Here is a 57,292-nt window from a genome sequence, read left to right as displayed (position 1 = left end):
GATCGATGAAGCCTTCACCAGGCACGCCGACCGCAATGCCTACGTCTGCATGGGCAAGTACCTGCGTTACAGCGAACTGGATACCATGTCGCGGGCGCTGGGCGGCTGGCTGCAGGGACTGGGGCTGCAGAAGGGCGCCCGGGTGGCGATCATGATGCCCAATGTGCTGCAGTATCCGATCGCCATCGCGGCGATCCTGCGGGCCGGTTATACCGTGGTCAATGTCAATCCGCTCTATACAGCGCGCGAGCTGGAACATCAGTTGAAGGATTCGGGCGCCGAAGCCATCTTCGTGCTGGAAAACTTTGCCTGCACGCTGCAGAAGGTGGTCGCCAATACCAGCATCAAGCATATCGTGGTGGCCAGCATGGGCGAGCTGCTGGGCACGCTCAAGGGTGCCATCGTCAACCTGGTGGTGCGCCACGTGAAGAAGCTGGTGCCGGCCTGGTCGCTGCCCAACGCCATCAGCTTCAGCCGTGCCTTGTCGCAAGCGCAGGGCAAGCAGTTGCGGCCGGTCAGCCTGACGCCTGACGACGTCGCCTTCCTGCAATACACCGGTGGCACCACCGGCGTGGCCAAGGGCGCCGTACTGACCCACCGCAATCTGGTGGCCAATGTGCTGCAGGCCGAGGAATGGCTGACCCCGGCGCTCAAGGCCGGCAAGCCCATCGACCAGCTGGTGTTCGTCTGTGCCTTGCCGCTGTATCACATCTTTGCGCTGACTGTCTGCAACATGCTTGGCACACGCGAAGGCGCGCTCAACCTGCTGATTCCCAACCCGCGTGATATCCCCGGCTTCGTCAAGGAGCTGGCCAAGTACAAGGTCAATACCTTCCCGGCCGTCAATACGCTCTACAACGCACTGCTCAACAATGCCGATTTCGCCAAGCTGGACTTTTCCGGTTACCGCTGCTGCGTGGGTGGTGGCATGGCCGTGCAGCAAAGCGTGGCCGACAAGTGGAAGAAGCTGACCGGCTGCCCCATCATCGAAGGCTACGGCCTGTCGGAGACCTCGCCGATCGCCAGCGCCAATCCCTGCACCATCGAAGAATACACCGGCACCATCGGTCTGCCGTTGCCCTCGACCGAGATCGCCATCCTCGACGACGATGGGAATCCGGTGCCGCTCGGCCAGCCGGGCGAGATCGCCATCCGCGGTCCGCAGGTGATGCCGGGTTACTGGCAGCGCCCCGATGAGACGGCCAAGGTCATGACGCCGGACGGTTTCTTCAAGACCGGCGATATCGGCATCATGGATGCCCTGGGTTACACCCGTATCGTCGACCGCAAGAAGGACATGATTCTGGTCTCCGGTTTCAACGTCTATCCCAACGAGATCGAAGGCGTGGTGGCGCAGCATCCGGGCGTGCTGGAATGCGCCTGCGTGGGCGTCCCGGACGAACATACCGGCGAGGCGGTCAAGCTCTTCGTGGTGCGCAAGGACAAGTCGCTCACCAGCGAGCAATTGATGGCCTACTGCAAGGAGCAGTTCACCGGCTACAAGAAGCCCAAGTACATCGAGTTCCGTGATGAGCTGCCCAAGACCAACGTCGGCAAGATCCTGCGTCGCGAGTTGCGCGACGAGCCGGCCAAGGCCCAGCAGAAACGGGCCGCCTGACCGGATGTAAATCGTAGCGCTCCAATGAAAAATCGCTGCCGGATCACTCCGGCAGCGATTTTTTTTCGGGGCGGGAAAGATCAGTCCGGCACGGGCGTGATCACCGGCTTGCCACTGAAATGCGCCTGCAGGTTGTTGAAGGCCAGATCGGCCATGGCGGTGCGTGTGACCAGTGTGCCGCTGGCCATGTGCGGTGTCAGCACCACGTTCTCCTGGGCGGCCAGTTCGGCAGGGATATTGGGCTCGTTCTCGAACACATCCAGACCGGCACCGGCGATGGTGCCGGCCTTGATCGCGGCGATCAGCGCGGTTTCATCCACCACCGAGCCGCGTGCCACGTTGATCAGGAAACCCTTGGGACCGAGCGCTTCCAGCACGTCTGCATTGACCAGTGCACGGGTACCGGCGCCGCCGGGGGTGATCATCACCAGGAAATCGACCGCCGCCGCCAGCGACTTGATGTCGCCGAAGTAGGTGTAGGGAACGTCCTTGCGTGAGCGATTGTGATACGCGATCTCCATGTCGAAGCCGGCGGCGCGGCGGGCGATGGCTTCGCCGATGCGTCCCAGTCCGACGATGCCCAGCCGCGCGCCGCTGACCTTGGTGGTGAAGGGGAAGGGGCCGTTCTTCCATTCGCCACTGCGGGCGAAGCGATCGGCGCGCACCACGTTGCGTGCCACGGCCAGCATCAGCGCGATGGCCATGTCGGCCACGTCATCGGTCAGCACGTCGGGGGTGTGGGTGACATGGATGCCGCGCTCGCGGGCAGCCGGCACATCCACACCGTCGTAGCCGACGCCGAATACCGAGACGATTTCCAGCGCCGGAAAGCGCGCCATGAATTCCCGCCCGACCTTCGCCTCGCCATTGGCGGCGATGCCACGCACCTGCGGGGCGATGGCGGCGAGCTGGTCGTCGCTGAGCTGGTCCAGCACGAGGTTGTGGCAAGTGAAATTCTGTTGCAGCAGATCCAGCAGATGCTGTGGCAGGCGGGCGACGATCAGGATGGTAGGGCGTTCGTTGGAAGTCATGGTCACTGGGGAGGAAGCGGTGATGGAGTCGTTACGATACGGACTATTGATACGCCACGGGCTGAAATCTTTTCAAGCCCGCAGCGGAATCTGTGGCTACAGCGCCGGGCTGAGGCTGCCCTGGCCGGCCGGGTCCAGCGGCGGCAAGGGACGTGGCTTGCGGCTTTCGTCGGTGGCCACATAGGTCAGCGTGGCCTCAGTGACCTTGACGATCTCGGTCTGCAGCCGGTTGCGTTCGGCATAGACTTCGACATTGACCGTGATGGAGGTATTGCCGACCTTGACGATGTCGGCATAGAAGGACAGCAGGTCACCCACGAAGACCGGATTCTTGAACAGGAAGGAATTGACCGCGATGGTCGCCACCCGGCCATTGGCACGGCGCGTAGCCGGCAGCGATCCGGCGATGTCCACCTGGGCCATGATCCAGCCACCGAAGACGTCGCCATAGACGTTGGCGTCGGACGGCATGGGCATGACCCGCAGTTGCGGCGCCTTGCCGGGCGGGAGTTGGGGGACGGTATGGGACATGCATGACTCCTTGGAGAGGGGAAGCCCCGGCGCGCTCGCGGGATGGCTCTTATAATCGGGGTTTGCGGTGTTGCGGGTTTGTATCGAAACCGACAGGCCCTAGTGTATCGGATGTCGGTCTTTTGTTGCGCCGCCTCCGAAGACGGCTCTGCGCCGCCTGCCGCCGCCTCCCTATTTCCAGGTCCGTCCCCATGCGTCGTTACCCCAATTCATCTGCCTCACCTCAAGCACCGATCAAGCGCCAGCGTGGCGACTGGGATGTGGTCAAGACCCTGCTACCCTACCTGTGGACCTACAAGTGGCGGGTGATGCTGGCGCTGGCCTTCCTGGTCGGCGCCAAGCTGGCCAACGTCGGCGTGCCGCTGGTGCTCAAGAAGCTGGTCGATGCCATGACCATCACCGCCTCCCATCCGCAGGCGCTGCTGGTGTTGCCGCTGGGCCTGTTGGTGGCCTATGGCGCGCTGCGACTGGCGACGGCGCTCTTTACCGAACTGCGGGAGCTGATGTTCGCCCGCGTCACCCAAAGGGCGGTGCGCACCATTGCATTGCAGGTCTTCCGTCACCTGCATGCCCTGTCGCTGCGCTTCCACCTCAATCGCCAGACCGGCGGCATGACGCGTGACATCGAGCGCGGTACCCGTGGCGTCTCCACGCTGGTGTCGTACACGCTCTTTTCCATCCTGCCCACCATCATCGAGATCGTGCTGGTGCTGGCCTATCTGGTTACCCATTACGACATCTGGTTCTCGCTCATCACGGCCGGTGCGCTGGTGCTCTACATCCTGTTCACCATCACCGTGACCGAGTGGCGCACGCACTTCCGCCGTACCATGAACGAACTCGATTCGAACGCCAATACGCGTGCCATCGATTCGCTGCTCAACTACGAGACGGTCAAGTATTTCGGCAACGAGGAATTCGAGGCGCGCCGCTATGATGAAGGCCTGCAGCGCTACGAGCGGGCCGCCGTGAAATCGCAGAGTTCTCTTTCGCTGCTCAATACCGGACAGTCGGCCATCATCGCCATCGCGGTCACGCTGATCCTGTGGCGCGCCACCGCCGGTGTGATCGATGGCAGCATGACCCTGGGCGACATGGTGCTGGTCAATGCCTTCATGATCCAGCTCTACATCCCGCTGAACTTCCTGGGTGTGCTCTATCGCGAGATCAAGCAGAGCATGGCCGACATGGAGCGCCTGTTCTCGCTGCTGGAAGAAAACCGCGAAGTGGCTGACCGCCCCGGTGCACAGCCCCTGCGTACGCAGGGCGCGGAGCTGCATTTCGAACACGTCGATTTCAGCTACGAGCGCAATCGCCAGATTCTTTTTGATGTCGATTTCAAGGTCCAGGCCGGCACCACCACCGCCGTGGTCGGCCACAGCGGCTCGGGCAAGTCGACCTTGTCGCGGCTGCTGTATCGCTTCTATGACGTCGACCATGGCGCCATCCGCATCGATGGGCAAGACCTGCGCAATGTCACGCAAGCCTCGCTGCGCCAGGCCATCGGCATCGTGCCGCAGGATACGGTGCTGTTCAACGACACCATCGAATACAACATCGCCTATGGCAAGCCCGGCGCCACGCGCGAGCAGATCGTGGCGGCGGCCAAGGCGGCCTATATCCATGACTTCATCGAGTCGCTGCCGGACGGTTATGCCAGCATGGTGGGCGAGCGTGGCCTGAAGCTGTCCGGCGGTGAGAAGCAGCGCGTGGCCATCGCCCGCACCCTTCTGAAAGATCCGGCCATCCTGATCTTCGATGAAGCGACGTCGGCCCTGGATTCGCGTGCCGAACAGGCGATCCAGCAACAGCTCGAAGAGATCGCGCGCGAACGCACGACGCTGGTCATCGCACACCGGCTTTCCACCATCGTCAATGCGCAGCAGATCCTGGTGATGGACCATGGCCGCATCGTCGAGCGCGGTACCCATGCGGGCTTGCTGATGGCCGATGGTCTGTACGCGCAGATGTGGCTGCGCCAGCAGGCGGGAGGTGACGAGGACAGTGCCTCCGCCGCACCGCTCAAGGAAGGCGAAGCGGTGCTGCTCGCGCCCGATGCCGAACCCAGTGTATTGAGGCCGGCCGAACAGCGCTAGCAGGGCCACGTGCCGACGCTGCTTGCGCCGGCACGGGCGCAGCGGCACAATTCGCCATTCGACCTAGAACGGGAAGTGGGCGGGCAATGGAAAGCAAATGGCTTGAGGATTTCGTCTCCCTGGCGGAAACGCGCAGTTTCAGTCGCTCGGCCGAGTTGCGGCATGTGACGCAACCGGCTTTTTCGCGACGTATCCAGTCGCTGGAGGCCTGGCTGGGTACCGACCTGATCGACCGTACTTCCTATCCCACCCGCCTCACGCCGGCCGGTGAAGTGTTCTACGAGCAGGCCGTGGCCATGCTGGGCCAGATCAACAATACCCGGGCGCTGCTGCACGGCAAGCGACCTACCGCCCAGACCACCATCGACTTCGCAGTCCCGCATACGCTCTCGCTGACCTACATGCCGAAGTGGCTCAGCTCGCTGGAGTCCGGCTTCGGCTCCATCAATACCCGCCTGATCGCCCTGAATGTCCACGATGCCGTGATGACCATCGTCGAAGGCGGCTGCGACCTGCTGTTGTGCTATCACCATCCACGCCAGCCGGTGCAACTCGATGCCAGCCGCTACGACATGCTGACCATGGGAACCGAGACGATGCGTCCCTACTCGCGTTGTGATCGGCAGGGCCGGCCCGACTACCTCTTCCCCGGCAGCGCCAAGGCGCCGCTGCCGTTTCTTTCCTACACCAGCAATGCCTATCTGGGGCGCATGGTGGAATTGATGATGGCCGATACCAAGCGGCCGCTGCACCTGGCCAAGCACTACGAGACCGACATGTCGGAAAGCCTGAAGATGATGGCGCTGGAGGGCCATGGGGTGGCCTTCCTGCCGGAGTCCTCGGTGGTCCGGGAAGTGCGAAATCGGCAGCTGGCACGCACGGATGGCCCGACCGGCGAGTGGGAGGTGGAGATGGAGATCCGCCTCTACCGCGAACGTCCCACCCCGCAACGCACCGGCAAGGCACTGGTGGCGCGCCTGTGGGAGTACCTGGTCGACCTGGATACGCAGCGGCAGGGAAAGCTGGAGCGTGATGAGCGCCAGAAGGTGGCGGCAGGCAAATCCGCCCGTGCGGCGGAAAAACGCGAATCCTGAGCCGGAAAAGGGTGGGGTGATCGCCGCAATCGCGCTTTCATCAAGGGTTATAGAAGGTTATGCATGGATTGCATAATTGCATGCTCACAAAGCATTAGCCTTGTTTTGGCCGGCTGGCTACGATGGCGGCGCTGAATCGGACCGGCACGAATTTCCAGTAGACGCAGGAGGCGTCGTGCTGGCAGGACGTGCTCCGTCCCGGCCCGTGCAGACGCCTGTGGCGCTGCTTCCAGGCTGGCGCCGACGGAGTAACATGCCCTGGCGAACTTCGGAATTCGGAAGCCTTTTGTCCTGACCCGCACGGAACTCAAAGGAGCGATTGCATCATGTCGAACGTACCTAATCACGAAGTGCCTTCCTATCTCGTCCCGCACGGCATCGGTCCGTGGGGCGTCTACCTCGAGCAGATCGATCGTGTCACGCCCTACCTGGGTTCGCTGGCGCGCTGGGTAGAAACCCTGAAGCGCCCCAAGCGCATCCTGGTGGTGGACGTACCCATCGAGCGTGACGACGGCACCATCGCTCACTTCGAAGGTTATCGCGTGCAGCACAACACCTCGCGCGGCCCCGGCAAGGGCGGCGTGCGTTTCCACCAGGACGTGACGCTCTCCGAAGTGATGGCGCTGTCGGCCTGGATGACGGTCAAGAATGCCGCCGTGAACGTGCCTTATGGTGGCGCCAAGGGCGGTATCCGCGTCGATCCCAAGACGCTTTCCCGTGGTGAACTGCAGCGCGTCACGCGTCGCTACACCAGCGAGATCGGCATCATCATCGGCCCCAACAAGGACATCCCGGCACCCGACGTCAACACCGATTCGCAGATCATGGCCTGGATGATGGATACCTATTCCATGAACCAGGGCAGCACCTCCTCGGGTGTGGTCACCGGCAAGCCGATCTCGCTGGGTGGCAGCCTGGGTCGCCATGAAGCGACCGGTCGCGGTGTGTTCGTGGTGGGTTGCGAAGCGGCTGCCAAGCGCGGCATGGACATCAAGGATGCCAAGATCGCGGTGCAAGGTTTCGGTAACGTTGGCGGCATCGCTGCACGTCTGTTTGCCGAGGCCGGATCCAAGGTGGTGGCAGTGCAGGATCACGTGACCACGGTGTTCAATGCCGGTGGCCTGGACGTGCCGGCGCTGCAGGCGTATGTCGCCAAGAACGGCAGCGTGAAGGGCTTCGAAGGTGCAGACGAGATTGCCGATCGCGCCCAATTCTGGTCGGTCGACTGCGACATTCTGGTGCCTGCTGCACTGGAACAGCAAATCACCGAGGCCAATGCCAATCACATCAAGGCCAAGATCATCTTGGAAGGTGCCAATGGCCCGACCACCCCGGCCGCCGATGACATCCTGCGCGACAAGGGTGTGCTGATCGTGCCGGACGTGATTGCCAACGCCGGTGGCGTGACCGTGAGTTACTTCGAATGGGTGCAGGACTTCTCCAGCTTCTTCTGGACCGAAGACGAGATCAACCTGCGCCTGACCCGCATCATGCGCGAAGCCTTTGCCGCGGTCTGGCAACTGGCCGAAGAAAAGAACGTGTCGCTGCGTACCGCGGCCTTCATCGTGGCATGTACTCGCGTTCTGCAGGCCCGTGAAATGCGTGGTCTGTACCCGTAATGCGATAAAAGAACAGTCCGGGCAACCGGACCTGGGCGGCCCAAGACGACGCATCGAAGATCGTCGGCCGCATGAGCTCAGCTCTAGGAGGAGACGTGGTGGCTGTGCGTACGCGCACCGCAGGCCAGCCAGCCTTGCGGCGCAGGATCATCATCGAACAACCCGGCATTTCCATGCCGGGCGCTGCTGCATGTGCGCTCCCGGTTTGCGCCTGCGATGCCAACCTGATTGCGGTTGCGGCGCATCGTTCGCATTGCTCTCCCGCCTCTGCCTTCCTCCCGCTTTTCCCCTCTCTCCCCGAACTACTTCATCGCCCTGCAAGGCGCTCCCGTACTGGTGTTGTGCCGGTCATGGGCAAACCGCGCCTGCGTGCTTCAGGTCTCCATGGCTGCGTCCCCGCGCACCGTGCAGAGGCATTCACGGATCTTATTTCTGGCATGGATATTGCTGACAGGAACACTGTCGCTGCCGTGACGCCAAGCGCGCCATATTGCAGTTTCCGGCGCGTTCCCGGGGGTGCCAGCGCTGCTGCTGGCCGAGAACTGCATCATCAGGGAAGTTGCGTATTGCCTGACCCGGTGGCATATGTCGTACAATGCGCCCGCCGCCTGTTGCGCATGGGTAATTTGTCTGCAGCGGGTCCACCGTGGGGGTGGTCTTCGAAAGAAGGCGCCAGGTGTGGATCAAACAATGCTGGCAAAGATCCTTGTTAGCACACAGAATAGGCAGCACGGCAGAGAACAATAACAGGCTCGTCAATACGGCCGGCCAGCCCGGTTCCGGGCGCCGCGCAAGCGGTTTCGGAATGGGGCTTTTGATACACTACGTAAAAAATTTTTCCAGGAGGTCACACAATGAAGTTATTGAAGCTAGCAGGGGTTTTGGTTGGGGCAAGCGTGCTGATGAGCTCGGTGCATGCCGAGGAATTCACTGGCCGTCTGAAGAAGATCAAGGACTCCGGCACTCTGACGCTGGGCGTGCGCGATTCGTCGATTCCTTTCTCGTATCTGGATGACAAGCAGTCCTATCAAGGCTACTCGATCGACCTGTGCCTGAAGGCAGCAACTGCGATCCAGAAGAAGCTGGGTCTGACTTCGCTGAACATCAAGATGGTTCCGGTGACTTCGGCCACCCGTATCCCCCTGATCGCCAACGGCACCACCGACATCTCCTGCGACTCCGCGACCAACAACCAGGAACGCTGGAACCAGGTGGCCTTCTCGATGACCGAGTTCGTGACCGCCAACAAGTTCCTGTCCAAGAAGTCGGCCAATCTGAAGACTCTGGATGACCTGAAGGGCAAGACCGTGGTCTCGACCTCCGGCACCTCCAACCTGAAGCAGATCACCGCGCTGAACGCCGAACGCAACCTGGGCATGAACATCCTGGCTGCCAAGGACCACGCTGAAGCCTTCCTGATGGTGGAAACCGGCCGTGCCGCCGCCTTCGTAATGGATGACATCCTGCTGTCCTCGCTGGCGGCCAACTCCAAGGCACCTGCCGACTACCAGGTCTCTTCGGAAGCCCTGTCGGTCGAGCCGTACGGCCTGATCCTGCCGAAGGGTGACAACGACTTCAAGAAGGTCGTCGACGACGCCCTGACCGTGGTCTACAAGGGTGACGACATCAAGAAGATCTACGCGAAGTGGTTCCAGTCGCCGATCCCGCCCAAGGGTGTCAACCTGAACGTGCCGATGAGCCCGCAACTGCAGGCAGTGATGGCCAAGCCAACCGATTCCTACGATCCGGCCGCCTACGCTGTGGTGCCGGAAGCCCAGAAGAACATGGGCAAGAAGAAGTAATCGGCGCATTTCCTGGTGCAATCTGACGAAACGGGGGCCTGTCCCCCGTTTTGTTTAGCCGGTGTCAAAGCGTTTGCCATGGGGCAAGGCGTTTTTCCACGTCACCGGACCTGACCCTACAAGAAGCGGCGCGGCATTTGCCTGGTGACCGCGCCCGACAGATAAAACGACTCGACACAGACTCGAACCACAGACGAGGCCATTTATGCACTACAACTGGAACTGGGGAATCTTCTGGGAGATGTCTCCCGATGGCATCCCCTATATCGATACGCTGCTGGCAGGCCTGAAATGGACACTGGCCACCGCCGCATGCGCCTGGATCATGGCACTGATCCTGGGCACCATCTTCGGTACCTTGCGTACCACCACCAAACCATGGGTCGTGCGCATCGCCAACGGCTATGTGGAACTGTTCCGCAACATTCCGCTGCTGGTACAGATGTTCCTGTGGTACTTCGTGATGCCGGAACTGCTGCCCGGCGCCCTCGGCGACTGGATCAAGAGCCTGCCGGACGCGTCCTTCGTGACCGCGACCCTGGCCTTGGGCTTCTTCACTTCCTCACGTGTGGCCGTGCAGGTCACTACCGGTATCCAGGCATTGCCGCGCGGCCAGCGCATGGCAGGTGCGGCACTGGGCCTGACCCCGGTGCAGACCTATCGCTACGTGCTGCTGCCGATGGCCTTCCGCATCATCATCCCGGCGCTGACCAACGAGTTTGCCGCGATCATCAAGAACAGCTCGGTGGCGCTGACCATCGGCCTGGTCGAACTGACTGCCGCGACCTACTCGATGCGTGAGTTCACCTTCCAGACCTTCGAGGCCCTGACCGGTGCCACCATCATCTACCTGATCATTTCCGTCATCGCCCTGTTCATGGCGCGCCTGCTGGAAAAGGTCACCGCCGTCCCGGGTTACATCACCGGCGGCAGCACCAGCGCAGGAGGGCATTGATCCATGTTCAGCAATTTCGATTTCGACGTCATCCAGCGCTCCTGGGTCTATCTCTTTACGACCGGCCTGAAGTTCACCCTGATCCTGACCTTCTCGGCCATGCTGGGCGGCATCATCCTGGGTACGCTGCTGGCGATGATGCGTCTGTCGTCCAACAAGCCGCTGTCGTTCATCGCGACCACCTACGTCAACCTGATCCGCTCCATTCCGCTGGTGCTGGTGATCTTCTGGTTCTACTTCCTGGTGCCCTTCATCGGTGCCTGGATCATTGGTGCCTCCGAGCCTATCCAGGTCGGGGCGTTCCAGTCGGCCCTGATCACCTTCATCCTGTTCGAAGCAGCCTACTACTGCGAGATCATGCGTTCGGGCATCCAGTCCATTCCGCGTGGCCAGGTGTTCGCCGGGTATGCCATCGGCATGAACTACTGGCAGATGATGGGCAACGTGGTGCTGCCGCAGGCCTTCCGCAACATGACCCCGATCCTCCTGACCCAGACCATCGTGCTGTTCCAGGATGTGTCGCTGGTGTACGTGCTGGGTTCGGTGCCGGACTTCGTCACCAGCGCTTCCAAGATCGCCCAGCGTGACGGTCGTCTGGTGGAAATGTACCTGTTCGTGGCCGTGGTCTACTTCGTGCTCAGCTTCGGTCTGTCGACCCTGGTCAAGCGCTTCCAGAAGAAGATCGCCATCATCCGCTAAAGCCTATGACGGCCGCCGCCCAGGGAGGCTGGCGGCCCAGTGAATTCAGAAATCCAGGAGAATCAAATGATCGAACTCAACAATGTCAGCAAGTGGTACGGCAGCTTCCAGGTCCTGACCGACTGCTCGACCTCCGTCAAGAAGGGCGACGTGGTGGTGGTGTGCGGCCCGTCCGGTTCCGGCAAGTCCACGCTGATCAAGACCGTCAACGGCCTGGAGCCGTTCCAGAAGGGAACCATCACCGTCGACGGCGTCTCGGTGGGTGACCCCAAGACCAACCTGTCCAAGCTGCGTGCGCGCATCGGCATGGTGTTCCAGAACTTCGAACTGTTCCCGCATCTCTCGATCCGTGAGAACCTGACCATCGGCCAGATCAAGGTGCTGGGTCGTTCCAAGGAAGAGGCGACCGAGAAGGGCCTGAAGTACCTGGACCGCGTGGGCCTGCTGGCGCACAAGGACAAGTTCCCCGGCCAGCTTTCCGGTGGCCAGCAGCAGCGTGTGGCGATTGCCCGCGCCCTGTCGATGGATCCGATCGCCATGCTGTTCGACGAACCGACCTCGGCGCTGGACCCGGAAATGATCAATGAAGTGCTGGACGTCATGGTCGGCCTGGCCCAGGAAGGCATGACCATGATGGTCGTGACCCACGAAATGGGCTTCGCCCGCAAGGTCGCCAATCGCGTGGTCTTCATGGACAAGGGCCTGGTCGTGGAAGATTGCGCCAAGGACGAGTTCTTCGCGCAGCCGCGTTCCGAGCGCGCGCGTGACTTCCTGGCCAAGATCATTACGCACTGATCTTCAGCCCCTCAGCATCAGGTCAAGGGCCGCTCCGGCAACGGGGCGGCCCTTGACGTTTGGGCTACATCAAGAGCGGGTGGCGGCAGGGCGCCCGGAGCGCTTGACGGCTACGGTAGAATGTCGCCCTTGAAGACATCGCGGCTGGCTCTCCACAGCCCGCATGGCCGGGATGCCTCGCCTTACTCCCACTCCAGACCGAAAGATCATTGCAATGAGCAACGTACTGACCATCACCCGCCCGGACGACTGGCACTTGCACCTGCGCGACGGCGCCACCATGCGCGACGTGCTGCCGCACACCGCGCGCCAGTTCGCGCGCGCCATCGTCATGCCCAACCTGAAGCCGCCGGTGACCACCACCGCCCAGGCTGGCGCCTATCGTGACCGTATCCTGGCGGCCCTGCCGCAAGGCATGGCCTTCGAGCCGTTGATGGTCCTGTACCTGACCGACAATACCCCGCCGGAGGAAATCCGCCGCGCCAAGGAGAGTGGCTTCGTCAAGGCCGTCAAGCTCTATCCGGCCGGTGCCACCACCAATTCGGATGCCGGCGTGACCGATCTTTCCAAGTGCTACAAGACCCTGGAAGTGCTGCAGGAAGTGGGCATGCCCTTCCTGGTCCACGGTGAGGTGACCAATCCCGAGATCGACCTGTTCGACCGCGAAGCAGTGTTCATCGACCGCATCATGAAGCCGCTGCGCCAGGCCATGCCGGAGCTGAAGGTGGTCTTCGAGCACATCACCACCAAGGACGCGGCGGACTACGTGCTGGCCGGCGAAGGGCCGACCGCCGCTACCATCACCGCGCACCACCTGCTGTTCAACCGCAACGAGATGTTCAAGGGCGGCATTCGTCCGCATTACTACTGCCTGCCGGTGCTGAAGCGCGAGACCCATCGCCAGGCCCTGGTGGCCGCCGCCGCCTCCGGCAATGACAAGTTCTTCCTCGGTACCGACTCGGCCCCGCATGCCAAGGGCGCCAAGGAACATGCCTGCGGCTGTGCCGGCTGCTACACCGCGCTGCACGCGCTGGAGCTCTATGCGCAAGCCTTCGACGCCGCCGGCGCGCTGGACAAGTTCGAGGCCTTCGCCAGCTTCAACGGCCCGGACTTCTACAATCTGCCGCGCAATACCGGCACCGTCACGCTCAAGCGCGAAAGCTGGGCCATCCCGGCCGAGCTGCCGATGGGCGATGCCACGGTGGTACCGCTGTCGGCCGGCGAACAGATCAACTGGAAGATGGTCTGACCCCCACAGGGAGGCAGCCCTGTTCCTTCGTCCCCGGCCATGGTCGCGTCAGATGATGGAGGCCATCGCCGGGATGTCCTCAACAACGAGAGAAAGGCGAGCTGTATGCAATTCGTCGATGAACTGATTACCGATTTCGACAAGGCGCTGCGCGTGATCAATGGCGTGGTGTTCGAGAGCCGTCCCAACCCGGGGCGCGGCCTGCCGGACGGGGTCATGAACGAGGCCGAGAAGCGTCACGCGGCCGGCCTGATGCGGGTCAACAATGTGGGTGAGGTGTGCGCCCAGGCGCTGTACGACGCCCAGGGCCGCTTTGCGCAGACGCCAGAGATCAAGAATGCCTTCGTCCGTGCAGGCATCGAGGAAGAGGATCACCTGGCCTGGACCGCCGAGCGTCTGCGCGAACTGGGTTCGCACACCAGCCTGCTCAATCCCTTGTGGTACGGCGGCGCCTATGTGCTGGGCAGCATCGCCGCCCGGCTGGGGGACGCTCGCAACCTGGGCTTCGTTTCTGAGACCGAGCGCCAGGTGGAGCACCACCTGATGGGCCACCTGGAAAAACTGCCGGTGCAGGACAACCGTTCCCGCGCCATCGTCGACCAGATGCGCATCGATGAGATCGAACACGGTCAGGCGGCGCGTGACCTGGGGGCGGCCGAAATGCCGGCGCCGGTCAGGGGCTTGATGAAGGCCATGGCCAAGGTGATGACCACGGTGGCCTACCGGATCTGAGCGATCCCGAATGAGTAGGTAAGAAAAAAGCGGCCTTGGCCGCTTTTTTCGTTGGTGCTGCCCGGCTTACTGCTGCTGGGCGACCGCCGAGGAGATATCGGTCAGGTCGTCGATGATCTCGAAGGAGTGCGTCATCTCTGCGGTCTTCTCCAGCATGATCGAGGCGGAGCAATATTTGTCGTGGGATAGCTTGATGGCTCGTTCGACAACATTTGTCTTCAGATTGCGGCCGCGCACGGTGAAGTGGAAATGGATCTTGGTGAAGACCTTGGGATCGCTGTCAGCGCGCTCGGACTTCAAGGTCACGTCGCAGCCGCGCACATCCTGGCCGCTCTTGCGCAGGATCACCACCACATCGTAGGCGGTGCAGCCACCGGTGCCGGCCAGCACCACTTCCATCGGACGCGGTGCCAGGTTGCGGCCGCCGCCGTCGGGTGCGCCGTCCATCGTCAACAGGTGGCCCGAGCCCGTCTCGGCCGTAAAGGTCATGCCGGACAAGCCGGTCCAGCGCACTGTGCATTCCATCTGTATCGTCCAAATCGGTTGTGTGAGGCTGGCTATTGTAGCTTTTGCTGGCCCCGGCCGCAGCCAGGGCGGGTGGAGTAGAGCTTGCTGCGGTGAAGGTTTGTGATTATTGCGACGCAGAAAAATTGTTGAAATATTATTCAGTTACCGTCCGGCGGGTGGTTGTAGATGATCCTTGGAGTCAGCAGTGATGCCGCTTTCAGACGGTTACAAATAAATTTTGCGGTCGTTATTGCAATGCACAAACCGCTTTGCTATATTGAATTCAACGGAAGTTTTGCAGCACGTAACGATGTCTCCTCCACCCTCCTCATTGGTGTGGATTAAACCCGGAACCACAGTGTCCGGGTTTTTTTTTGTCCTTTTTTCCTGCGGGTTGCGGCCGAAGTTGTCTGGTGAGCAATGAAATCCTGCCGGATCGCGCCGCTGCCTGATCTTCGCGCCACAAATCCCCGAAACCTTTTGACGCTAAGTCCTTGAAAAGGCTATACTTGCCGGCTTTCCCATGCGCTCGGGAAGATAAAAGGATGAGTCCGCGAAGCGAAACACCAAGGACAGCCGGCAACATTGGCTGACCCGCATGACCGGAACCGCCACTTTGAGCGTTTATACATTGATAGAGAAAGTCAAACATGAAGACCTTTTCCGCTAAAGCCCATGAGGTTCAGCGCGAGTGGTTCGTGATTGACGCGACGGACTTGGTCCTCGGACGTGTTGCCAGCGAAGTGGCACTCCGACTGCGCGGCAAGCACAAACCCGAATTCACTCCGCACGTCGATACCGGTGACTTCATCGTCGTCGTCAACGCAGGCAAGCTGCGCGTGACCGGCACCAAGGCCACTGAAAAGACCTATTTCCGCCACAGCGGTTATCCGGGCGGCATCTACGAAACCAACTTCCTGAAGATGCAACAGCGTTTCCCCGGCCGTGCGCTGGAGAAGGCCGTCAAGGGCATGCTGCCCAAGGGTCCGCTGGGCTACGCCATGATCAAGAAGCTGAAGGTTTATGCAGATGGCAACCATCCGCACTCCGCGCAGCAACCGAAACCCCTCGCCCTCTAAGGAACAGACATGATCGGTAACTACAATTACGGAACCGGCCGTCGCAAGAGTGCAGTGGCGCGTGTTTTCATCAAGGCAGGTTCGGGCAACATCATCGTCAACGGCAAGCCCGCCGCCGAGTACTTCTCCCGTGAAACCGGCCTGATGGTGATCCGTCAGCCGCTGGAACTGACCGGCAACGTCGAACGTTTCGACATCAAGGTGAACGTCCACGGTGGCGGCGAATCCGGCCAGGCCGGCGCTGTGCGCCACGGCATCACCCGCGCCCTGATCGACTACGACGCCGGCCTGAAGTCGGCTCTGTCGAACGCAGGCTTCGTCACCCGTGACGCGCGTGAAGTCGAACGTAAGAAGGTTGGTCTGCGCAAGGCACGTCGCGCAAAGCAATTCTCGAAGCGTTAATCGTTTCTCGCATCACAGAAAGCCGTCGGCATGCGTGCCGACGGCTTTTTGCTTTTTGTTCGCCGGCCATTGCAGAGCTTTTGAGTGAAAGTGGGAAGCCTATCGTTGGTGATTCGACGAGCCTGGCCGACAGGAAAAGTCCTTGTTTCACGAAATAACTTCCTGACGGGAAATCAGCGGGAAATATTCTCCTGATAAAATGAAAAGCTTTCCAGCGCGTGTTGCACGCGCGTCCGGCGCTCGCTCGCCACGGCGATGTTTCTTCGCCTTTTTTCGCAAGGACCAGACATGATCAAGGTAGGTATCGTTGGCGGAACCGGTTATACCGGCGTCGAATTGCTGCGTATTTTCGCCACTCACCCGCAGGCAAAGGTGCAGGCAGTGACGTCGCGCAAGGAAGACGGGATGCCCGTGGCCGAGATGTATCCGTCCCTGCGCGGCCGTGTGGATGTGGCGTTTTCTTCACCTGACAAGGCCAAGCTGACCGACTGCGACGTCGTCTTCTTCGCCACCCCGCACGGCGTGGCCATGGCCCAGGCGCCTGAACTGGTGGCTGCTGGTGTCAAGGTGATCGACCTGGCCGCTGACTTCCGTATGCAGGACGTGGCTGCCTTCGAGAAATGGTACAAGCTGCCGCACAGCTGCACCGACCTGCTGAAGGAAGCCGCCTACGGCCTGCCTGAACTGAACCGTGAAGCCATCCGCAAGGCTCGAGTGGTGGGCAATCCGGGCTGCTATCCGACCACCATGCAACTGGGCTTCGCGCCGTTGCTGAAGGCCGGTGTGATCGATGCCTCGCACCTGATCGCCGACTGCAAGTCGGGCGTCTCCGGCGCCGGACGCAAGGCCGAGTTGAGCCTGTTGTTCTCGGAAGCCTCCGACAACTTCAAGGCCTACGGCGTGTCCGGTCACCGTCACTCCCCGGAAACCATCGAGCGCCTGTCGCACCTGACCAGCGACAAGGTCGGCCTGCTGTTCACGCCGCATCTGGTACCGATGATCCGCGGCATGCATTCCACCCTGTATGCGCGGCTGACCAAGGAAATCGACAACGCCGCCCTGCAGGCGCTGTTCGAGGCTGCCTACAAGGATGAGCCTTTCGTCGACGTGCTGCCCTTCGGTTCGCATCCCGAAACCCGCACCACGCGCGCTTCCAACATGCTGCGCCTGGCCGTGCACCGTCCGGACGGTGGTGACACCGTGGTGGTGCTGGTGGTCCAGGACAACCTGGTCAAGGGTGCGTCGGGCCAGGCGGTCCAGTGCATGAACCTGATGTTCGGTCTGGACGAAGCCACTGGCCTGCAGCAGGTCCCGGTCCTGCCGTGAAGTACCGCCTATGGCGTCAGCGCATGACGATTTCTGCGCCGAAGATGACCATCAAGCGGCACCTGCCATGGCCTCTGATGGTCCTGCTGTGGGCAGCGGTGCTGGCCGTGGGTTCGTTGGCGGCGGTCTGGACCTACCAGCTCGGCCGTAACAACCTGCCAGGCTTGCATGGTGATGCCGGCGAGCAGATCGAGCAGCTTAGCGAGCAGGTCAGGAAACTGACTGCGGAGAACGAGCGCTTGCAATCTGCCTCCAATGCGTCGCAGAATGAACTGAAGATTGCGCAGACCGCGCAGGCCACGCTGGCGACCCAGGTGAAGAACCTGGAAGCGGAAAACAACCGCCAGAAGGAAGACCTGGCCTTCTTCGACAGTCTGTTGCCGACCAATCTGGGCGCACCTGGCATCACGATCCAGCGCTTCAAGGCCGAGCAGGCGGCGCCGACCCAGCTGCGCTACCGCGTACTGGTGATGCAAGGTGGTGGGGGAACGCAACAGTTTGCAGGAAACCTACAGCTTAGTGTCAATATTGTGCAGGGCGGCAAAAATGCTACACTCAATTTTCCTGAAGGCAATGCCGCCGACCAGGCGCGCTACCGACTCGCATTCAAGTATTACCAGCGGGTCGAAGGCTTGCTGACTATCCCCGAGGGGGCCACCGTCAAATCGGTTGCCGTTCGTGTTCTCGACCGCGGCCAGGTTCGTGCCCAGCAGTCGGTAGATCTGTGAGGTGATTCCATGTTTACACGCAAAACCAAAAGCACGATCGACAGCCTGATCGGCATGTCCACCACCATCAAGGGCGATGTGGGTTTCAGGGGCGGCCTGCGCATCGATGGCAATATCAACGGCAACATCAATGCCGAGAGCGGCGAGCCCAGCGTGCTGGTGATCTCCGAGCATGCCAAGGTGGTCGGCGAGGTACGCGCGGCGCATCTGATCGTCAATGGCGAGATCGTGGGCGACGTGCATTCCTCCGAACTGCTGGAGCTGCAACCCAAGGCTCGCATTACCGGCAATGTCTTCTACAAGGCGCTGGAGATGCATGGCGGCGCGCTGGTTTCCGGCAAGCTCAGCCATGACCAGGCAGTGGATACTCCGGTGCTCAAGCTGGCTGCATCGTCGGAAGCATGAAAATCCGCAAGCGCTTATAATGGCTTTATCGATCTAGTGTATTGATCCGCCTCAAGCCCAGCAGGAGCCCGAAATGAATGCCGTAGCCGAACTGCAACAAACCGATATCCCCGCCCCGATCAACTTCAGCGACAGCGCCGCCGCCAAGGTGGCCCAGCTGATCGAAGAAGAAGGCAATCCCGACCTGAAGCTGCGCGTTTTCGTGCAGGGTGGCGGTTGCTCGGGTTTCCAGTACGGTTTCACCTTCGATGAAATCGTCAACGAAGACGACACCACGATGAGCAAGAACGGCGTCCAGCTGTTGATCGATTCGATGAGCTACCAGTATCTGGTCGGCGCTGAGATCGACTACAAGGACGACCTGGAAGGCGCGCAATTTGTCATCAAGAACCCGAATGCCACGACCACGTGCGGTTGCGGCTCGTCGTTCTCGGTCTAAGCGCCGCAAGTTCCCCCGACCTCATGTCGAGGGGCTCAAAAAAAGGACGCCGCGGCGTCCTTTTTTTCATTGCCTCTTTCGCCAATCGCGCGACGGGCTATCCGTCTGTCATTGCTCCAGCATCCCGGCTCAACCCAACTCTGCAAAGGCCTTGGCGGCCGCAGCGATGGTTTCCTCGATGATGGCATCGCTGTGTTGTGCCGAGACGAAGCCGGCTTCGAATGCCGAGGGCGCGAAGTAGATGCCGGCGTCCAGCATCTTGTGGAAGAAGCGGTTGAAGCGCTCCTTGTCACCCTGCATCACCTCGGCATAGCTGGCCGGCACCTTCGCATCGAAGTACAGGCCAAACATGCCGCCCACAGCGTCCGCCGAGAACGTCACCCCGGCCGCGCCGGCCGCTGCCACCAGGCCGTCAGCGAGCTTGCGGGTCTGGATGGTCAGGTGCTTGTAGAAGTCCGGCTGCTGGATGATCTTCAGCGTCGCCATCCCTGCAGCCACCGTCACCGGATTGCCTGACAATGTGCCGGCCTGGTAGACGCCGCCCAGCGGCGCCAGGTGTTTCATCACCTCAGCGCGACCGCCGAAGGCCGCAACCGGCAGACCACCGCCAATGACCTTGCCCAGTGCGGTCAGGTCGGGAACGATACCGTTCAACTCCTGGGCGCCACCGCGTGCCACGCGGAAGCCCGACATCACCTCGTCGAAGATCAGGATGGCACCATATTGCGTGCACAGGCGGCGCATGGTCTGGAGGAATTCATCGCTGGCACGCACCAGATTCATGTTGCCGGCCACCGGCTCCACGATCACGCAGGCGATGTCGTTGCCGGACGCCTTGAAGGCCTCTTCCAACTGGGCCGCGTTGTTGTAGTCCAGCACCAGCGTGTGCTTGGCGAAATCTTCCGGCACCCCGGCCGAGGTCGGATTGCCGAAGGTCAGCAGGCCGCTGCCTGCCTTTACCAGTAGCGAATCGGCATGCCCGTGGTAGCAGCCTTCGAACTTGATGATCTTGTCGCGCCCGGTCGCACCGCGGGCCAGGCGCAGCGCACTCATGGTCGCCTCGGTGCCGGAGGACACCAGGCGGATCTGTTCGATGGATGGCACCAGCTTGATGATTTCCTCGGCCATCTCGATTTCGGCCTCGGTGGGTGCACCGAAGGACAGTCCGCGCGCGGCCGCCTGCTGCACTGCCTTGACCACTTCCGGATGGGCGTGGCCGACGATGGCCGGTCCCCAGGAGCCGATGTAGTCGATGTAGCGCTTGCCTTCGGCGTCCCAGAACCACGGCCCTTCGGCCCGTTCGATGAAGCGCGGAGTGCCGCCTACCGAGCGGAAGGCGCGTACCGGGGAATTGACGCCGCCCGGCGTGCTTTGTTGGGCGCGGGCGAAGAGCGAGGCATTGGTCTTGGTCATGAGCGTGCGAAGGATGAAATCCAGGGATCAGTTCAGTTGATGGAGGGAGGCGCGTCCGGATCTTCAGATTCGCGCGCCCAGAAATAACGGTCCGGCATCAGTTTGCCCATGCCGATGCGCTGGGCATTGGCCAGTGCGGCCAGCGTGAATTCCTGCGCCTCGGAGGCCGCCAGTGGCACCTCCAGGCCATTGGCCAGCATCGCCGTCAGTGCCGCCGACAGGGTCGTGCCGGCGCCGACGAACGACCCCGGCAGGCGCGGCCAGGCGTCCTGGCGCACCAGACCGGATTCATCGAAGAGGGAGTTGGCCACCTCCTGCAGATCGGTCTGGGTATTGGTCACCAACAGGTACTCGCAACCCATCTCGATGATGCGCATGGCGTCCAGCATCAGGGCATCGCCGGTCACCGGCTCGCGCCAGGTCTCGGCCAGCCGGGTCAGTTCGCCGGCCGACGCTACCATCACGGTAGCTTGCGGGATCAGCAGTTCGCGGATGGCAATGAGGCGGTCGTCCTCGTCTTCCTGGTTGGCCAGGGCGCTGATGAACGGGTCCAGGATCAGCGGCACGTCGGGATAATCGGAGACGATTTCGGCGATCACCGAGATATTCTCGATGCTGCCCAGCGCGCCGACCTTGAAGGCCGCCACGGCCATGTCTTCCAGGATCACGCGAGCCTGGTCGGCGACCCAGTCGACATCGACCACCTGCACATCTTCGACACGGGCGGTGTCGCCGATCAGCAAGGCCGTCACGACGGACAAACCGTGGCAACCCATGGCGGCGTAGGTGGCGAGATCCGCCTGGACGCCAGTGGCGCCGACCGGATCGGCAGCGCCGAAGCTCAGGATGAGGGGGGGAGTTTGGTTTTGCACGTCGAGTAGATTAAGATAGCTGACTTAGCATTTTACTTGATTGATTTTAGGGATAGTCAGCCGTGACGAATAGCAGCCAAACCGAATTCAAAACCTGGATGTGCCTGATCTGTGGTTGGATCTACGACGAAGAAGCAGGCCTGCCGGAAGAAGGCATCGCCCCCGGCACCCGCTGGGACGATGTGCCCATCAACTGGACCTGCCCGGAATGTGGCGCCCGCAAGGAAGATTTCGAGATGGTCGCAATCTGATTGCAGCACCTGGCCGCACTCCGCGGCGCCGAGCTGCATCCATCCGCCTTTGATGCCCCGGATAGCCGGATAGTATGTCCTCCAGAGCGTCCCCGCCTATTGCGGGGACGCCTCCCCCCCCACTTTTTCTTGCCATGCGGGATTTGATATAGGTCAATTTCCCCATCCGTGGCTTTTTTCCATCACTTTGTTGTGCTGTCTGGTCGAATAAGTTTGCCGCATGGAAATTCTTCGGGATTTTCTAGGTAAAATCGAGCCCTGTACCAGCACTGTCCCGCTTACCGGATGATGGGCGCCCAGACGCCCGCGCCGTTTGCACCAGGCACTCCCCAGAAAGGCTTGCACCTTGGGCCAGCCGCCAACGGCGGTCGGCTCAGGCCATCCGGTGGCATCGGCACGCATCCGATGCACGGTGCATTTCTCCTATCGCTCCGAGAGGCTGGTATGCCACACACCAAGGATTTCGTCATCGACGCACAACACGCGTGTCCGCCGCAGGATCGGTGGGGTCGCGAGGGACTGGAGCAGTTCCAGGCCTCGCTGCTGTCCCGCATGGCCGCCTCCAACCACGAAAGTCTGCATACGCGGCGGCTGGCGGTGGCCATGGAGGGCCAGCGCTGCCTGGTGCCGCTGACCCAGGCCGGTGAAATCGTCCCCTTGGTCGGGCATGCCATCACCCCTGTGCCGGCGACACGGCCCTGGTTTCGCGGTCTGCTCAACATTCGCGGCAACCTGATCGGTCTGGCCGACCTGATGGGGTTGGCAGGAGCGCCGTTACAGCGGGTCGGCACAGCCAGTCATGCCTTGTTACTGGCTCCGGGGGTTGCGCCACAGTGCGGCTTGCTGGTATCGGCCGTCCTGGGGCTGAGAGACATATCAGAAATGGTGAGAATCTCGAAAAATGACGATGAAGGAATTCGTATTCTTGGTGCAAACCAACGTTATAAAGACAGCAGCGGCCAACAATGGGACGAGCTGGACCTGGTGCAAATGAGTCAGGACAGCAGTTTCCTGGAGGTAGGGCGGTAGACCGCCCTCCCGAGAAGACCGTGGGCCGGCCACGCCGGCCTTCAATTACCACCGCATCATCACAAGACCCACATAATAGGGGTAGGAACACCGGTCATGGAACCGACCTTGCCGTATCTGTCGAATAAAGCCGCGCCGGTTGCGATCGCGTCCGAAACTGCAAGTCGGGCCGATCCGGGCATCGCCGTCGGCACAGCAGCTGTCGGCCTTCGCCTGCCTTATCTGCACCGCTATACCTTGCGCACGCAGACGCGCATGTTGCTGGGCGTGCTGGCCTTGTCGCTGACAGCCTTATTTCTGTTCATGTGGCTGGGCGCGCGACTGTACGTGCTGGCTACCCTGCAGACCAACCTCGCATCCGACCTGGTGATGCATTCCCAGCGCATCGGCAAAGCCGTACCCAATGCCATCCAGGGTAATCCGCAGGCCTTCATCCAGTTGGCCCAGAGTCGCACCGAGTTCAATCGTGATCTGCTGCTGCTGAGCAGCGGCGGCAGCTTCCAGGGCCAGACCATCGGCCTGCCCGAGGCCCGCATGAAGCCTGCACTGGAAAACGTGGCGCGCATGTGGCGACGTACCGATCAGGCCGCCGATACCATCCTGGGCATGGAAAAGGAGCTCACCGGATTCGGTACCACTCTCAAGAACCTCAACCAGCTGCTTCCGGTGATGCTGGACCTGAGCGAGCAGATCGCCATGCTGCAATCGGAAGGACGGCCTACCACCCGCGAGATGAATGCCGCCAGCCAAGTGGTCATGCTGACGCTGCGCCTGGGTCGCAGTTCCAATGAATTCCTCACCTCCGACGGCGTCAATCCTGAAACCGCCTTCATGCTGGGCAAGGACATCACGGCCTTTGGCGATCTGTTGAAGAGTCTGCTGGAAGGCAGCGAAATGCTGCGCCTGCGACCTGCCACCGACCCCGACCTGCGCGAGAAGCTGCAGGAACTGGCTAGGGTATTTGCCGACTACCAGCCGGAGATCGCCGGCATCCTCGGCAACCTGCAGAATTTCATCGCTGCCAAGCGTTCCGAGCAACTGGTCTTCATCGAGAACGAGACCCTCAAGCGCCACCTCACCGAGCTGCAGGATGCCTACCGCAACGCCTTGAAGGCGAGGTCCTGGACCTTCTGGGCGATCCTGGTGGCGATGATCGCTGCCTTGCTCAGCGCCGTGGGCATCGCCCTGGTACAGCTGCAGAGCAGTCGCAACAATGCCGCCGCCGCCGAGGCCCGGCGCCAGGAAGCCGAGCTGCAGCGCCAGCTGGCCCAGCAGGAGGAAGAAAAGGCCATGCGCGCCAACCACCTGACCCAGGCCGCCATCCTGCGCCTGATGACCGAACTGCAAAAGGTCGCCGACGGCGACCTGACGGTACATACCACCGTCTCCGACGACGTCACCGGAGCTATCGCCGACTCCGTCAACTACACCGTGGAAGCCCTGCGTGGCCTGGTGGAACAGGTCACCCAGATGGCCGCCAAGGTGGCGCTCAGTTCCGAGCAGGTGCGTGGCACCACGACCGAACTGGGCGAGGCCGCCCGCGCCCAGGCGCGTCGTATCCAGCGCATTGCCCATGCCATGCTGGAGATGTCCAGGCAGATCGCCGGCATCTCGCTGTCGGCCGATGAATCGGCCGATGTGGCCCGGCATGCGGTGGTGGTGGCCGAGCGCGGTGCGCGCGCGGTGGAAGACGCGGTCAAGGCCATGGATGGTATCCGCGAGCAGATCAGCGAGACCTCCGACCGCATCGCCCGCCTGGGCGCCTCGTCCCAGATGATCGGTGAAATCACCGATTTGATTTCCGACATCACCGAGCGCACCAATGTGTTGGCGCTGAATGCTGCCATCCAGGCCGCTTCGGCCGGCGAAGCCGGGCGCGGCTTCTCGGTGGTGGCCGAAGAGGTGCAACATCTGGCCGAACGTTCCAGTGCCGCCACGCGCGAGATCGGCTCGCTGGTGCGCATGATCCAGGCCGATACCCGCGACGTGGTGGTGGCCATGGAAAAATCCACCACCGGCGTCACCGAAGGTGCAGTGCTGTCCGACGCTGCCGGTAGCGCCCTGGCCGACATCCGCAGCGTTTCCAAGAAGCTGGCGGACCTGATCCAGGGTATGGCCGCGGCCACCCGGGAGCAGGCGGTCTCGGCCAATGGCGTGGCCCAGCAGATCCAGGGCATCCTGACCGAGAACGATGTCATCGAACAAAGCCGCGAACAGGTTTCCACCCTGTACGAAGAATTGTGGGACGCCGCCCGCAAGCTGGAAAACTCGGTCTCGCGCTTCCGCGTGACCGTCTCCTGAGCGGGGCACGGTCCTCATGCAACTCGATTCCGCATCCGCCGCCGCGCGCTCTGCGACTGAAGATTCCCTGGACCCCGTAGCTGGCCGCATCGACGCCTCGCTGCGCCAGACCCTGCTGCCGCTGCTGACGATCGTCCGACAGCAGGATGGCGTCTGGCGCAGTTGTCTCGGCAAAGGGCATGCCGGTGCCGTGCCGCCCTTGTATCGCCGGACCCTGCTGACCTTGCGCGACTGTTCACGCAGCGTCGGCGCTGTGCATCTGGCCGATATCGCCAGTCAGCTCATCATGCTGCTGGAACAGCACACACCCGATTCGCCATTGAGCCCGCCCAGATTGCTTCAGATCGAACAAGGTCTGGACCAGCTGGCGCGCCTGCTGGAAAGCCCAGGTTCGCCAGCAGTGCTTACTCTTCCGGGCAGCGAAGCGCCCCGACCGATCATGGGCAACGTCATGACGCCGCACGACGTGATCGATCCCGGTCTGCTGCCCGTCTTTCTGGAGGAGGCGCAGGAACTCATGGCCAGCATCGGTGAGACCATGCTGGCGCTACCCCCTGGCTACAGGCATACCCCTGCCGACACGGACCTGCTGGCCGAACTGGCGCGTCCGCTGCATACCCTTAAAGGCAGCGCCCGCATGGTCGGCGCGATGCGGTTGAGCCAGTGCGTGCACGAGATGGAGAGCGCGCTGCAGCGCCTGCAGACCGGCGAGGTAGCCCAGAATGCCGACGTATTGACCGCGCTGCTGGCGCTCTACGACCAGACCATGGAGCACTTCAGCACCCTGGAGCAGGCTGCCGCATCGGTCCCGGCCGCAAGCCGATCTGGCGGCCTGCAGTCCCCTCTGCTGCCCCCCTCGCAGCCGCATTTCCGGGCAGCACCCGTGCTGCGCATCCGTACCACTGTGCTGGACCGCTTGCTCAATCAGGTCGGCGAAGTCTCGATCATGCGCGCCCGGCTGGACAATGAAGTGGCAGCCCTGCAGGACGATGTGCGCATACTGGGTGATCAATTGCGCACCCTGGCCGATCAGGTCAGACAATTGCAGCGGGACACCGGCGCCGCTCCGGTCGCAGCGCACGAGCTGCTGGCTGTGACCCATGCCATGGATACCGTACTGGCGCAGGCATGGCGGCAGCAAAAGCATCTGCACGATGGCGTCGGCCGCGCCTGCGAAGGTCTGCGCCAGCAGGGACGCTATGCCCGCGAACTGCAGCAGGACCTGATGCACGCGCGCATGATCAAATTCAACAGCATGGAGTCGCGTCTGCAGCATCTGGCACGCCAGCTGGCCGCCGAGACCGGCAAGCCGCTGGTGCTGGACCTGTCCGACTGCCGGTTGCAGATCGACCGCGCCATCCTGGAGCGCCTGATGGGCCCGCTGGAGCACCTGCTGCGCAATTGCGCCGTCCACGGCATCGAGGACACCGCTGCCCGCCGCGCGGCCGGCAAGCCGCCTTCCGGTCAACTGCGCGTGCAGGCCGGTCATGAAGGCAACGAAGCCGTCATCCGCGTGAGCGACGACGGGCGTGGCCTGGACCTGGTCGCCATTCGTGGCAAGGCCCGCCAGCGTGGCCTACAGGCTGCCCAGGACGCTAGCGAAGCCGGGCTGGCCGAGCTGATCTTCGAGCCTGGTTTCACCACCTCGACGCAGGTGTCGGCGCTGGCCGGGCGTGGCATCGGCATGGATGTGGCGCGGGCTGAAGTAGCGGCCCTGGGCGGTCGCATGACCGTGCATTCGCGACCCGGGCAGGGCGTGCTGTTTACCCTCTATCTGCCGCTGTCGCTGGCCGTGCAACAGGTCTGCCTGCTGCAGCAGGGCCGGCAGCAGTACGCCATTCCCTCCACCCTGATCGACAGCGTATTGCAACTGCGCAGCGAACAGGCGCGCCAGGCCCTGGAGCAGCGTGTGCTGGAGGTCAATGGACGGCGCCTGGCCTTGTATCCGCTGCATCACCTGCTGCGGGAACAACTGGAGCCGGAGCATGATGCCGACCTTGAAGGCGAGGCCGAGGCCGCCGATCAGGCCGACACCGACTCCGCCTTTGCGCTACTGATCAAGAGCGGTGACGAACTGATGGTGATCATGGCCGATCACGTCAACGGCAATCGTGAGGTGGTCGTCAAACCAGTCGGCCCGCAACTGGCGACCCTGGCCGGCCTGGTGGGCGCCACCGTGCTGGGGGACGGGCAGATCGTCCTGATCCTCAACCCGTTGCTGCTGGCCGGCTCGCGCCATGCCGATAGCAGCGTGGTCACGCCGGGCGTACAATAACGGGCTTTGGGCGGCCTGCCGGCGCGCCCTTGCACTTCGCCCGAGGCCCGTCATCGACTCCACACTCGTTTCCATTCTCCTGGCCACCACCCTGGCCGGCGTGGTCAGCATCACCGCTGCCGCGGTGTTCTCGTTTGCCTTGCTGTCGAAGATGGTGGAGCGTCTGGTCAGCCTGTCGGTGGGCATCATGCTCTCGACCTCGCTGTTGCACGCACTGCCCGAAGCCTTTGAATCCCAGGCCGAACCGCATACCCTCTTCGCGGTGCTGCTGGGTGGCCTGCTGGCCTTCTTCCTGCTGGAAAAGACCGCCATCCTGCGCCACTCGCACCATCACGAGGATGACGGACACGGTCACCACCACGGCCACGACAAGAAGGAAGCCGGCAAGGCCGGCTGGATGATCCTGGTGGGCGACGGCCTGCACAATTTCACCGACGGCATCCTCATCGCCGCCGCTTTCCTGGCCGATCCGCACCTTGGCCTGGTGACCGGGCTGGCCATCATCGCTCATGAGATTCCGCAAGAGATCGGCGACTTCATCGTGCTGCTCAATGCCGGTTTCTCGCGTACCCGCGCCTATGTGTACAACCTCATCTGCAGCCTCATGGCAGTGGCCGGCGGCACGCTGGGCTATTTCATGCTGGAGCGGGGGATGGAGTGGATTCCCTTCGTGCTGGTGTTCGCTTCGTCGGGCTTCATCTACATCGCCGTTTCCGACCTGATGCCGCAGATGCAGCGCCGCGCCACGTTGCGCGAGACCATTCCGCAGGTGATCCTGATTGCCGCCGGGGTACTGATCGTGCTGGCACTGACGCGCCACGCGCACGGTCACTGAGCACATCCGGTGCCTGGCCGTGGTGGAGATGATCCTCGCCATGATCGCCCCGGCTGCGTAGCACCCAGCGCAGGCCGATGCTGCAGACCAGTCCCAGCAGGCCGACGAACAACAGCAGGTCTTCGAGCATGATCCATCCTTTCATGGCAGTGGTGCGCCCGGCTGGCGGCACCTGACTGGGGACGCCTTGCCGGAAACAGAGGATGGCTTCAATGTAGGTGGATGACGCGCACAGCGCCAATATCAAATCAGCCGGCGTGCCATCTCAATTTGATATGGCCGACCGTAGAGGGAGGAGAGGGCAGATGATTTCCATCCGGCAGTTGCGCTACTTCGTCGAGATCGTCGAGGCGCGAGGCTATACCCGGGCTTCCGAGCGCCTGTTCATCGCGCAATCGGCCCTGAGCCGGCAGATCAAGGAACTGGAAGCCGACCTCGACGTGGTCCTGCTCAAGCGCGATGCCAAGGCCTTCGAACTGACCCAGGCCGGCCAGGACTTCTATGCGCGCAGCCGCAGGATACTGCTTGATCTGGATCGCGCCGTGGCCCAGGCCCGCACCATCGGCAAGGGCGAGCATGGCGCGCTGCGCCTGCTGCATTCCAGTTCGGTACCCTTGACCGCGCCCCTGGGGCCCACGCTCAATGATGTGCTGAAGGATTTCCCCGGGATTTCGCTGGAAATTTCCCAGACCCCGTCCGAATACCAGGCCCGCGAGATCGTCGAAGGCAGTGCCGATATCGGACTGGCGCGGCTGCCCATCTTGCGCGCCAATCCCGATCTGGAGAGTACCGTGCTGTACCGCGAGCGCCTGGTGGCAGCGGTGCCGGCCGGACATCGGCTGGCGCAGCGCGCCGAAGTAGAGATTGCAGAATTGCGGGATGAATTCTTCGTCACCGTCCCGCATCGGGACCGAGGGGGACTGAGCTACCTGGTGGCTGAGCGCTGCATCGCGCATGGCTTCTATCCCCGCGTGGCACGGGCGACCTCGCGCAAGAATTCCCTGCTCAGTCTGGTCAATGCCGGCTTCGGCATCGCTGTGGTACCACAGAGTATGGCCAGCATTTCCTTGTCGGCCGGGGTCAGTTTCCCGGCCCTCAAGGATGCCGATTTTCACTCGGAAGTCGCCTTGCTGCGCCGACGCGATGCGCCGGTGATGGTGCAGCAATTCGTGGAGACCTTCATGTCCCGGCTGCAGCAGACGGGACTGGGAGGCTAGTGGGCCTGGCCGGACAGGCCGGACTGGCAGCCCCGGACCCGGCCTGAGCGGCCGGGTGGGAATCAGTTGCCGGTCGCGACCGGTCGCTGAGGATCGGAGCTCCATTCGCTCCACGAGCCCGGATAGAGGCTCGCTCCCGACAGGCCAGCTACCTCCAGCGCCAGCAGGTTGTGGCAGGCGGTGACGCCCGAGCCGCACTGCATGACCGCGGCCTGCGGATCGCCGATCACCGCCAGCCACTCTTCGCGCAATTGCGTCGCGCTCTTGAAGTGGCCATCGGCTTGCAGGTTGTCCTTGAAGAAGCGGTTCTTCGCGCCCGGGATGTGTCCGCCGACGGCGTCCAGCGTTTCGTTCTCGCCACGGAAGCGGTCCGACGCGCGCGCGTCCACCACCTGCAATGACGGATTGCGCAGGTTCTCCAGCAGCGCCTGGGCATCCACCGTCGGCACCAGCGACGACAGGTCCTGAATATTGCCCGCCGCAGCCGGCGGCGGCACTTCGGTGCTGAGGTTCTCACCCAGCGCCTGCCACGCGGCCATGCCGCCATCGAGTACCGCTACGTCGCCGTGACCGATCCAGCGCAGCAGCCACCAGAGGCGTGCGGCGAACATGCCGCCGTGTGCGTCATAGGCCACCACTTGCGTATCGTTGTTGATGCCCAGATCACGCATGGCCTGCACGAACTGCTGGCGATCCGGCAGCGGATGGCGACCATGGAAGCGGCCTGTCGCATCGGTCTTGGGACCGGACAGCAGCTCATCCAGATGCGCGAAGCGGGCCTCCGGGAGGTGACCGGCGGCGTAGGCCTGGCGGCCGAAATCCGGATTGGCGAGGTCATGGCGGCAATCGACGAGCACCAGGTTCAGGTATTGCGCACGCGCCTTCAGGTCGCTGGCGCTGATTAGGGTTTGGTAGGTCATGGCTTTCTCCTTTAATCGTAGGCGGTGGATGTGGCGATGCTTACACCTCGGTCGCGATCGGGTCCACCTTGGGCACGTTCTTGGCGGCGGTCTGGTTCTTGCGCTGGTTGCGATAGGTCGCCAGCATGCCGCTGGCCAGAATGATGACCATGCCGACCCAGCCCATCCAGCCCGGCGAATCGTTCCAGATCAGTACGCCGAACAGGCTGGAAAACACGATGCCCGTGTACTGCAGGTTGGCGGTCACCAGCGTATTGCCGAGGCGGTAGGCACGTGTCATGGCGATCTGCGCCAGCGTGGCCGTCAAGCCTATCATGACCACCAGCAGTACGCCGGTACCGGAATGGCTGTGCCATAGCGGCACACGACCGGTGACCACGCTGCCGACCAGTCCCGCCAGCACGCCCGTGGCAGAGAAGTAGAACACCACGCGGTACTCCGGTTCCCCCAGCAGCCCAAGCTTGCGTACCTGCAGATAGACCAGCGCCGAGAGCACCCCCGAGGCCAGCGAAATGGCGCCGCCCAGCAACTGGTCGGCATTCAGGGAAGGGCGCATCAGCAGCGCCACACCGACGAAGCTCAGCGCGACCGTGCCGGCCAGACCCCATTCGAACTTCTTGTTGCCCTGCCACCAGCCGGCCACGAACAGCATCACCGCGATCCAGATGGAGGACATGTAGTTCAGCGTGGTAGCTGTCGCAATCGGTAACAGGCTGAAGGAATAGAACCACATCCACAGCGAGATCACACCGATGCCGCCACGGATCAGGTGGTCGCGCGGGAAGGGCGTGCGCAGGGTGCCGCCGCGCAGGCGGATCAGGCCGAAGATGAAGATCACCCCGATCAGTCCGCGACAGAGCACGATCTCGGAGGTCGAGTAGTAGTTGCTGGCGAGCTTGACGCACACGCCCATGATGGCAAAGAGGAATGAAGCGACGAGCATCCAGAGCGATTGCATGACGGTGACGGATCAGTAGGAGAAGTGGAGGGGAGTGACTGAAACAGGAACAGGCGCACAACGACGGCCAGCAACAAAAACGGCAGCCCCGGAATGAACCGGGGCTGCCGTTGTGCTGGTGCCGATGACCGTCGTCATGCGAGAGAGGGGGATACTGCTGCAGATGCTGGTGCCTGAGAGCTGGCGACAATGACGGCGCAGACTGCGTCCATCGTGTGCTTGCCGCTTCCCTTGCATCTGCTTTCCCCCTGCGCGGCCTGTGGCCGATGTTATGGTGTGCTGGTACCTTGCGGGACGTCCAGTTGCTGGCGATACCACTCATGGAAGTGCTGCATGCCATCCTCCATGGGCGACTGGTACGGACCGACTTCGCTGGTGCCGCGATCCATGAGTATACGACGACCGGCGTCCATGCGCTGGGCGATCTCGTCATCCTCGACGCAGGTCTCCACGTAGGCGGCCCGTTCGGCTTCCACCAGCTCGCGCTCGAACAGCGCGATTTCTTCCGGATAGTAGAACTCCACCACATTGGTGGTCTTCTGCGGGCCGGTCGGCCAGAGCGTGGACACCACCAGCACGTGCGGATACCACTCCACCATGATGTTGGGGTAGAGCGTGAGCCAGATGGCGCCGAACTTGGGCGGCCTGCCGTTGGAGAATTGCAGCAGCTTTTCCTGCCACTTGGCGTAGGTCGGCGAGCCGGATTTGATCAGGCCGTGGTTCACACCCACGGTCTGGACGCTGTAGTCACGGCCGAATTCCCACTTCAGGTCCGAGCAGCTTACGAAGTTGCCCAGGCCCGGATGGAAGGGCTCGACGTGGTAGTCCTCCAGATAGACCTCGATGAAGGTCTTCCAGTTGTAGTCGCACTCGTGGACTTCGGTGTGGTCGTACAGGTAACCGGAGAAATCGAGGTCGCGGGTCACGCCCAGGTTTCTCAGCTTGTCGGCGATATCGACGCCGTTGGCCTCGAACAGCAGGCCATTCCAGCTCTGCAGCGGCGTCTTGGACAGGTTCATGCACGGCGTCTCGCCAAAATGCGGCGCGCCGATCAGTTCACCCTTCAGGTCATAGGTCCAGCGATGCAGGGGGCAGACGATGTTGTTGGCATGGCCACGGCCATCGAGCATCTTGGCTTGGCGATGGCGGCAGACATTGGATACCAGTTCGATGCCTTGCGCATTGCGCACCAGCATGCGGCCTTCGTTTTCCCAGGGCAGCGTGGAATAGTCACCGGCATTGGGCACCATCAGCTCATGGCCGACGTAACGGGGTCCCTGCTGGAAGAGTTGTTTCAGTTCCCGCTGATAGAGCGGTTCGTCGAAGTAGACGTGGACTGGAAGTTGCGCGTTTGAACGCGCCAATTTGGCAAAAGTAGCAAGATCGGACATTTCCGCCCCCAAATTAATTTGCACCAACCTAAGGAAGAAAATCCGCAAAAACCTATGTTCAAATAATATGAAGAGGAAATTTTGGACAGAACCGAGGATTATGCCACAAAACCCCCATAAGGGGCCGGGTTTTGTGTCCAAAATGCTAGCATTTTGGACGAACTTACGCGACGGCCTCCAAAACCTTCGACAAATCCACGCCCTTGATTGACTTGGTCATCGCCGGTTTGTTCTAAAATACCGGGTTAGTTTTCTGAATGGGTCGATATGCCTAGAACCTCTGCCGCCTCCGGCGCTGCCGCGACCGCCGCCTTGCCGGCCTCCTTCGAACAAGCCATGGAAGAGCTGGAGCAGCTGGTGGCGCGGATGGAAGCCGGCGAACTGCCGTTGGAAGCCTCGGTGGCCGCCTACAAGCGCGGCTCGGAACTGGTCAAGTTCTGCGCGGCCCAACTGGAGAAGGTGGACAGCCAGGTCAAGCTGCTCGAAGGCGACATGCTCAAGCCCTTCCAGGCGACCGACGCGGGCAACGAGGACGATTGATGAATGCACCTATCACCGCCGCTGGCGCGCAGATGTCGCTGGCCTCGATGGCATTCGCGGACTGGATGAACCAGGTCCAGGCCGGCATGGAACACGTGCTGGACCGTTTCCTGGCGCCGACCACGGTGGTGCCGGCGCGCCTGCACGAGGCCATGCGCTACACCGCCATGGATGGCGGCAAGCGCGTGCGGCCACTGCTGGTCTATGCCGCCGGTGATGTGTTCGATACGCCGCCAGCCCTGCTGGACCGGGCTGCGGCAGCAGTAGAGATGATTCACGTCTATTCGCTGGTGCATGACGACATGCCCTGCATGGATGACGACGCGCTGCGCCGTGGCAAGCCTACCGTGCATGTGAAATACGACGAAGCCACCGCGCTGCTGGTCGGCGACGCGTTGCAGGCGCAGGCCTTCGAAACCTTGTCGGCACCGCTGGAAGCTGAGTTGAAGACCGACGCCGACCTGCCGGCACGCCAGTTGCGCATGCTCAACCTGCTGGCCCAGGCTTCGGGCTCGGTGGGCATGTGTGGCGGCCAGGCCATCGACCTGGCCAGCGTGGGCATGACCCTGTCGCTGGCCGAGCTGGAACAGATGCACCGCCTCAAGACCGGTGCCCTCTTGCGTGCGGCGGTGATGCTGGGTGCGCTGGGTGGCAAGGCGCTGACCCGGGACGAAAGCGCGGCGCTGGATGACTATGCGCGCGCCATCGGCCTGGCCTTCCAGGTGGTGGACGACATCCTCGACGCCACCGCCGATTCGGCCACGCTGGGCAAGACCGCCGGCAAGGACGCCGCCGACAACAAGCCGACCTATGTGTCCATCCTGGGCCTGGCCGAGTCGCAGGCGCTGGCCGAAAGACTGCGCGGCGATGCCCACCAGGCGCTCGCCCCGTTCGGCGACAAGGCACGGCGCCTGCGCGAGCTGGCGGACCTGATCGTACACAGAAAGACCTGAGAGACGTAATCCAAGGCATGAAGACGGACCACGCGGCAACCTGCCAGGCGCGGCCTTCAGACCCCAACACGGTAACAACAGATGCTCCTGAACACCATTAACGACCCGGCTGACCTGCGCCGCCTGTCCCGTCACCAATTGAAGCCGCTGGCTGAAGAGTTGCGCGGCTTCCTGCTGGATTCGGTGTCCAAGACCGGCGGCCACCTGTCGTCCAACCTGGGTACGGTCGAGCTGACCATCGCGCTGCATTACGTCTTCAACACCCCGCAAGACCGCATCGTCTGGGACGTCGGCCACCAGACCTATCCGCACAAGATCCTCACCGGTCGTCGCGAACGCATGGGCAGCCTGCGCCAGCAGGAAGGTATTTCCGGCTTCCCGCGCCGCATCGAGAGCGAATACGACACCTTCGGCACCGCGCACTCCTCGACCTCCATTTCGGCCGCACTGGGCATGGCCCTGGCGGCCAAGACCCAGGGCTCGGACCGGCACGCCATTGCCGTCATCGGCGACGGCGCCATGACTGCCGGCATGGCCTTCGAAGCGCTCAACAATGCTGGCGTGCATGAAGACATCAACCTGCTGGTGATCCTCAACGACAACGACATGTCGATCTCGCCCCCGGTGGGCGCGCTGAACCGCTACCTGGCGCGCCTGATGTCCGGCAAGTTCTACGCCAAGGCCCGCGACGTGGGCAAGTCGGTGCTGCCCGGCCCGGTGCTGGAACTGGCCAAGCGCCTGGAAGAGCATGCCAAGGGCATGGTGGTGCCGGCGACCATGTTCGAGGAATTCGGCTTCAACTACATTGGCCCCATCGATGGTCACGACCTCGATTCGCTGGTCCCCACCCTGCAGAACCTGAAGCACCTCAAGGGGCCGCAGTTCCTGCATGTGGTCACCAGGAAGGGCCAGGGCTACAAGCTGGCCGAGGCCGACCCGGTGCTCTACCACGGCCCCGGCAAGTTCAACCCCAGCGAAGGCATCAAGCCCAGCGCCGGCGGCAAGTTGACCTATACCCAGGTGTTCGGCGAATGGCTGTGCGACATGGGCGCAGCCGACGACAAGCTGGTCGGCATCACCCCGGCTATGCGTGAAGGCTCGGGCATGGTCGCTTTCGAAAAGAAATTCCCGGAACGCTACTACGACGTCGGCATCGCCGAGCAGCACGCCGTCACCTTCGCCGCTGGCATGGCTTGCGAGGGGATGAAGCCGGTGGTGGCGATCTACTCGACCTTCCTGCAGCGTGCCTACGACCAGTTGATCCACGACGTCGCGCTGCAGAACCTGGACGTCACCTTCGCCCTGGACCGTGCCGGCCTGGTCGGTGCCGACGGCGCCACGCATGCAGGCAACTACGACCTGGCGTTCCTGCGCTGTATTCCGAACATGGTGGTCATGGCCGCGGCAGACGAAGACGAATGCCGCAAGATGCTCTCCACCGCCTACCAGTACCCTGGCCCGGCCGCGGTGCGTTACCCGCGTGGTGCCGGCGTCGGCGCCAGCGTACAGAAGACACTGGACACCCTGCCGCTGGGCAAGGGCGAAATCCGCCGCCACGGCAAGGACATCGCCATCCTCGCCTTCGGCAGCCTGCTGGCCCCGGCCCTCGGTGCCGGCGACAAGCTCAATGCCACGGTCGCCAACATGCGCTTCATCAAGCCGCTGGACGTGGAACTGGTCCGGCAACTGGCCGAGAGCCATGACGCCCTGGTCACGGTGGAAGAGGGCTGCATCATGGGTGGCGCTGGTGCCGCCGTCTCGGAAGCGTTGGCCGCAGCCGGCATCAGCAAGCCCATCCTGCACCTGGGCCTGCCGGACCGCTTCATCGACCACGGCGATGCGGGCCAATTGCTGGCGCAATGCGGGCTGGATGCGGACGGCATCGTACAGTCCATCGTGCAACGTTTCGGCAAGGACCAGCCTAAGCTGGTGGTCAACAACGGCTGATTTCACCTTCCCGAAACCGGGGGGGCAGATAAAACGCCTCGCTGGAATTCTCCAGCGAGGCGTTTCGTTTCCTGCTTCTGTTAGTGGGGCAAACTAACGCTCCCGCCCCTTCTGCCACAACACATCCTGGCCGCCGGCCTCGCGGTTGAGCACCCGGGCCAGCACGAAACACAGGTCGGACAGCCGGTTCAGATATTGCCGGGCCGGCGCATTCACGCCCGACTCGGCCTTCTCCAGCAAGACCACGCTGCGCTCGGCGCGCCGGCATACCGTGCGGCAGACATGCGCCAGCGCGGCGGTACGCGAGCCACCGGGCAGGATGAATTCCTTCAGCGGCGGCAGCGTGGCGTTGTATTTCTCCAGCAGGGCGTCCAGCCGCGCCAGGTGGGCCTCGGCCAGCACCGTGTAACCGGGGATGCAGAGTTCGCCGCCCAGGTCGAACAGGTCGTGCTGGATCGAGACCAGTTCCTCCCGCAAGGCGTCCGGCAGGGCCTCGCACAACAGCAGGCCCAGCTGCGAATTGAGTTCATCCACATCGCCCAGCGCCTGGATGCGCAGGCTGTCCTTGCCCACGCGGCTGCCATCGCCGAGGCCGGTGCTGCCGTCATCTCCGGTGCGGGTGGCGATCTTGCTAAGTCGGTTGCCCATCGTTGCTCCTTGATAATGCGCGCCAGCTTAAGCGCAAGCCCGATGCAAGGCAAGCGTCCCGCCGGATGCGAGAGGACGCGCCAGCGACGCAAGAATCACGTAAATAATTCACTTGATTTGCCAGCCTTGCCGCGACGGCATGGGAGATTTGCCCGATCTCCCGCCCGCAAGAGAGTAAAATTCATCGATTGGATCAGTGGTCAGTCCACTGCAGCGGCCGGGGTGGCTACTGCAACGGCCCTGCATCCTCCCCCCAACAAGACCTAGAACAACGACCGAGACACAAGACTCCAGAGAGAAACCGAGAAATCGCATGAACCATCTAGTTGACGCCCGCAAACTGAAACGCCCCGTGCCGCAGGCCTTGCTCGACGAGCTCAAGACCCTCTTCGGTGAGCGTTGCTCCACCACCCTGGCCATGCGCGAGCACCACGGCCGTGACGAATCCTCCTACGATCCCATGCTGCCCGACGCTGTCGTGTTCGCCCACAGCACCGAGGAAGTCGCCGCCTTCGTGAAGCTCTGCAGCCAGTACGACACCCCCATCATCCCCTACGGCGCCGGTACCTCGCTGGAAGGCCACGTACTGGCCCTGCAGGGCGGTGTGACGGTGGACCTGTCGCAGATGAACCGGGTGCTGGCCGTCAATGGCGAAGACCTGACCGCCACCGTTCAGGCCGGCGTCACCCGCAAGCAACTGAACCTGGAGATCAAGGATACGGGCCTGTTCTTCCCCATCGACCCGGGCGCCGACGCCTCGCTGGGCGGGATGGCCTCGACCCGTGCCTCCGGCACCAATGCCGTGCGCTACGGCACCATGAAGGAAAACACCCTGACCCTGACCGTGGTCACGGCCCAGGGCGAGATCATCAAGACCGGCACCCGTGCCAAGAAATCCTCGGCCGGCTACGATCTGACCCGCGTCTATGTCGGCAGCGAAGGCACGCTGGGCATCATCACCGAAGTCACCGTGCGCCTCTATCCGCAGCCCGAGGCCATTTCTGCCGCCATCTGCTCCTTCCCCAGCGTGGCCGATGCGGTCAATACGGTGATCCAGACCATCCAGATGGGCGTGCCGCTGGCGCGCGTGGAGTTGCTCGATGAAAACGGCGTGCGCGCCATCAATGCCCACGACAAGCTGACCCTGCCGGTCAATCCGCTGCTGCTGTTCGAATTCCACGGCAGCGAAAATGGCGTCAAGGAACAGGCCGAGCTGGTACAGGACATCGCCAACGAAAATCACGCCCTGGGCTTCGAATGGGCCACCCGCCCGGAAGATCGCACCCGCCTGTGGACCGCCCGTCACAACGCCTATTTCGCGCTGCTGCAACTGCGCCCGGGTGCGCGCGCCATCTCCACCGACTGCTGCGTGCCGATCTCGCGCCTGGCCGAATGCGTGCTGGCCACCAAGGCCGACTGCGAAGAGCAGGGGCTGATCCACGCCATCATCGGTCACGTCGGCGACGGCAATTTCCACGTGCAGATGATGGTGGACCCCAATGACCCGGCCGACATCGCCCGCGCCGAAGGCGTCAATGAACGCATGGTCGCGCGCGCCCTGTCCATGGACGGCACCTGCACCGGCGAGCATGGGGTGGGCCTGCACAAGATGGACTTCCTGATCCAGGAGCACGGCGACGGCGCCATCGCCGTCATGCGCGCCATCAAGCACGCGCTGGACCCGAAGAACATCATGAACCCGGGCAAGATCCTGCGCTGGGAACAGTAAACCTTGGATCAAGTATCTTGCTTGCCGTTGGCTTCATCGGCCGGCCGTTCGGACTGAGTAGCGGCATTGCCGCGTATCGAAGGAGCGCCGTCAGTACGTCTTCGATACGGCCCAGAGGGCCTGCTCAGTGCGAACGGTAGTTTTTTGATGTTGACGACAGTAGCGCAGTTTTGTCAGCGCTGATTTGTTGGTTTTCAGCAGTTTGTTAGTTGAACAAAGAGCAGGGCGTTTTTGTATGCCCTTCGCTAAAGCAGCAGGAATCCATCACCCATGGCCACCCGCCTACCGCCCGTCCATGCCTTGTCCGCCTTCGAAGCGGCAGCCCGTCACAACTCCTTCGCCATCGCGGCCGAGGAGCTTTGCATCACGCCATCGGCACTGTCGCACCGCATCCGCCTGCTGGAAGAATTCGTCGGCGAGCGCCTGTTCTATCGCGATGGCCGCTCCATCGGGCTCTCCGAATTCGGTCGCCGCTATCTCGACGTGGTGCGCTCGGCACTGCGCACGCTGACCGATTTCCCCATGCCGCATCGCAATGCCGCCGTGCAACCCAAGATCAAGGTGATGCTGCCGCCGACCTTCGCGCGCCACCTGCTCATGCCGCGCATCGCCGACTTCACCCAGCGCCATCCCGAGATCGTGGTGGAGCTGTATCTCTCGGTGCCGCTGTACGACCTGTCGCTGTCGGAAAGCGATGTCGAGATCCGCTTCGGTGCCGGCAACTACCCCAACATCATCACCGAAAAGCTGTTCGAGGAACCGGCCTTCGCCGTGGCCAGCCCCGGCTACCTGAAGACCCTGCCGCCAATGAAGTCGCCGGCCGACCTGCAGCATGCGACCCTGCTGCGCTCGGCGCTGGAGCCCTGGCAGCCTTGGTTCGAGGCCGCCGGTCTCAAGGACTGGGTGGAACCTTCCGCCGGCCTGCGTGTGGACGACCTCGGCCTGCTGCTCGAAGCGGTGCGCCATGGCTACGGCGTCGGCCTGACCCGCCAGCATTTCGCCGAAGAACTGCTGGCGCGGGGCGAGATCGTCGAATTGTTCGACGTACGCCTGCGCACCCCGCCGCATGCCTACTACGTGGTCTACGAGCGCGCCGTGCGCGAACGGCCCGAAGTGGATACCTTCATCAGCTGGATGCAAAACGCCTTCCGCAATATCTGAGCCCACGCCAGCACTGTCACGCTGGCCGCCCTGAAAATAATTCACGGCGGCCGGAAATTCTTTTCAGTGGCCCAACGGGCAACATCGCCCCGTGCGGCGCGGCAAAATTCGTTACACTTGTCGGACTGAAAAAGCCCGCCCCATGCGGGCTGACAACAAACGAGACAGCGTGCGCCGTGCCGCCGGACGCAAAGAGGGACGTCCACACCCACACGCCTGCCTAGCCCAACGCCGAGGTCCAGCATGAATGCTCCCGTCCAACCGTCCTTCGCGCCGGCGCGCCAGCGCGAAGTCGTCGATGCCCTGCGCCGGGTCCTGCCCACCCATTGCGTGCTGTTCGACGAGGAAGACACCCGCCCCTACGAATGCGACGGCCTGGCCGCTTACCGCCAGCTGCCGATGGTAGTGGTATTGCCCGAGACCGAGGCCCAGGTGGTAGCCATCATGCAGACCTGCCACGCGCTGCAGGTGCAGATCGTCCCGCGTGGCGCCGGCACCGGCCTGTCGGGCGGGGCCATGCCGATTGCCGACGGGGTCGTGGTCTCCACCGCCAAGTTCAACAAGATCATCAAGCTGGACAAGTATTCGCGCACCGCCGTGGTCCAACCGGGCGTGCGCAACCTGGCCATCTCGGAAGCGGCTGCACCGCATGGTCTCTATTACGCGCCGGACCCGTCCTCGCAGATCGCCTGCACCATCGGCGGCAACGTGGCCGAGAATTCCGGCGGCGTGCACTGCCTCAAATATGGCCTCACGGTACACAACGTTCTGCGCGTGCGCATGGTCACCATCGAGGGCGACGTGGTGGAACTGGGCAGTGGCGCGCTGGACGCCCCGGGCCTGGATCTGCTGGCGGTGTTCATCGGTTCCGAAGGCATGCTGGGCGTGGTCACGGAGGTAACCGTCAAGCTCGTGCCCAAGCCGCAGGCCGCGCGTGTGATCATGGCGTCCTTCGATGACGTGGTGAAGGGCGGCAATGCAGTCGCCAACGTGATTGCCGCCGGCATCATCCCGGCCGGCCTGGAGATGATGGACAAGACCAGCTCGCGCATGGTGGAACCCTTCGTCAAGGCCGGTTACGACATCGACGCCGAAGCCATCCTCCTGTGCGAGTCCGATGGCACCGTGGAAGAGGTGGAAGAAGAGATCGGCCGCATGACCGCCGTGCTCAATGCCAGCGGTGCTACCGCCATCGCCTGCTCGGCCTCGGAAGCGGAACGCCTGCGCTTCTGGTCCGGTCGCAAGAACGCCTTTCCGGCCGCCGGCCGCATCTCGCCCGACTACTACTGCATGGATGGCACCATCCCGCGCAAGAAACTGGCGCAGGTGCTGCTGGGCATCGCCGAGATGGAAAAGAAGTACGGCCTGCGCTGTGCCAACGTGTTCCACGCGGGCGACGGCAATCTGCATCCGCTGATCCTGTTCGATGCCAACCTGGCCGATGAATTCGACCGCGCCGAACTGTTCGGTGCCGAGATCCTGGAGCTGTGCGTGGAAGTCGGTGGCACCATCACCGGCGAACACGGCGTGGGCATCGAGAAGATCAACTCCATGTGCGTGCAGTTCTCGCCCGCCGAGCGCGAGGCCTTCTTCAAGTTGAAGCGCGCCTTCGACACCGCCTTCCTGCTCAATCCGGACAAGGCCATTCCCACCCTGCATCGTTGTGCCGAGTACGGCAAGATGCATGTGCAGCGCGGCCAGCTGCGCTTCCCCGACCTGCCGAGATTCTGATCATGCAAGAGCACGCCCAACCCGACTTCGATGCCGTGCTGGCATCCTTCCGTGAACGCATCCTCTCCGGCCGCGCCTTGCAGATTCGCGGCGGCGGCACCAAGGACTGGTATGGGCAGGTGCCAAGCGGCGACCTGCTCGATACCCGGCCCTACAGCGGCATCATCGATTACGAACCGACCGAACTGGTCATCACCGCACGCTGCGGCACGCCGCTCTCCGAGATCGATGCCGCCCTGGCCGAGCACAACCAGATGCTGGCCTGGGAGCCACCGCGATTCGGCGGCGCGGCCACCGTCGGCGGCATGGTGGCCGCCGGACTTTCCGGGCCCTCGCGCGCAGCCGCTGGTGCCGTGCGCGATTTCGTGCTGGGTGCGGTGTTGATGGACGCCCAGGGTGAGCAACTGCATTTCGGTGGCCAGGTCATGAAGAACGTCGCCGGCTATGACATCTCGCGCCTGCTGGCGGGCTCGCTGGGCACGCTGGGCCTGATCCTGCAGGTCTCGCTGAAGGTCTTGCCGCGCCCCTTCGCCAGCAGCACCCGGGTGTTCGAGATCAACCAGGAAGGCGCGCTGCGCCTGTTGAACCAGAGCGCCGGCCAACCGCTGCCGCTGGTGGCCAGCGCCTGGGTCGGCAATGTGCTGACCCTGCGTCTGGCGGGTGCGCAGGCTGCGGTGGATTCAGCGATCAAGAAGCTGGGTGGCACCGAATTGAGCAATCCGCACGATTACTGGACCGACCTGCGCGAGCAGACCCATCCCTTCTTCGCCCAGCCCGAAGCACCGCTGTGGCGCCTGTCGGTGCCGTCGGTGGCACCACCGATCGACCTGCCGGGTAACCAGCTGATCGAGTGGGGCGGGGCGCAGCGCTGGTTGCGCCCGCAGGGCAATGTGGATGCGGTCGCCATTCGCGCCGCCGCCCTGGCGGTGGGCGGGCATGCCAGCCTGCATCGCGGGGGCGACAAGGCCATCGGTGTATTCCATCCGCTGCAACCGGCGGTGGAAAAGATCCATCGCAAGCTCAAGCAGCAATTCGACCCACGCGGCATCTTCAATCCCGGCCGCCTGTACGCCAGCCTGTAAGCGAACTACTTAGCCAGCGACCCTCCATGCAGACCAACTTAGCCGATTTCATCCGCAACACCCAGGCCGGCGAGGAAGCCGACAGCATCCTGCGTTCCTGCGTGCATTGCGGTTTCTGTACCGCCACCTGTCCCACCTATCAATTGCTGGGCGATGAACTGGACGGCCCGCGTGGTCGCATCTATCTCATCAAGCAGGTGCTGGAAGGCAAGCCCGCCACTGCCGCCACGCAGTCGCACCTGGACCGCTGCCTGACCTGCCGCAACTGCGAATCCACCTGTCCGTCCGGCGTGCAGTATGGTCGCCTGGTCGATATCGGGCGCAAGGTGGTGGAGCAGCAGGTGCCACGCCCTCTGTCACAGCGCGTGATGCGCACCGCCTTGAAGGAGCTGGTGCCGCGCAAGTGGATTTTCCGTCCCGCCATGAAAGCAGGCCAGCTGGTGCGCCCGCTGTTGCCCAAGCTGCTGCAGAACAAGGTGCCGCTGCCGCAGGATGCCGGCATCTGGCCCACGCGCACCCATGCGCGCCAGATGCTCTACCTGGAAGGCTGCGTGCAGCCCTCGATGTCGCCCAACATCAACAGCGCCACCGCCCGCGTGCTCGATGCCCTCGGCGTGCAGTTGTTCGCGCCTCCCAAAGCCGGCTGCTGCGGCGCCATCCGCTATCACATGAATGATCAGGACGGCGGCCTGGACGACATGCGTCGCAACATCGACGCCTGGTGGCCCTACATCGAAGGCCGGGATGGCATCCGGGCCGATACCATCGTCATGAATGCCTCCGGTTGCGGCGTCACCGTCAAGGAATACGGCCATCTGCTGCAGCACGATCCGGTCTATGCCGAAAAGGCGCGCCGCATCTCGCACATGACCCGCGACATCAGCGAAATCCTGCCCGAATTCGAAGACCAGTTGACGCATCGGCTCAAGGACTTCAACGGCAAGCGCGTGGCCTACCACCCGCCCTGCACCCTGCAGCATGGCCAGAAGATACGCGGCAAGGTCGAGGCCATCCTGCGCGCGGCCGGGGTGGATGTGCAGTTGTGCGCCGACAGCCATCTCTGCTGCGGGTCGGCCGGCACCTATTCGATCCTGCAACCGGAGCTCTCCTACCGCCTGCGCGATGACAAGATCGGCAAGCTCCAGGCCACCGATCCCGACATGATCGTCACTGGCAATATCGGCTGCGTCACCCATCTGCAATCCGGCACCGAGACTCCGGTACGGCACTGGATCGAATTGCTGGACGCCGCGCTGGTGGCGGTTTCCTGACGATTTACTGACGGCTTGCTGAGGCATCGCCGGCCGCCCCCGGATGCCCTTCGAGTTGCTCTAGAAACAACCCAAGCCCCGCTCTGCGGGGCTTTTTTGTGGCCATTTTGATCATGACCAAGGCAATTTGACCCCATTTATCCAAACCGGCTTGACGGCAGGGGGCATAAGTCAATAAGCTTCGTCCTTTTTTCCGCGCAGCGGGAAAAACCGGTCCCCGTTTCTCATCGGAAACAGGTGATTTCCGACAATCCCGACGATCGGCGCAGCGTCCCGCCACGGCCCCGCGCCCAGACAATCAGCCCCCACCATCATCGTCCTCGCACCGGCGCCATGCCACTTGCGATCGAGGGGCAGGAGAACCCATGAAAAAACGCATTCCGCCGGCCATCTTCATCTTCATTGCGATGCTGCTGGGCATCCTGGTCGGCTACCTGATCTTCAGTCATCTGGACAAGGCCCAGGCCAAGGAACTGGCCGGCTACATCTCGATTGCTTCCGACCTGTTCCTGCGCCTGATCAAGATGGTCATCGCACCCCTGGTGTTTTCCACCCTGGTGGTGGGCATCGCCCATATGGGTGACGCCAAGTCGGTCGGCCGCATCTTCGGCAAGTCGCTGGCCTGGTTCTTCATCGCCTCGCTGGTCTCGCTGGCACTGGGCATGATCATGGCCAACCTGCTGCAACCGGGCGCGGGTGTGGCGCTGCCACCGCCTGACGCGGCTGGCGCCGGCCTGGCCACGGGCAAGTTCACGGTCAAGGAATTCTTCAACCACCTGGTCCCCAAGTCCATCGTCGAGGCCATGGCCCAGAACGAAGTGCTGCAGGTGGTGGTGTTCTCGATGTTCTTCGGTATCGCCCTGGCGTCGCTGGGCGAGCGTGGCAAGCACCTGCTGGCGGTGATCGACGATCTGTCGCACACCATGCTCAAGATCACCGTCTATGTCATGAAGTTTGCCCCGGTGGCGGTGTTTGCGGCGATGGCGGCGACTGTGGCGGTCAATGGCCTGGAGATCCTGGTCAGCTTCGCGGTCTTCATGCGTGACTTCTATTTCTCGCTGGTACTGTTGTGGGCCATCCTGATCGCGGTGGGCTTCGTGTTCCTGAAGAAGCGCATCTTCCGCCTGCTGGCGCTGATCAAGGAAGCCTTCCTGCTGGCTTTCGCCACGGCCAGCTCGGAAGCTGCCTATCCCAAGCTGCTCGATGCGCTGGACCGCTTCGGCGTCAAGCGCAAGATCTCCAGCTTCGTCATGCCGATGGGGTATTCCTTCAACCTCGATGGCTCGATGATCTACTGCACCTTCGCCACGCTCTTCATCGCGCAGGCCTACGGCATCCACCTGCCGATCTCGACCCAGATCACCATGATGCTGGTGCTGATGCTGACCTCCAAGGGCATCGCCGGCGTGCCGCGTGCCTCGCTGGTGGTGATCGCCGCGACCCTGCACCAGTTCAACATCCCCGAAGCGGGCCTGCTGGTGATCCTGGGTATCGATACCTTCCTCGATATGGGGCGCTCGGCCACCAACGCCGTGGGCAACTCGATTGCCTCGGCCGTGGTCGCCAAGTGGGAAGGTGGTCTGTTGAGCGAAGAAGAAGCGGCGCGTGCCGAAGCCGAGATCGAACAGGAAGCCGAAGCCACGCTGCACAACGAAGCCTGAACAGGCCCTGGTGATGTGAATGCAATGCCGTCCAGTCTGTCGCTGGACGGCATTGTTCGTTTCAGGCCGGCATGGCTTCCTGCTGCTTGACCGCGACCCACTCCTGCAGGGTGATCTCGATGGTGATGAAGGACAGGTTGGCGCCGCGCACGAAGCGGCCGGCGAAGATCTTGCCGTCAGTGTCGGCCACCACGCCCTGTAGGGGATGGGGATTGCCCTGGCCATCGGAAAAGCCGATCTCGCCGAAGACATTGAGGATTTCCACGCCCGGTCCGTTGATCTCCATCTCGCGTGGGCCGTTCGGGGTGGCGTATTGCAGGTGGGCATCGATCAGGCTGCCGATGGCGCCGCGCACGATGGCGGTCTTCATGCCGTGCTGGCGGCACAGCGCTTCCACGCTTTCAGTCAGGTCCTGGTTGGGTTTGAGGCGGGCCATCACGAGCTTGCCGAGGCGGCCTTCTTCTACGTGGATAGGGGGGGTATGGTCGTCGCGTGTCGTAGTGTCGTTGGCGTGGAGAGTCATCATCATTCCATGGGTGTCGGATGCAATAGACTGAAGTGCGTCTCTTCATCGCTGTTGACGACGAAGGCGCCCCGGGAGAACAAGCAAAGGCGGATGATGAGCGGATCGTCGCCCACTTCCACCGTATCGAGCAGGAGATGGCCGCCGTGGAGGGCGCCGTCACCGTCGATGAATCCTGAATGGCAATGCAGTAAAACCTTTCCGTCCTGGTTCTGGCCCACCGTGATGGCGCCGGTGATGAAGGTGATCACCCCTTCGAGCACATGCGGCGGGCCGTAGTCATAGGGACGGCTGGCGTCCCCGGTATGTTCGATGCGGTGATAGTGCAGCCGCCGTGCCGTGCCACCGCACATGCGGCCCACGCCGCCGCGCTGGCCATAGCGCGCCAGCACGCTTCGCAGCGACTCGCCCACGGAGCTGCCCGGTTGCAGCGTGATGCGCAGTTCCTCGGCCGGGTCGGCCTCCAGGTCCAGCGTGCGCGGATAGCTTTGCTGGCCTGCGTGCAGGAACTTGCGTACCTCGACGAAACCGGTGCCGGCCGCGGCCTGGGCGGTCTTGTTCGTCAGCTTCATAGGCGGTATTCCCCCTGTTCTTCCAGCAGTGCCTTGATCTGTTTCTTGACGATCTTGCCGTAGCCGGACTTGGGCATGTTGTCCCAGTAGACAAAGCGACGTGGCCACTTGTACTTGCCGATGCGCTCTTCCAGGTGCGCCAGCAAGGCGGCGCTATCGACCTGCTGGCCGGCCTTGCAGACGATCACCGCCAGGCCGCTCTCGCCCCACTTGGGGTCGGGCACGCCCAGCACGGCCACCTCCGACACGGCCGCGTGCGTGAGCAGGGCTTCCTCGATCTCGCGTGGATAGACATTGGAACCGCCCGAGATGTACATGTCCGAAGAACGGCCGGTGATGTAGAGGAAACCATCCTTGTCCACATGACCGAGGTCGCCGGTATGGAACCAGTCATGCTTGAAGGCCTTGGCATTGGCGTCCGGATTGTTGTGGTATCCCATGAAGACGGCCGGTCCACGCACGCAGATTTCACCGGTCTCGAAGGGCGCCAGTTCCTGGCCGTCGTCGTTGAGGATGGCGATCTGCATGCCGGTACGCGGCATGCCGCAGGTGCCGACCCGCGCCTGCGGATGGGCGTCGTCGTCGAAGTGCAGGTAGGGCGGCAGGAAGGTGATGTTGCCGGTGACTTCGCCCAGGCCGTAATACTGCACCAGCACCTTGCCCAGTTTTTTCAGCGCATACACCTGGTCGGCGCGGTACATGGGTGCGCCGGCGTAGATGACGTGCTTCAAGGACGAGTGGTCGTAGCGATCCACCGATTCATCCTCGACCAGGATCTTGACGATGGTGGGGACCGTGAAGAGATTGTCCACCTTGTATTTTTCCACCAGCTGCCAGGCTTCCTCGACCACCAGCCGTTCGGACGACAGCAGGATGCTGGCCGCGCCACGTGCGGTGTTGATCACGGCGTGGATACCGGCACCGTGCGACAGCGGTGCCACCACCAGCGAACGCGATTGATGGTTCAGGCCCGGCATCAGGTCGGCCAGGTGGTTGGTCACGACGAAGGCCATCTGGCCGTGCGAGAGCACGCCTGCCTTGGGATGACCGGTGGTGCCGGAGGTATAGAAGAACCACATCGGGTCTTCGTAATCGACTTCCACTTCGCGGAAGCTCTCGTGGCCACCCTCGGCCACCAGTGCCTCGAAATCCAGCTCGCCGGGGCGCGCATCGGCCAGGGCGATGACATGCTCCAGCGCCGGCGAGGCCGCCTTGACGGCATCCACGTAATTGGCGAAGCCACGGTCGTAGAGCATCACGCAAGCGCCGCTGGACTGGCCCAGGTAGGCCGCTTCAGGCGGTGTGATGCGGAAGTTGGTCGGTACCCAGACCATGCCCATCTTGAAGGCGGCCCAAGCGCTCTCGAAAATCTGCTGGTTGTTGCGCGAATGGACCAGCATCTTGTCGCCCTTCTTCACACCCCGGCGGGTGAGGGCGTGGGCCAGCGCATCGACGCGGTCGTTGATCTGCTTCCAGGAGATGAGCCTGTCGCTGCCATCGGCATTGCCCTGCGACAGTATCAGACCCGGCTCATCCGGAAAACGGCGCGCCACGTCCGACAGCAGGCGGCCCAGGTTCATCACTTTCGTTAACATCGTCTCACTCGTCCCGATTCGTTCTAATGGAAATTGGCGTGGCGCTTCGTTCTTGTTTTTGTTGATACTTCGTGTTCCTGCGCGTCGTTCGCTGGTGCAGCGAACGACGCGCTGTTACAAGCTGCAATTTGCAACTGCAATCAGTTCACGCGCTCCAGGATGCTCACATAGTTGGCCACCGCTGCGCCGCCCATGTTGAACACGCCCGCATAGCGCGCATTGGCGATCTGCATGTCGCCAGCATCATGGGCCGCCTGCATGGCCGCCATCACGTGCATCGAGACACCGGTGGCGCCCACCGGATGGCCCTTGGACTTCAGGCCGCCGGACGGATTGACCGGCAGCTTGCCGTCCTTGGCGGTGATGCCCTCGGCAATCACGCGCGCGCCCTGGCCGTGCGGGGCCAGGCCCATGGCTTCGTATTCCAGCAGCTCGGCCACGGTGAAGCAGTCATGGGTTTCCACCAGGGACAGATCATTGAGCGACAGTCGGGCCTGACCCAGCGCATTCTTCCAGGCCAGTTCGGCGGCTTCGAAGCGGGTCGGGTCGCGGCGCGACAGCGGCAGGTAGTCGTTCACATGCACCGCTGCGCGGAACTGCACGGCACGCGGCATGGACTTGGCCACGTCGGCGGCACTGATCACCAGGGCGGCGGCACCGTCCGAGATCAGCGAGCAGTCGGTACGCTTGAGCGGGCCGGCCACGAACGGGTTCTTCTCGGAAACGGTACGGCAGAAATCGAAGCCGAAGTCCTTGCGCATATGGGCATAGGGATTGGACAGGCCGTTCTTGTGGTTCTTGGCGGCGATCATGGCCAGTGCATCGGACTGGTCGCCAAAGCGGTCGAAGTAACTCTGCGCGATCTTGCCGAACACGCCTGCGAAACCACCGGGGATGCCCGCTTCTTCCTTGGCGTAGCAGGCCTTGAGCAAGACCTCGCCCACCTGTGGGGTCGCCAGTTCGGTCATCTTCTCGAAGCCGATCACCAGCACGTGTTTCGATTCACCCGCCTTGATCGATTGCAGGCCCGAGTGGATTGCCGCCGAGCCGGTGGCGCAGGCATTCTCCAGGCGCGTGGCCGGCTTGAAGCGCAACTGCGGCAATGCATTCATGACCAGCGACGAAGGGAAGTCCTGGTACAGGAAGCCGGCATTGAAGGTGCCGACGTGGATGGAATCGATATCTTCCGGTTGCAGACCGGCATGTTCGATGGCGGCCTTGGCGACCTGGCCGATCAACACTTCCGGATCGATGCCGTCGAGCTTGCCGAATTGGGAATGGTGCCAGCCGGTGATGCAGGGTGAGGATGCAGAAGCAGTCATGGTGTGTCCTTGTAAGACTTGGTCGGTGGAGCCTGGTCGCTCCGGTTCACACGGGGGCAATATGCAAATTCGGTGCCAATGTCTTCCACTGCAGTGCCAATGCGATTGCCACGTGCAGCAAGCTCGTCGCCATCGCCATGCGATTGCCACAAGAGTGAGGCGCCACTGGTCGCCGACGGTCGCAGGCGGGGTGTGCCCCTGCCCGGGCCGGCATCTTGCCCGTCTCCTGAAAGCTCGACGCAAAGGCGCGCCGGCTCTCGCTTTGTTGTTGATTCTGATGCGGTGTTGCGTCGTCAATAAGATCGACCATGGGGCGGTGCTGAATCCTGCAGGGCAGGAAACCGCTGCGCCAGCGGCCGACCGGATGAAGATAGCACGGACTTTACGTTAACGTAAATCATTGCGCTGCAACACAAAACAATTGCCCGGCAGCAGCGCCTCAGGTGTCGACACCTGCAACATCCCTGCGACAGGTTGGCGACAGTGCATGCGACAGGTGTCGCAGCAGGGCGGCATCAAATAAATTGCAGGCGGTGCCGCCCCTGCCCTTGTCCTGCGCAGCCTTTATCGCAGAGAATACAGGCGCAATGCAGATGACCATGAGGGACATCGCCATCGCGTCGGCCCGCTCCGACGGCTTGGCATCCTAATTGCTCTATCGATGCATGGGCAGTGTTGACAACCCGGATACAGGGGGCTGCACGCCAGGATTTCGCGGCAGCTGAGTGGCACCGGAATCAGCAGATTCATAAATACAAACAGACAAACAGGAGACAAGACAGATGGATCAATCCACTGGTAAATTCACGCGCCGTCATTTTCTGAAGACCGCCTCGGTGGCCTCGGCTGCTGCCGCCACCGGCATGGTGAGCACCTCCGCCCATGCGGCCGAGTTCACCTTCAAGTATGCCAACAACCTGCCCGTGACCCACCCGATGAATGCGCGCGCCAAGGAAATGGCCGCTGCCATCGCCGAGCAGTCGAAGGGCCGCATCGAGCTGCAGCTCTACCCCAACAACCAGCTGGGTACCGATACCGACATGCTCTCGCAGGTGCGTGCCGGCGCCATCGATTTCTTCACCCTCTCGCCGCTGATCCTGGGCACCCTGGTGCCTGCCGCGCAGATTTCCGGTATCGGCTTCGCCTTCAAGGATTACAGCCAGGTCTGGCCGGCCATGGACGGTGAGCTCGGCGCCCATGTGCGCAAGCAGATCGAAGCCAAGTCCACCCTGTTCGCCTTCGAGAAGATCTGGGACAACGGCTATCGCCAGATCACCAACAGCACCCGTCCCATCAAGGTCGCCGACGACCTCAAGGGCATGAAGCTGCGCGTGCCGCCGAGCCCGCTGTGGACCTCGATGTTCAAGGCCTTCGATGCTGCGCCGACCTCGATCAACTTCGCCGAAGTGTATTCGGCCCTGCAGACCAAGATCGTCGAAGGCCAGGAAAACCCCATGGCCATCATCTCCACGGCCAAGCTGTACGAAGTGCAGAAGTACTGCTCCATCACCAACCACATGTGGGACGGTTTCTGGTTCCTGGGCAACAAGAAGTCCTTCGAACGCCTGCCCAAGGACCTGCAGGACATCGTCACCCGTGCCATCAACGAAGCCGGCATGAACCAGCGCGCCGACGTGCGCAAGCTCAACGACTCGCTGGTCGAGGAAATGAAGGGCAAGGGCCTGGCCTTCAACAATGCCGACGCCGACTCCTTCCGCGCCAAGCTGCGCAGCGCCGGCTTCTACGCCGAATGGAAGAAGAAGTTCGGTGACGAGCCCTGGGCGCTGCTGGAGAAGTACACCGGCAAGCTGGCCTGACGCACCGTCCGGCCTGAATGGACCACGCCACCGCCCATTCCGGGCCGTGGCGTCGTCCGCCCCGACTTTTTTCGCTGGAGCTTGATGATGGAAGCTGCAATGACTTACCGCGCCCCGGTCAACATGAATCCGTTTGCGCGCGCACTGGTGGGCTTGAATCGCATGGTCATGCATGTGGTGGGCGCGCTGGCCGCCTGCCTGGTACTGGCCGAGACGATCGTGCTGCTGACCGGCGTGATCTACCGTTACGCACTGCACGACCCCCTGGTCTGGTCCGATGAACTGGCCTCGATCCTCTTCATCTGGCTGTCCATGCTGGGTGCCGTGCTGGCCCTGGACCGCGGCGAGCACATGCGGCTCACCGCCATCATCAACAAGTGTTCCGAGAAAGGCCGCATCTGGCTGGAAACGGTGGCGGCGCTGGTGGTCTGCATCTTCGTATTGATGGTGATCCACCCGGCACTGGACCATGCGGTCGAGCAGATGCCCATCACCACCCCGGCCCTGGAAATTCCCGACGGCCTGCGCGCTGCCGCCTTGCCGGTGGGCGCCATCCTGATGCTGCTGGCGGCCGTCTCGCGCATGGCCGCCCTGACCACCATGCGCCTGCTGCTTTCGGCGCTGGCGGTGGTGGCCGTGATTGCGGGTGCGCTGTGGCTGGCGCAGCCGGTCCTGATGGCCATGGGCAACTACAACCTGATCGTGTTCTTCGTGCTGCTGATTGGCGTGTGCGTGGCTGGTGGCATCCCCATCGCCTTCGCCTTCGGTACCGCCACCATGGCCTATCTCGCCCTGGCGACCAATGCGCCGCTGATGATCGTGGTCAGCCGCATGGACGAAGGCATGTCCAGCCTGATCCTGCTGTCGGTACCGCTGTTCGTGCTGCTGGGCTCGCTGCTGGAAATGTCGGGCCTGGCCAAGACTCTGATCGATTTCATGGCGGCCCTGCTGGGCCATGTGCGCGGCGGCCTGCAATACGTGCTGCTGGGCGCGATGTTCCTGGTCTCCGGCATCTCCGGTTCCAAGGCAGCCGACATGGCGGCCATCGCGCCGGCGCTGTTCCCCGAAATGAAGAAACGCGGCTCCAAACCGGAAGAACTGGTGGCCCTGCTGTCGTCCTCCGGCGCCATGACCGAGACCATCCCGCCCAGCCTGGTGTTGATCACCATCGGCGCGGTCTGCAGCGTCTCGATCACGGCGCTGTTCATCGGTGGCCTGATGCCGGCGGCCATCGCCACCATCGCCATCGCCGTGGTGTGCTGGATGCGCGCCCGCCGCGAGCCGATGCCGGACGTGCCGCGCGCACCCCTGTCGCTGATCATGAAGACCCTGATCGCCGCCATTCCCGCCCTGGCGCTGCCCATGCTGATCCGCGTGGCCGTCATCGAGGGCGTGGCCACGGCCACCGAGGTCGCCACCATCGGCGTGGCTTATACGGTCGTGGTCGGCCTGATCATGCACCTGTTCATGAAGCACCTGAACTTCAAGCGCCTCTATCCGATGCTGATCGAAGCCGCTGCACTCTCCGGCGCCATCCTGCTGATCATCGGCATGGCCACCGCGATGGCATGGGCGCTGACGCAGTCGGGCTTCTCCTCCAAGCTGGTGGCGTTGATGCAGGGTGTGCCGGGTGGCGGCGCCGGTTTCCTGCTCATCACCATCGTCATCTTCATCGTGCTGGGCAGCTTGCTGGAAGGCATCCCCGCCATCGTGCTGTTCGGACCGCTGCTGTTCCCGGTGGCGCGTTCACTGGGCGTGCATGACGTGCACTATGCGATGGTGGTGATCCTGGCCATGGGCATCGGCCTGTTCGCACCGCCCTTCGGCGTCGGCTTCTATGCCGCCTGCGCCATCGGCAAGGTCTCGCCCGACGGTGTCTTCAACCGGGTCTGGGGCTATCTGGCCGCGCTGGTTGTGGCGCTGCTGGTGGTGGCCTTCGTGCCCTGGATTTCCATCGGCTTCCTCTGATCCACTCACCGGTCATGCGAGCGATCAGGAAACTTCCATGATTGATTTGCCAACGACGACTTAGAACACGGCGGCCCCTTACCCCATCCCTTCCCGGGGCCGCCAACATCCACGGAGACAATATGAATCGCAATGATAGCGGCGCCCGCGTGGCGCTCGTGACGGGCGGAGCCATGGGCATCGGCGCCAGCATCTGCCAGCAACTGGCGGCCAAGGGCCACACCGTGCTGGTGGCTGACATCAACCTGCAGGCAGCCCAGCAGACTGCCGACGCGCTGGTAGCCGCCGGTCACCGCGCAGCCGCGCTGCAGATGGACCTCGGCAATCCGGAGTCCATCGCGGCCGCCTTCGCCCACATCGAGAAGGACTATGGTCGCTGCGACGTGCTGGTCAACAATGCCGGCGTGGCACGTACCTATTCCTTCCTCGATTACCCGCTCGACAACTGGCTGCAGACCATGAACGTCAATGTCACCGGCGTGTTGCTGGCAGGTCAGCATGCGGCGCGTCTGATGGTCAGGAAGCAGTGGGGCCGCATCGTCAATATCTCGTCCATCTCGGGCATCCGCGCCGGGGCCGGCCGCACTGCCTACGGTACCTCCAAGGCCGCGGTCATCGGCCTGACGCGCCAGATGGCGATCGAACTGGCGCAATACGGCATCACCGTCAACAGCGTCGCTCCCGGCCCGGTCGATACCCCCATGACCCAGGCCATGCATTCCGAGCAGACCCGCGAGAGCTACTACCGCCTGGTGCCCATGCGGCGCTACGGCACCACCGACGAAATCGCCTCGGCCGTGAGTTATCTGGCCTCCGAGGAGTCGTCCTACATCACCGGCCACGTGGTACCGGTGGATGGCGGCTTCGTCGCTGGCGGCGTGCTTGAGATCTGAGGAGCGCCACCATGAACAAGCTGATGGAAGGCAAGGTCATCATCGTGACCGGCGCCGGTTCGGTGGGCGAAGGCTGGGGCAACGGCAAGGCCGCTGCCGCGCTGTATGCCCGTGAAGGCGGGCGGGTGCTGGCGGTGGATCGCAGCATCGAAGCCGCGTTGCAGACTCGCGAAATCATCCGCAGCGAGGGCGGGGTCTGTGAAGTGCTGGCGGCCGATGTCTCAAAAAGCGCCGACGTGAAGGCCATCGCCGATGCCGCGATGGATCACTTCGGCCGGGTGGATGTGCTTCACAACAATGTCGGCATCGCCGAAACCGGCGGACCGGTGGAGACCAGCGAAGAGAGCTGGAACCGGCTGGTAGCGGTCAACCAGACCAGCCTGTTCCTGACCCACAAGCATGTGCTGCCCATCATGGAAAAGCAGAAGAAGGGTGCCATCGTCAACATTTCCTCGCTGGCGGCACTGCGCTGGATCGGCTTTCCCTACCTCGGCTATACCGCGACCAAGGCCGCCATCCTGGCATTTACCAAGAACGTGGCAATGCAGTACGCGCCCATGGGCATCCGCGCCAACTGCGTGCTGCCGGGCATGATGGATACGCCCATGATCCGCGAGCCGCTCAAGGCCGCCTATGGAGGCGATATCGAAGAGATGCGCGCCAAGCGCAATGCGCAATGCCCGATGGGCTTCATGGGCGACGCCTGGGACGTGGCGCATGCCTCGCTGTTCCTGGCATCTGATAACGCGCGCTACATCACGGGACTGGACCTGATCGTGGATGGAGGGCTGTCGCTGCGTTGCGCCGGATGAGTTGAGCAGGTTTGTTTGTTGGCCGCAGGCGGGCGGGCGTGGAAGCCGACCTGCCGCGGTTTGAACCCGGGCGTCCAAGAGCGTCCGGGTTTTTTTATGGCGCCGTTGGCTGCATCTTCCGCCACACCTCCACCGCCGTATCGGCAAAGGTACGAATACAGGGATTGGTATTCTCCTTGTTCCAGATCACGGCGACTTCGACCAGTGGCGCGTCGATCAGGGGTTTGAAGACGGTGGTGTCCAGGTGCATGGCCTGCATCGACGTCGGTACCAGGGCTACACCCAGGCCTTCGCCGACCAGGTTGACGATGGTCTGCTGCAGATTGGCTTCCAGCACGATGCGCGGACGGAAACCTCGCGACTGGCAGTGGTTGATGATGAGGTCGAATACCACCGGCGCGATCGTACGGGGGATGCTGACGAAAGGGTCCTCCGCCAGTTCTGCGGCGGAGATGGCCTCCTTGCCGGCCAGGCGATGCTCGCGGGGTAGCACCGCCAGCAGGGGTTCGGCATAGATGGTGTGGCTGTCCAGGCGGCTACAGTCCTCCGGGCGGTACATGATGCCCACATCCACCTTCTCATCCTCGATGTCGGTGGCCAGCAGGTTGGGGACGTATTCGGTCAGGCGCATGTCCACCTCGGGATAGGCGGCGGAATAGTGGCGCGTCACCGACGGCAGGATGTTGTAGGCCGAGGACATCATGAATCCCACCTTCAACGCACCGCTCTTGCCGGTGCTCGATGACGAGACATTACGTTTCGCCCGTTCCAGTGCCTTGAAAATTTCTGTAGTGTCGCGATAAAAATATTTGCCGGCCGAGGTCAGCTGGATGGCTCGTTTGCTGCGGTCGAACAATTGCGCGCCCAGCTCCCTTTCAAGGGCCGCAATCTGCCGTGTGAGCGGCGGTTGCGAGATATGCAGCAGCTCCGCCGCGCGTCCGAAATGCAGGGTTTCTGCTACGGTGCGGAAATAGGTGAGGTGTCTCAACTCGATCATTTGATACCTTCAAGGTATTGATTCTGTCTGTACATTGTATTGGAAGTCATGGGATTGTCTGGCTATTCTTTGCCGCAGACGTGCCATTGCGACACTTCTCCGGGCCGGCCACAAGCCAGACCCCGCGCATAAAGAGCCGCTCCGAGGGAAGACGGTTCGACAAAAAAGCAGTTCAAGACAGGAGACCATCATGCCGACACCCCCGGTAGAACAGCCCATGGCTGAGAGTGACGTCCAGACCGCCGATACTGCCCATACTGCCCGCAGCCACCGCTGCGCAGCTTCCCGCACCGCGCCGCGCTACCGTGACATCGACCAGTTGGCTGCGGGTGACGAGCTCATGCGCGATCTGGTGGAGCGCGGCAAGCGCCTGATCGATCGCGGCATTCCGGTGTTGATCCTGGGCGAGACCGGTACCGGCAAGGAATACCTGTCGCGCGCGCTACATGACTACAGCGCGCGTCGCCAGGCGGCGTGGGTGGCGGTCAATTGCGCCTCCATCCCGGAAAGCCTGGCCGAGAGTGAACTGTTCGGTTATTGCAAGGGGGCCTTCTCGGGCGCACTGCCAGGCGGCATGAAGGGCAAGGTGCAGCAGGCCGATGGCGGCACGTTGTTCCTTGATGAAATCGGCGACATGCCCTTCGCCCTGCAAACGCGGCTGCTGCGGGTGCTGTCCGAGCGCGAGGTGATCCCGCTCGGTGCAATGCGACCGGTATCGGTCGATGTGCAACTGATCTGCGCGACCCACCAGGATTTGAAGACGTTGATCGGCGAGGGACGCTTCCGCGAAGACCTTTATTACCGTGTCGCGGGTGGCGTGCTGCGACTGCCAGCCCTGCGCGAACGTGCCGACCGTCGCCGGCTGGTGATGCAGATGATTGCCGACGAGCTGGGGGAGGCTGCCGACGAGAACGTCATCGCCCCGGCGGCCCTGCAGCGACTACTGGCCTATCCATGGCCGGGCAACCTGCGTCAGATGCATGCGGTGATCCGCTACAGCTGCGCGGTGATGAATGGCGGTCGCATCGAGTTGTGCGACCTGCCCGAAGAATTGATGCAATTCCAGGCGGTGCCGCTGGCCCAGGTCCATTCCATCGGCTGCACCGCCCAGATCCGCCCCTTCGCGTCACGAGCCGAAGGGGACGCCACGTCCGTAGTGCTTACCGGCGATCCGTACCGGGACGAGCGCACGCGCGTTATCGCTGCCTTGAATGGCAGTCGCTGGAACATCTCCGCCGCTTCGCGGCAACTGGGAATGTGCCGTGCTTCGCTCTACCGCAAGCTGAGGCAACTGGACATCCCGCACGTACGTGACCAGGCCATGCCGGCTTATGCCGTTGCCTGAAACGATCTAAATCATATAAACGATATGCGGACCGCGAGTGCGGTACCTGCCCAACTTCTTTAGGAAATTCATGAAAGTCTTCTACGACAAAGACGCAGACCTGTCCCTGATCAAGAACAAGAACGTGACCATCATCGGTTACGGTTCGCAAGGTCA

General features: G+C 62.7%; 51 protein-coding genes (1 of these 51 cut by a window edge). 36 read left to right on the top strand and 15 right to left on the bottom strand.

Translation table 11 applies throughout. The annotated features are described in order from the left end of the window. Positions 1-1,618: the 3' portion of a long-chain-fatty-acid--CoA ligase gene (locus tag HWE04_RS20825; RefSeq protein ID WP_006461950.1), read on the top strand. It extends 83 nt beyond the left edge of the window; 1,618 of the gene's 1,701 nt are visible here — the last part of the coding sequence; the start codon falls outside the window, past its left edge; its stop codon occupies positions 1,616-1,618. An 80-nt stretch (positions 1,619-1,698) separates the two neighbouring features. Here the strand turns inward: HWE04_RS20825 and HWE04_RS20820 are convergent, their stop codons facing one another. Together HWE04_RS20820 and HWE04_RS20815 are read right to left on the bottom strand one after the other, a co-directional pair. Continuing rightward, entirely contained in the window at positions 1,699-2,649 is a 951-nt protein-coding gene (locus HWE04_RS20820; RefSeq protein WP_241813589.1) for a 2-hydroxyacid dehydrogenase, read from the bottom strand. Positions 2,650-2,745: 96 nt separating this feature from the next. Beyond that, positions 2,746-3,180, bottom strand: a complete 435-nt coding sequence (locus HWE04_RS20815) for an acyl-CoA thioesterase (RefSeq protein WP_006461956.1) — start codon at positions 3,178-3,180, stop codon at positions 2,746-2,748. A 191-nt stretch (positions 3,181-3,371) separates the two neighbouring features. Here HWE04_RS20815 and HWE04_RS20810 point away from each other — a divergent pair, with 191 nt between their 5' ends. The 9 genes from HWE04_RS20810 to coq7 all read left to right on the top strand — a co-directional run bounded on the left by HWE04_RS20810 (position 3,372) and on the right by coq7 (position 14,221). After that, positions 3,372-5,276 (top strand): ABCB family ABC transporter ATP-binding protein/permease, encoded by a 1,905-nt coding sequence (locus tag HWE04_RS20810; RefSeq protein WP_241813588.1) that lies wholly within the window; start codon positions 3,372-3,374, stop codon positions 5,274-5,276. A gap of 86 nt (positions 5,277-5,362) precedes the next feature. After that, positions 5,363-6,370: a LysR family transcriptional regulator gene (locus tag HWE04_RS20805; protein ID WP_006461958.1), complete on the top strand. Its 1,008-nt coding sequence runs from the start codon at positions 5,363-5,365 to the stop codon at positions 6,368-6,370. A 326-nt stretch (positions 6,371-6,696) separates the two neighbouring features. Beyond that, the gene (locus tag HWE04_RS20800; protein WP_241813587.1) at positions 6,697-7,989 is read left to right on the top strand and encodes a Glu/Leu/Phe/Val family dehydrogenase; all 1,293 of its coding nucleotides are present in this window, start codon (positions 6,697-6,699) and stop codon (positions 7,987-7,989) included. Positions 7,990-8,843: 854 nt separating this feature from the next. Continuing rightward, on the top strand, positions 8,844-9,791 hold the full coding sequence (locus HWE04_RS20795; RefSeq protein WP_039874310.1) for an amino acid ABC transporter substrate-binding protein: 948 nt from the start codon (positions 8,844-8,846) through the stop codon (positions 9,789-9,791). A gap of 205 nt (positions 9,792-9,996) precedes the next feature. Further along, positions 9,997-10,746 carry an amino acid ABC transporter permease gene (locus tag HWE04_RS20790; RefSeq protein WP_006461961.1) on the top strand — a complete coding sequence of 250 codons (750 nt, stop codon included), beginning with the start codon at positions 9,997-9,999 and terminating at the stop codon, positions 10,744-10,746. A 3-nt stretch (positions 10,747-10,749) separates the two neighbouring features. Further along, complete coding sequence (locus HWE04_RS20785) at positions 10,750-11,445, top strand: amino acid ABC transporter permease (RefSeq protein WP_006461962.1); 696 nt, start codon at positions 10,750-10,752, stop codon at positions 11,443-11,445. Between the two features lie 66 nt (positions 11,446-11,511). Next, complete coding sequence (locus HWE04_RS20780) at positions 11,512-12,240, top strand: amino acid ABC transporter ATP-binding protein (protein ID WP_006461963.1); 729 nt, start codon at positions 11,512-11,514, stop codon at positions 12,238-12,240. 214 nt (positions 12,241-12,454) lie between these two features. Further along, positions 12,455-13,489, top strand: a complete 1,035-nt coding sequence (gene pyrC, locus HWE04_RS20775; protein ID WP_241813586.1) for a dihydroorotase — start codon at positions 12,455-12,457, stop codon at positions 13,487-13,489. Positions 13,490-13,594: 105 nt separating this feature from the next. Further along, a complete protein-coding gene (gene coq7, locus HWE04_RS20770) occupies positions 13,595-14,221 on the top strand; it encodes a 2-polyprenyl-3-methyl-6-methoxy-1,4-benzoquinone monooxygenase (protein WP_006461965.1) in 627 nt (208 codons plus the stop codon). A 66-nt stretch (positions 14,222-14,287) separates the two neighbouring features. On the opposite strand, the gene HWE04_RS20765 is transcribed toward coq7, so the two are convergent. Beyond that, positions 14,288-14,746: an OsmC family protein gene (locus tag HWE04_RS20765; RefSeq protein ID WP_241813585.1), complete on the bottom strand. Its 459-nt coding sequence runs from the start codon at positions 14,744-14,746 to the stop codon at positions 14,288-14,290. 632 nt (positions 14,747-15,378) lie between these two features. Here HWE04_RS20765 and rplM point away from each other — a divergent pair. The 6 genes from rplM to erpA all read left to right on the top strand — a co-directional run bounded on the left by rplM (position 15,379) and on the right by erpA (position 19,107). Beyond that, entirely contained in the window at positions 15,379-15,807 is a 429-nt protein-coding gene (gene rplM / locus HWE04_RS20760; protein ID WP_006461967.1) for a 50S ribosomal protein L13, read from the top strand. Positions 15,808-15,816: 9 nt separating this feature from the next. Continuing rightward, positions 15,817-16,209, top strand: coding sequence for a 30S ribosomal protein S9 (gene rpsI / locus HWE04_RS20755; protein WP_006461968.1), 393 nt, complete (start codon positions 15,817-15,819; stop codon positions 16,207-16,209). A gap of 288 nt (positions 16,210-16,497) precedes the next feature. After that, entirely contained in the window at positions 16,498-17,535 is a 1,038-nt protein-coding gene (gene argC / locus HWE04_RS20750; protein WP_006461969.1) for an N-acetyl-gamma-glutamyl-phosphate reductase, read from the top strand. Positions 17,536-17,558: 23 nt separating this feature from the next. Beyond that, positions 17,559-18,263, top strand: coding sequence for a DUF6776 family protein (locus HWE04_RS20745; RefSeq protein WP_006461970.1), 705 nt, complete (start codon positions 17,559-17,561; stop codon positions 18,261-18,263). Between the two features lie 9 nt (positions 18,264-18,272). Beyond that, on the top strand, positions 18,273-18,668 hold the full coding sequence (locus tag HWE04_RS20740; protein WP_006461971.1) for a bactofilin family protein: 396 nt from the start codon (positions 18,273-18,275) through the stop codon (positions 18,666-18,668). 73 nt (positions 18,669-18,741) lie between these two features. After that, the gene (erpA, locus tag HWE04_RS20735) at positions 18,742-19,107 is read left to right on the top strand and encodes an iron-sulfur cluster insertion protein ErpA (protein ID WP_077234788.1); all 366 of its coding nucleotides are present in this window, start codon (positions 18,742-18,744) and stop codon (positions 19,105-19,107) included. A 129-nt stretch (positions 19,108-19,236) separates the two neighbouring features. Here the strand turns inward: erpA and hemL are convergent, their stop codons facing one another. Continuing rightward, a complete protein-coding gene (gene hemL / locus HWE04_RS20730; RefSeq protein WP_077234787.1) occupies positions 19,237-20,520 on the bottom strand; it encodes a glutamate-1-semialdehyde 2,1-aminomutase in 1,284 nt (427 codons plus the stop codon). Between the two features lie 32 nt (positions 20,521-20,552). Beyond that, entirely contained in the window at positions 20,553-21,392 is an 840-nt protein-coding gene (thiD, locus tag HWE04_RS20725) for a bifunctional hydroxymethylpyrimidine kinase/phosphomethylpyrimidine kinase (protein WP_006461974.1), read from the bottom strand. Positions 21,393-21,490: 98 nt separating this feature from the next. Between thiD and HWE04_RS20720 the strand changes: the two genes are divergently transcribed. The 6 genes from HWE04_RS20720 to HWE04_RS20695 all read left to right on the top strand — a co-directional run bounded on the left by HWE04_RS20720 (position 21,491) and on the right by HWE04_RS20695 (position 29,300). Further along, positions 21,491-21,643, top strand: coding sequence for a rubredoxin (locus tag HWE04_RS20720; protein ID WP_006461975.1), 153 nt, complete (start codon positions 21,491-21,493; stop codon positions 21,641-21,643). A gap of 444 nt (positions 21,644-22,087) precedes the next feature. Further along, positions 22,088-22,672, top strand: coding sequence for a chemotaxis protein CheW (locus HWE04_RS20715; RefSeq protein ID WP_077234809.1), 585 nt, complete (start codon positions 22,088-22,090; stop codon positions 22,670-22,672). Between the two features lie 96 nt (positions 22,673-22,768). Continuing rightward, positions 22,769-24,973, top strand: coding sequence for a methyl-accepting chemotaxis protein (locus HWE04_RS20710; RefSeq protein ID WP_241813584.1), 2,205 nt, complete (start codon positions 22,769-22,771; stop codon positions 24,971-24,973). Positions 24,974-24,989: 16 nt separating this feature from the next. After that, complete coding sequence (locus HWE04_RS20705) at positions 24,990-27,248, top strand: chemotaxis protein CheA (protein ID WP_241813583.1); 2,259 nt, start codon at positions 24,990-24,992, stop codon at positions 27,246-27,248. Next, positions 27,211-28,083, top strand: coding sequence for a ZIP family metal transporter (locus HWE04_RS20700; RefSeq protein WP_446719244.1), 873 nt, complete (start codon positions 27,211-27,213; stop codon positions 28,081-28,083). Before HWE04_RS20705 ends, HWE04_RS20700 begins: the two co-directional genes overlap by 38 nt. A gap of 305 nt (positions 28,084-28,388) precedes the next feature. Then, positions 28,389-29,300 carry a LysR family transcriptional regulator gene (locus HWE04_RS20695; RefSeq protein ID WP_006461980.1) on the top strand — a complete coding sequence of 304 codons (912 nt, stop codon included), beginning with the start codon at positions 28,389-28,391 and terminating at the stop codon, positions 29,298-29,300. Between the two features lie 62 nt (positions 29,301-29,362). Here the strand turns inward: HWE04_RS20695 and HWE04_RS20690 are convergent, their stop codons facing one another. From HWE04_RS20690 to HWE04_RS20680, 3 genes are all read right to left on the bottom strand, one after another. After that, positions 29,363-30,220 (bottom strand): sulfurtransferase, encoded by an 858-nt coding sequence (locus HWE04_RS20690; RefSeq protein WP_241813582.1) that lies wholly within the window; start codon positions 30,218-30,220, stop codon positions 29,363-29,365. 40 nt (positions 30,221-30,260) lie between these two features. Next, entirely contained in the window at positions 30,261-31,178 is a 918-nt protein-coding gene (locus HWE04_RS20685) for a DMT family transporter (RefSeq protein ID WP_241813581.1), read from the bottom strand. Between the two features lie 269 nt (positions 31,179-31,447). Further along, positions 31,448-32,569, bottom strand: a complete 1,122-nt coding sequence (locus tag HWE04_RS20680; RefSeq protein WP_241813580.1) for an aromatic ring-hydroxylating oxygenase subunit alpha — start codon at positions 32,567-32,569, stop codon at positions 31,448-31,450. Between the two features lie 267 nt (positions 32,570-32,836). Here HWE04_RS20680 and HWE04_RS20675 point away from each other — a divergent pair, with 267 nt between their 5' ends. The 3 genes from HWE04_RS20675 (at position 32,837) to dxs (ending at position 36,009) form a co-directional block, all read left to right on the top strand. Next, complete coding sequence (locus tag HWE04_RS20675; RefSeq protein WP_077234781.1) at positions 32,837-33,109, top strand: exodeoxyribonuclease VII small subunit; 273 nt, start codon at positions 32,837-32,839, stop codon at positions 33,107-33,109. Next, complete coding sequence (locus HWE04_RS20670) at positions 33,109-34,062, top strand: polyprenyl synthetase family protein (RefSeq protein WP_241813579.1); 954 nt, start codon at positions 33,109-33,111, stop codon at positions 34,060-34,062. The genes HWE04_RS20675 and HWE04_RS20670 overlap by 1 nt, the downstream gene beginning before the upstream one ends. A gap of 81 nt (positions 34,063-34,143) precedes the next feature. Further along, positions 34,144-36,009, top strand: coding sequence for a 1-deoxy-D-xylulose-5-phosphate synthase (gene dxs, locus HWE04_RS20665; protein WP_241813578.1), 1,866 nt, complete (start codon positions 34,144-34,146; stop codon positions 36,007-36,009). A gap of 93 nt (positions 36,010-36,102) precedes the next feature. On the opposite strand, the gene HWE04_RS20660 is transcribed toward dxs, so the two are convergent. Then, the gene (locus tag HWE04_RS20660) at positions 36,103-36,657 is read right to left on the bottom strand and encodes a cob(I)yrinic acid a,c-diamide adenosyltransferase (protein WP_241813577.1); all 555 of its coding nucleotides are present in this window, start codon (positions 36,655-36,657) and stop codon (positions 36,103-36,105) included. Positions 36,658-36,970: 313 nt separating this feature from the next. On the opposite strand from HWE04_RS20660, the gene HWE04_RS20655 reads away from it, so the two are divergent. The 6 genes from HWE04_RS20655 (at position 36,971) to HWE04_RS20630 (ending at position 45,292) form a co-directional block, all read left to right on the top strand. Next, positions 36,971-38,386, top strand: coding sequence for an FAD-binding oxidoreductase (locus HWE04_RS20655; protein WP_182992961.1), 1,416 nt, complete (start codon positions 36,971-36,973; stop codon positions 38,384-38,386). Positions 38,387-38,656: 270 nt separating this feature from the next. Then, positions 38,657-39,547 (top strand): LysR substrate-binding domain-containing protein, encoded by an 891-nt coding sequence (locus HWE04_RS20650; protein WP_006461989.1) that lies wholly within the window; start codon positions 38,657-38,659, stop codon positions 39,545-39,547. A gap of 243 nt (positions 39,548-39,790) precedes the next feature. Next, positions 39,791-41,278, top strand: a complete 1,488-nt coding sequence (locus tag HWE04_RS20645) for an FAD-linked oxidase C-terminal domain-containing protein (protein ID WP_241813576.1) — start codon at positions 39,791-39,793, stop codon at positions 41,276-41,278. A 2-nt stretch (positions 41,279-41,280) separates the two neighbouring features. Then, on the top strand, positions 41,281-42,360 hold the full coding sequence (glcE, locus tag HWE04_RS20640; protein WP_241813575.1) for a glycolate oxidase subunit GlcE: 1,080 nt from the start codon (positions 41,281-41,283) through the stop codon (positions 42,358-42,360). Between the two features lie 26 nt (positions 42,361-42,386). Continuing rightward, on the top strand, positions 42,387-43,631 hold the full coding sequence (glcF, locus tag HWE04_RS20635; RefSeq protein WP_241813574.1) for a glycolate oxidase subunit GlcF: 1,245 nt from the start codon (positions 42,387-42,389) through the stop codon (positions 43,629-43,631). Between the two features lie 365 nt (positions 43,632-43,996). Then, positions 43,997-45,292: a dicarboxylate/amino acid:cation symporter gene (locus tag HWE04_RS20630; RefSeq protein ID WP_006461993.1), complete on the top strand. Its 1,296-nt coding sequence runs from the start codon at positions 43,997-43,999 to the stop codon at positions 45,290-45,292. Positions 45,293-45,353: 61 nt separating this feature from the next. On the opposite strand, the gene HWE04_RS20625 is transcribed toward HWE04_RS20630, so the two are convergent. From HWE04_RS20625 to HWE04_RS20605, 5 genes are all read right to left on the bottom strand, one after another. Further along, a complete protein-coding gene (locus HWE04_RS20625; RefSeq protein WP_241813573.1) occupies positions 45,354-45,815 on the bottom strand; it encodes a PPC domain-containing DNA-binding protein in 462 nt (153 codons plus the stop codon). Positions 45,816-45,817: 2 nt separating this feature from the next. Next, a complete protein-coding gene (locus HWE04_RS20620) occupies positions 45,818-46,387 on the bottom strand; it encodes a PCC domain-containing protein (RefSeq protein ID WP_006461995.1) in 570 nt (189 codons plus the stop codon). After that, positions 46,384-48,000: an acyl-CoA synthetase gene (locus HWE04_RS20615; RefSeq protein ID WP_342222443.1), complete on the bottom strand. Its 1,617-nt coding sequence runs from the start codon at positions 47,998-48,000 to the stop codon at positions 46,384-46,386. The genes HWE04_RS20620 and HWE04_RS20615 overlap by 4 nt, the downstream gene beginning before the upstream one ends. 122 nt (positions 48,001-48,122) lie before the next feature. Further along, positions 48,123-49,304, bottom strand: coding sequence for an acetyl-CoA acetyltransferase (locus HWE04_RS20610; RefSeq protein WP_077234772.1), 1,182 nt, complete (start codon positions 49,302-49,304; stop codon positions 48,123-48,125). A 46-nt stretch (positions 49,305-49,350) separates the two neighbouring features. Further along, positions 49,351-49,614, bottom strand: coding sequence for a hypothetical protein (locus HWE04_RS20605; protein WP_139347006.1), 264 nt, complete (start codon positions 49,612-49,614; stop codon positions 49,351-49,353). A gap of 472 nt (positions 49,615-50,086) precedes the next feature. Here HWE04_RS20605 and HWE04_RS20600 point away from each other — a divergent pair, with 472 nt between their 5' ends. The 4 genes from HWE04_RS20600 to HWE04_RS20585 all read left to right on the top strand — a co-directional run bounded on the left by HWE04_RS20600 (position 50,087) and on the right by HWE04_RS20585 (position 54,794). Further along, positions 50,087-51,121: a TRAP transporter substrate-binding protein gene (locus HWE04_RS20600; protein WP_006461998.1), complete on the top strand. Its 1,035-nt coding sequence runs from the start codon at positions 50,087-50,089 to the stop codon at positions 51,119-51,121. Between the two features lie 84 nt (positions 51,122-51,205). Beyond that, positions 51,206-53,089, top strand: coding sequence for a TRAP transporter large permease (locus tag HWE04_RS20595; protein ID WP_241813571.1), 1,884 nt, complete (start codon positions 51,206-51,208; stop codon positions 53,087-53,089). A 122-nt stretch (positions 53,090-53,211) separates the two neighbouring features. Continuing rightward, the gene (locus HWE04_RS20590; RefSeq protein WP_006462000.1) at positions 53,212-53,982 is read left to right on the top strand and encodes an SDR family NAD(P)-dependent oxidoreductase; all 771 of its coding nucleotides are present in this window, start codon (positions 53,212-53,214) and stop codon (positions 53,980-53,982) included. A gap of 11 nt (positions 53,983-53,993) precedes the next feature. After that, complete coding sequence (locus HWE04_RS20585; RefSeq protein ID WP_077234770.1) at positions 53,994-54,794, top strand: SDR family NAD(P)-dependent oxidoreductase; 801 nt, start codon at positions 53,994-53,996, stop codon at positions 54,792-54,794. Positions 54,795-54,888: 94 nt separating this feature from the next. On the opposite strand, the gene HWE04_RS20580 is transcribed toward HWE04_RS20585, so the two are convergent. Then, positions 54,889-55,791: a LysR family transcriptional regulator gene (locus HWE04_RS20580; protein ID WP_077234769.1), complete on the bottom strand. Its 903-nt coding sequence runs from the start codon at positions 55,789-55,791 to the stop codon at positions 54,889-54,891. A gap of 190 nt (positions 55,792-55,981) precedes the next feature. Between HWE04_RS20580 and HWE04_RS20575 the strand changes: the two genes are divergently transcribed. Further along, positions 55,982-57,136, top strand: a complete 1,155-nt coding sequence (locus HWE04_RS20575; RefSeq protein ID WP_241813570.1) for a sigma-54-dependent Fis family transcriptional regulator — start codon at positions 55,982-55,984, stop codon at positions 57,134-57,136. Positions 57,137-57,292 lie beyond the last annotated feature (156 nt).

Origin of the sequence: Herbaspirillum sp. C7C2 (assembly GCF_022627865.1) — a bacterium.
Lineage (GTDB): Bacteria > Pseudomonadota > Gammaproteobacteria > Burkholderiales > Burkholderiaceae_D > Herbaspirillum > Herbaspirillum frisingense.
The sequence above is the reverse complement of the archived record's forward strand: the minus strand, read 5'-3'. Positions and strand labels throughout refer to the sequence as shown.

Bases quoted from the DNA above. Each gene is read 5' to 3' on its own strand.
- HWE04_RS20800 (WP_241813587.1), top strand. From the start codon at position 6,697: ATGTCGAACGTACCTAATCACGAAGTGCCTTCCTATCTCGTCCCGCAC.
- HWE04_RS20705 (WP_241813583.1), top strand. From the start codon at position 24,990: ATGCAACTCGATTCCGCATCCGCCGCCGCGCGCTCTGCGACTGAAGAT.
- HWE04_RS20785 (WP_006461962.1), top strand. From the start codon at position 10,750: ATGTTCAGCAATTTCGATTTCGACGTCATCCAGCGCTCCTGGGTCTAT.
- HWE04_RS20670 (WP_241813579.1), top strand. From the start codon at position 33,109: ATGAATGCACCTATCACCGCCGCTGGCGCGCAGATGTCGCTGGCCTCG.
- rpsI (WP_006461968.1), top strand. From the start codon at position 15,817: ATGATCGGTAACTACAATTACGGAACCGGCCGTCGCAAGAGTGCAGTG.
- glcF (WP_241813574.1), top strand. From the start codon at position 42,387: ATGCAGACCAACTTAGCCGATTTCATCCGCAACACCCAGGCCGGCGAG.
- HWE04_RS20645 (WP_241813576.1), top strand. From the start codon at position 39,791: ATGAATGCTCCCGTCCAACCGTCCTTCGCGCCGGCGCGCCAGCGCGAA.
- HWE04_RS20810 (WP_241813588.1), top strand. From the start codon at position 3,372: ATGCGTCGTTACCCCAATTCATCTGCCTCACCTCAAGCACCGATCAAG.
- HWE04_RS20820 (WP_241813589.1), bottom strand. From the start codon at position 2,649: ATGACTTCCAACGAACGCCCTACCATCCTGATCGTCGCCCGCCTGCCA.
- hemL (WP_077234787.1), bottom strand. From the start codon at position 20,520: ATGACCAAGACCAATGCCTCGCTCTTCGCCCGCGCCCAACAAAGCACG.
- HWE04_RS20790 (WP_006461961.1), top strand. From the start codon at position 9,997: ATGCACTACAACTGGAACTGGGGAATCTTCTGGGAGATGTCTCCCGAT.
- HWE04_RS20610 (WP_077234772.1), bottom strand. From the start codon at position 49,304: ATGACTGCTTCTGCATCCTCACCCTGCATCACCGGCTGGCACCATTCC.
- pyrC (WP_241813586.1), top strand. From the start codon at position 12,455: ATGAGCAACGTACTGACCATCACCCGCCCGGACGACTGGCACTTGCAC.
- HWE04_RS20600 (WP_006461998.1), top strand. From the start codon at position 50,087: ATGGATCAATCCACTGGTAAATTCACGCGCCGTCATTTTCTGAAGACC.
- HWE04_RS20690 (WP_241813582.1), bottom strand. From the start codon at position 30,220: ATGACCTACCAAACCCTAATCAGCGCCAGCGACCTGAAGGCGCGTGCG.
- erpA (WP_077234788.1), top strand. From the start codon at position 18,742: ATGAATGCCGTAGCCGAACTGCAACAAACCGATATCCCCGCCCCGATC.
- argC (WP_006461969.1), top strand. From the start codon at position 16,498: ATGATCAAGGTAGGTATCGTTGGCGGAACCGGTTATACCGGCGTCGAA.
- HWE04_RS20715 (WP_077234809.1), top strand. From the start codon at position 22,088: ATGCCACACACCAAGGATTTCGTCATCGACGCACAACACGCGTGTCCG.
- HWE04_RS20780 (WP_006461963.1), top strand. From the start codon at position 11,512: ATGATCGAACTCAACAATGTCAGCAAGTGGTACGGCAGCTTCCAGGTC.
- HWE04_RS20695 (WP_006461980.1), top strand. From the start codon at position 28,389: ATGATTTCCATCCGGCAGTTGCGCTACTTCGTCGAGATCGTCGAGGCG.
- HWE04_RS20740 (WP_006461971.1), top strand. From the start codon at position 18,273: ATGTTTACACGCAAAACCAAAAGCACGATCGACAGCCTGATCGGCATG.
- HWE04_RS20625 (WP_241813573.1), bottom strand. From the start codon at position 45,815: ATGACTCTCCACGCCAACGACACTACGACACGCGACGACCATACCCCC.
- HWE04_RS20575 (WP_241813570.1), top strand. From the start codon at position 55,982: ATGCCGACACCCCCGGTAGAACAGCCCATGGCTGAGAGTGACGTCCAG.
- HWE04_RS20590 (WP_006462000.1), top strand. From the start codon at position 53,212: ATGAATCGCAATGATAGCGGCGCCCGCGTGGCGCTCGTGACGGGCGGA.
- HWE04_RS20660 (WP_241813577.1), bottom strand. From the start codon at position 36,657: ATGGGCAACCGACTTAGCAAGATCGCCACCCGCACCGGAGATGACGGC.
- HWE04_RS20815 (WP_006461956.1), bottom strand. From the start codon at position 3,180: ATGTCCCATACCGTCCCCCAACTCCCGCCCGGCAAGGCGCCGCAACTG.
- HWE04_RS20605 (WP_139347006.1), bottom strand. From the start codon at position 49,614: ATGGTCGATCTTATTGACGACGCAACACCGCATCAGAATCAACAACAA.
- HWE04_RS20745 (WP_006461970.1), top strand. From the start codon at position 17,559: ATGACGATTTCTGCGCCGAAGATGACCATCAAGCGGCACCTGCCATGG.
- HWE04_RS20700 (WP_446719244.1), top strand. From the start codon at position 27,211: ATGCCGATAGCAGCGTGGTCACGCCGGGCGTACAATAACGGGCTTTGG.
- rplM (WP_006461967.1), top strand. From the start codon at position 15,379: ATGAAGACCTTTTCCGCTAAAGCCCATGAGGTTCAGCGCGAGTGGTTC.
- HWE04_RS20720 (WP_006461975.1), top strand. From the start codon at position 21,491: ATGTGCCTGATCTGTGGTTGGATCTACGACGAAGAAGCAGGCCTGCCG.
- HWE04_RS20650 (WP_006461989.1), top strand. From the start codon at position 38,657: ATGGCCACCCGCCTACCGCCCGTCCATGCCTTGTCCGCCTTCGAAGCG.
- HWE04_RS20580 (WP_077234769.1), bottom strand. From the start codon at position 55,791: ATGATCGAGTTGAGACACCTCACCTATTTCCGCACCGTAGCAGAAACC.
- HWE04_RS20630 (WP_006461993.1), top strand. From the start codon at position 43,997: ATGAAAAAACGCATTCCGCCGGCCATCTTCATCTTCATTGCGATGCTG.
- HWE04_RS20595 (WP_241813571.1), top strand. From the start codon at position 51,206: ATGATGGAAGCTGCAATGACTTACCGCGCCCCGGTCAACATGAATCCG.
- HWE04_RS20805 (WP_006461958.1), top strand. From the start codon at position 5,363: ATGGAAAGCAAATGGCTTGAGGATTTCGTCTCCCTGGCGGAAACGCGC.
- HWE04_RS20795 (WP_039874310.1), top strand. From the start codon at position 8,844: ATGAAGTTATTGAAGCTAGCAGGGGTTTTGGTTGGGGCAAGCGTGCTG.
- dxs (WP_241813578.1), top strand. From the start codon at position 34,144: ATGCTCCTGAACACCATTAACGACCCGGCTGACCTGCGCCGCCTGTCC.
- glcE (WP_241813575.1), top strand. From the start codon at position 41,281: ATGCAAGAGCACGCCCAACCCGACTTCGATGCCGTGCTGGCATCCTTC.
- HWE04_RS20675 (WP_077234781.1), top strand. From the start codon at position 32,837: ATGCCTAGAACCTCTGCCGCCTCCGGCGCTGCCGCGACCGCCGCCTTG.
- HWE04_RS20655 (WP_182992961.1), top strand. From the start codon at position 36,971: ATGAACCATCTAGTTGACGCCCGCAAACTGAAACGCCCCGTGCCGCAG.
- HWE04_RS20680 (WP_241813580.1), bottom strand. From the start codon at position 32,569: ATGTCCGATCTTGCTACTTTTGCCAAATTGGCGCGTTCAAACGCGCAA.
- coq7 (WP_006461965.1), top strand. From the start codon at position 13,595: ATGCAATTCGTCGATGAACTGATTACCGATTTCGACAAGGCGCTGCGC.
- HWE04_RS20585 (WP_077234770.1), top strand. From the start codon at position 53,994: ATGAACAAGCTGATGGAAGGCAAGGTCATCATCGTGACCGGCGCCGGT.
- HWE04_RS20685 (WP_241813581.1), bottom strand. From the start codon at position 31,178: ATGCAATCGCTCTGGATGCTCGTCGCTTCATTCCTCTTTGCCATCATG.
- HWE04_RS20620 (WP_006461995.1), bottom strand. From the start codon at position 46,387: ATGAAGCTGACGAACAAGACCGCCCAGGCCGCGGCCGGCACCGGTTTC.
- HWE04_RS20710 (WP_241813584.1), top strand. From the start codon at position 22,769: ATGGAACCGACCTTGCCGTATCTGTCGAATAAAGCCGCGCCGGTTGCG.
- HWE04_RS20765 (WP_241813585.1), bottom strand. From the start codon at position 14,746: ATGGAATGCACAGTGCGCTGGACCGGCTTGTCCGGCATGACCTTTACG.